Genomic DNA, 57,317 nt, shown 5'->3' with positions numbered 1-57,317 from the left:
ATCGGGGTTGTAAATCATCATGGCTTACCTTTCGCTCGCTTGAATGTAGACCGTGCCCTGGCCCATAAATTTCACCTGGTAGGATTCCCCGGACGCCTGGCCAACGAAGGTTTTCCAGTTCAGGTCCGTGACGATGCTTGAGCTCAGCTGTCCCGTGTGGCCGATATACGCTTGCGGGTCGACAAACACGGGCACGTCCGGCGTGACGGGCAAGCCGATGGCATTGCCATCCGACAAAATCGCCACTTCGCCCGTACCTTGCAAGGTGGTGGTAAACAAGCCCTGTCCGGTAGCCATGCCGCGCACCACGCCCTGCACGCCGCCTTGGTTGCCCATAAACATGGTACCGGCCGTCAGGCGCGCATCGAAGGCCAGCAGCGAATCGCTTTCCACATAGAACGTTTCGCCGCGCACGGGCACGATGCTGACGAACAGGCCGCCCTGCGCGTAAAACACGCTGCCCGTGCCGCGCGCCGACATCAGGGCATAGCCTTCGTTCGTGACGGCGCGCATGGCCAGGCTTTGCACGCCCTGGCCGGCCAGGAAGGAGCGGCTGAACGCCACGTCGCCCTGGTACGACACCATGGCGCCCTTGCGCGCGAATACTTCTTCATTGCCGAGTTTGACCTCAAGCATCTTTTCATTGATTTGCTGATAGACAGGCATCGCGGGTCCTCGCTAACTTAACGTTCGGCGGGCTGGATGAACACCACGCCCTGGCCTGTGAATTTGTGCTGGTACGATTCGCCCGAGCTCTGGCCGATCATGGTGCGCCAGTTGACGTCGAAGACGAATTCCTGGCGGATATCTCCCTTGAAACCGACGAAGGCGTCCGGGTCCACGCGCAGCGGGTGCGCCGGCGTCACTTCCAGCATGATCAGGTTGCCACGCGAAATGACGGCCAGGTTGCCATGGCCCTCGACGGTGGTGGAAAACAGGCCCTGGCCCGAGCTGGCGCCGCGCAAGCCGGCAAAGCTGGTGCCCGTCTTCAGGCTGGTGTCGTAGGCCAGCAGGCTGCTGCTTTCGATGGTCAGCTTTTCGCCGGCCAGCGCCATGACGGTGATCTCGGCCGCATTTTGCGCAAAAAACACGGTGCCCGTACCGGCGGCCTGCATCACCTGCATGCCTTCGTTCGTCACCTTGCGCTTGAGCGCGCCGAAGATGCCCTCGCCACCGAGCAGGGATTTTTCAAATTTGATGCTGCCCGTATAGGCGACCATGGCGCCGGCAATCGCCAGCACTTTTTCATCCTGCAGGCGCACTTCCAGCAGGCGGTCGGTATTGGTGCGGAAACTGGTCACGCGCGACTCCCCAAGAATGCCAGGGCACAAAGCCATGGCTATCCGACAAGATACCGGGGGCGTTACCGCCATGCAAGTGCTATTCCTCCCGAACGGGGGTGAGCGAATAAAAAAAGGCGTGCCCGGAGGCACGCCTTGCGCTAACACCTGAAACGCTTTAATCGGCCAGCACAGGTCTGGCACCGCGCGCGCTCTGCAACAGCGGCACGGGGTCATTGGTATTGACCTCGACCACCGTGACGCCCTGCAGCACGCCGGCCACCTGGTAGCCGACGGCGCCCAGATGGCGCTTGCCTTCGGCCAGGTTGGACCAGCTCAGCGAGACAGTCGCGGTACCGCCCGTGTAGGCGGTGCCCGGCATCAGCGCCTTGAAGCTGCCATTGTTCAAGCCCGGTGCCAGCACCCACGACGACAGCGTGTAGTCGGCCTGGCCGTTTTGCGGCGCAAAACCGATCACGCACACCTTGTAGGTGCCGGCGGCGGGCAGGCGCAGTTCCACTTGCTCATTGGAACCTTCATTGCCGCTGCTGCCGACCAGTACATTGGCGGCGTTGTAGACCTCCATGTCCATGTCGGTATTCGCGCCGCCCGTCGTTTCCGCGTCGAAAGTGGCAAAGCGCGCCGCCAGGGTGCCGGCCGGGATCACCACGTTGTGCACGTTCACGCCCGTGGCGCCACCGGCCTTGCAGGCAGCCGATGCGGCGGCGCCCGTCGACGCCTGGCCTATCGTGCGCGTCTCGCGCACGGCTTCGACCAGCCCCGACTTGACGCCCACCAGCGCACCCGTGAAGCCCGTGCCCAGGGTCAGCACCTTGCTGCCCGTGGCCGCTTCGCTGCTGACCAGAGGAATGGCGGCCAACGAGGTGCCGCGCGCCGTCAGCGGGCTGCGCACCGTGTGCGTGCCATCGGTCCAGCTCAGGGCGCCGTAAGTCCAGGTATTGGCCGGCGCCGTGGTGCGCGTCAGCTTGACCTGGAACTGGCCCTTGGCGCCCGGTGCCAGGTTCAGGCTGCTTGGCGTCACCGCCACCGTGTAGCCGGGCAGGCTGGCCGAGACGTTGTAGACGGCGCTGCTGCTGCCCACGTTGGTCACCGTGCGCGTCAGCGTTTGCGTGCCCAACACGTTGGCCGCCGTCAGCGACGCCAGGTTCAGGTTGTAGGCGGCGATGCTGCCGATGGCCTGGCAGGTGGCGGCGCTGTAGACCTTCAGGTTCAGGCCGCACAGGAAGCGCGCGTAGTCGATTTCCGACATGTCGTACACGAGACCCGGATCGGCCGCGCTGTTCGGCGCGATGTGGCCGGCGCCTTGGCCCCACGGCAGCTGGCCCGAGTTCTTCGCCGTGGCATCCCACGACACGGAACCGTTCAAGCCATCCGAATAGGTGCTGAAGGCCGTCGTCATCAGCGCCGACTTGATGGCCGCGGGCGACCAGTCCGGATGCTGCTGCTTGAGCAGCGCCGCCACGCCCGCCACGTGCGGGCTGGCCATCGAGGTGCCGGAATAGAAATCCCATTCGGCCAATGGCGCCACGCCACCGGCCGCCACGGCATCGCGTTGCGCCTGCGTCAGGTCGGCCGTCACGCCGGCCAGCACGTTGGTGCCGGGCGCCGACAGGTCGGGTTTCAGGATGTTCGCGTTGGCCACGTTCGGCCCGCGCGAGGAACGGTCGCTGACGATCGGCGCCTGCACCGTGGTGTCGGGGATCGTATGCACCTCGCCCAGCGCCGCCGTGCCGTCAGGCGTCGCCGCCATGAAAGCCTTCAGCGCGTCACCCTGCGCCTGCGCCAGGTGCACGGTCGACAGCAGATGCGCCTGGTTGATGATGGTGTTGGCGCCGCCGGCCACGTTGGCGATGATCACGCCCGCCGCGCCCGCCGTCTTGGCGTTCGCGCTCTTGTTGACCAGCACGTTGCCGCCGCGGTCGCACACCAGCACCTTGCCCGCCACTTTCGCCGGGTCCAGGTAGGCCGAGGTGGCATCGGCCACGCCGAAGCAGCGCAGCAGGTTGACATCCGTTGGCAACACGCCGGCCAGGCCCGCGTCGCGCGACTGGATCAGCGGCAGCGCGGGCGTCTTCGCATTGCTCGATGCGCCTTCCAGCTTGCTGCCGTTGCTGAGTATCACATTGCCCGCGTACAGGCGGTTGTGGGTGGAATTGGCCACCGTCGCCAGCCAGGGGCTGATGTGCGACACGGGCGCTGGCACGTCGGGCGCGGGCGTGGCCGGGCCGGAATTGCCGCCCGACGTGGCGACAAAAACGCCTGCCGCCGCCGCGCCGAGGAAGGCCACTTCCGTCGGTTCGTCGAAAGCGCCGCCGCCCGCGTTCGGGCCGATGGAAAAGTTGATGACATTCACGCCGTCCTTGACCGCCTGGTCGATGGCGGCCACGCTGTCGGCCGTGGCGCAGCCGTTGCGTCCCGTCGATGCGGCTGTCCAGCAGACTTTATAGGCGGCGATGCGGGCGCGCGGCGCCATGCCCGATGCCTTGCCCAGCGACACGCCGCCCGAGGTGGCGATGGCGCCATTGTTGCCGCCTGCAGTAGACGCCGTGTGCGTGCCATGGCCGCCGTGCCCCGTCAGGCCGGCGACGGAATCGCGCGGCGATAAAAATTCCGTCCAGTGCAGCGCCGACGTGGCGGCGCGGTAGTAGCGCGCGCCGATCAGCTTATTGTTGCAATTGTCGGCGGAAAATCCCTCGCCTGTCTGGCACGTACCCTGCCAGCTGGCCGGTGGCGCGCCGTACACGACGTTGTTGCCGCTGTGGCTGGGCACGCCGTTCTCGTCGAGGCGATCGGCAAAGGCCGTGTTCTCTGGCCAGATGCCGCTGTCGACGATGCCGATGACGATGTCTTCGCCCGCGTGCGCCTTGCCGCCCAGCTGTTCCCAGATGCCGCCCGCTTTGTCCAGACCCAGGAAGCTGGGCGTGTAGCTGGTGTCGAGCTGCAGGATGGAGTCGGCGCTGATGCTGGCCACGCCGCTGTTTTTCTTCAGGGCCCGCACTTCATCGTCCGTCAGCAAGGCGGAAAAGCCGTTGAAGACGACGCTGTACTGGTGCGTGATTTCAGCCGCGCTGACGGTGCCGGCCACGGCGGCCTGTTTGGTGTCGAGGTAGCTCAGGTAAGCCTGCACATCGGCGGCGCCCACGTTGATGCGCGCGCCCGGGGCCGGCTTGGTGGCGGCCAGGCCGTCGACCTGGCCCGTGTAGGTAGCGGCCGGCTTGTCGACCAGTTGCACGATGTAGGAGCGGCGTTCCTGCGCCTGCGCCGCTTGCGCCAGGCTGGCGGCCAGCAGGAGGATAGCGAGTGAAACGGGACGTAATTTCATCTCACGCTCCTTGCACGGTGGAAGCTGCGAACTTGCCGGTGCGGCGGCGCGACAGCATGCCGATGGCGCCCAGGCCGGCCAGCATCAGCATGTAGGTCGACGGCTCCGGCACGGCGCTGACGTTGATATTGTCGAGCGCGAACTGGCCCTGGTTAAAGGCGGGGAAATCGAGGGAATTGCTGCACGCACCCGTATCGTTGAAGATGCACGCATTGAAGGTCAGGCCCGTGAAGGCGTAGTTGCTGAATCCGCTCAGCAGGGAAGCGCTCTGGAAATGGTAATTGCCGTCGCTGCCCTGGCCGGGAAACGCCAGCGAGGTGCTGATCACCTGGCCGTCGCCGAGGGTGCCGCTCAGCTGCAGCTGGCCCCACTGCATGTTGGGCAAGCCGGAAACGGGCGCGATGAAGGAATAGTCGAAACCGGCCAGGGTGAATGCCTGGTGGTCGGCACGCGAGAAATTCACGCCGCCATCGTTGAGGATAGCCAGGTAATTGCCGGTGGCGCCCTGCGGGCAGGCGGCGATATCGCACGACGAGCCCAAGCGGCCATCGAGGATGGCGCCCACACCGCTGACGCCGCCGCCGGCCGCCGTGGTCGGATCGGCCAGGAACAGCAGGTTGTAGCTCGACGTATTGAGCGTCTGGCCGCTTTCATAGATATCGGGACGCAAGGTGTCGAAGCTCAGTACGCCAGCCATGGCCGGCGCCGAGGCCAGCACGGACACGGTGGCCAATGCGGCAAGAACGGTGGAACGACCGCTGGTAGCGGACGGATTGGCGGTGGCGGGCGATACCCGCGCAGGTGATAAACGATTCATTCTATTCCCTTGATTGTTGTGGATAGATAGGTCGGCAGGTCTGGCGCCCGCTTTCAGCTTTTTCACAAAAGTGTCAACAAATATAGCAAATTGCATAAAATAAATATCATATTTTTAATATCGTTTATTTATTTTTTATCTAACTCTGCGAAACTTTGTTTTGTTTTATCTATGAAAGATTGAGGAATCTCAACGTTACATTTGAACAACAAGCCATGGTGGTCCAGGCGTGCGCGCCAGCGTGCCGGCGCGACTTCAGATAAGCTCGGAATCCGCGTTTTCTGCACCGTCACATCGCGGTACACCTGTTCCATCCTGGAACACTGCCTGGTCTGCCGGCGCGCCGCCAGACGCGCCCTTTGCGCCCCTGTGCCGATGGCATGAAGCTTGCACAACAAGGGGATCGACCGTGCTCAGGGAGCAGCATCATGGAACACTACCAACTGGCCGGCAGCGGCCGCTCAGGCACGCGGCCGGCCTGGCGCAGCATCGTGTGCTGCGCGCTGGCGCTGGCTTTTTTCCTGCTGGCCAGCAGGCTGGACCTGGCCGAACGGCTGACGCATGCCCTCTGGCGCCAGGAGCACTGGCAACTCGATGAATTGGCCCTGAGCCTGCTGCTGCTGGTGCTGGCGCTGGCCGGCTTTGCCGTGCGGCGCGGACGCCAGGTGGCCCTGTTGCTGGCGCAAAACCGCGCCCTCACGCAGCGCCTGCTGCACGCACAGGAAGAGGAACGCTGCGCGCTGGCGCGCGAGCTGCACGACGAAGTGGGACAAGACTGCACGGCCATCCGCGCCGCCGCCAGCTACATCCTGCGCGCAAGTGCCGGCGACCAGGCAAATGTGCAAGCGTGCGCCGCCAGCATCGCCCGCTCGGCGGAAGCGCTGCATGCGATGGTGCGCAGCATGCTGCGCCGGCTGCGCCCGCCCGTGCTCGACAGCCTGGGCCTGGAAGCGGCCCTGCAGGCGCTGTGCGACAGCTGGGCCCAGCAGCACGGCATCGCATGCCGTTTCGCCCCGCAGGCCATCCCTGCCGGCCTCGACGACAGCACCGCCACGGCCATCTACCGCCTGGTGCAGGAGGGCTTGACGAATGTGGCACGCCACGCGGGCGCCGACCATGCAACGGTGGAATTGCGCGCCGATGCGCACGGCTTGCTGCACCTGGCCATCGAAGACAATGGCCAGGGTTTGCGCCAGGACAGGCAGCAGGATCCCGGTTTCGGCATGCTGGGCATGCGTGAAAGAGTGGCCGGTCTGCGCGGCCACATCCGCTGGATCAGCGCGCTGGGCAAGGGCTTGCGCATCGAAGTGGCCCTGATGGCACGGTGCGCGGCATGAACGCCATGCTGCCGATCCGTGTGATGCTAGTGGACGATCACCCCGTGGTGCGCACGGGCTACCGGCGCCTGCTGGAACAGGGCGGCGACATCGCCGTCGTGGCCGAGGCAGGCAATGGCGAAACGGCGTATGGCTTGTACCTGGAGCACGCGCCCGACGTTTGCGTGACAGATTTGTCCATGCCCGGCATCGGCGGCCTGGAATTGCTGCGCAAGCTGCTTGCCCGCGACGCCGCTGCGCGCGTGCTGGTCTTCAGCATGCACGACACGCCGCAGCTGATCGCGCGCGCGCTCGATGGCGGCGCCTGCGGCTTTGTCAGCAAGCAAGCCGACCCGGAACACCTGGTCGATGCCGTGCGCGCGGCCCACGCGGGCCGGCGCTACCTGGACCCCCACAGCGCACCCGGCGTGCTGCAGGGCACGGCCCGCATGGAAGCCCAGCGTTTGAGCAGCCTGAGCCAGCGCGAATTCGAAATCTTCCGCCTGCTGGCCGAAGGCCACAGCGCCGCCGACTGCGCCCGCCTGCTACACGTGAGCAGCAAGACGGTGGCCAATCACCAGACCTGCATCAGGGAAAAGCTCGACGTGCCCGGCCCCGCCGCTTTGGTCCATCTTGCGCTGCGCAATGGCGTCATCGAACACGTTCAGCCTTAAAACGCGTAGCGCATACCCACATTCACGCTGCGCGGTGCGCCGGCCGCATAAAACGTCGCGTTGACCATCGGATACGCACCGTTCACGGCCGGCAGCGGGCGGGCGGCAAAGTTGCCGTTGGCATCGAAACCCGTGGCACCCAGCTGGGCCGCCGTCGCGTACTGGCGGTCGAACAGGTTATTCACCTGGGCAAACACGCTGAGCCGTGGCGTCAGCTGGTATTTGCCGTTCAGTTCGACCACCGCATAACCGCCGCTCTTGCCCGCCCCCAGGTACGATGGCCCGCCCGCCTGGTGCTGGTTGTTTTCATTGCCGCGCGCATAGGCGCTCGACACGGCTGTCATGGCCAGGCCCACCGTCCAGTCGCGTCCGCCCTGGACATCCACATGCGCCTTGAAAATGTGGCTGGGTGTCAGGGGAATCCGGTTGCCCGGCGTGATGACGATATTGCCTTCCAGGCCGGGCGCGTCCGCGTCGCTGCTGCTGTTGGCGCTGCCGTTGACCACTTCCCGGCTTTGATACGTCGCCTGCAGCCATGTGTAGTTGACGCCGAAGTCCAGCGCGCCCGCCTTGCCATCGGCCGCCAGTTCCACGCCCTGGTGGCGCGTCTTGCCGAAATTTTTAAAATAGCCGAAACCAGCCTGGTTGTCGGCCACGAACAGGATATCGTCGTGGTTTTCCGCGCGGAACACGCCCGCGCTCCAGCGGGCCACATTGGCGAGCTTGCCGCGCACGCCCGCTTCCCACGTCTTCGTCACCACCTGTTTCAAGGGCGGGTCGCCGGCCATGGCGTTGGGCAGGCGGCACGGGTTTTCCGGGTCGGCGCAACCAAGTTCGATGGCCGTCGGCGTGCGGCTGCCTTCGTTATATCCCAGGTAGGCGCCGATGCCGGCCGCTGGCGCATAGGCCAGGCCGATGGCGGGATTGAAGCGGCTGAAACGGTGGTCGCCATCCAGCGAGCCGCTGCCGCCGCCGGGCGTGATGGCGTCGCGGTTGCGCACCGTGCTGCGGTTGTAGCGGCCGGAAACGGTCAAGGTCAATGCTTGATTCAGCGCAATGCTGTCGCTCGCATACACGCTCCAGGTGCGCATGCGGCCGCTCAAGTCGACCCGGTTATCCACGGGCGTGCCATCGTCATCGATTTCTGTGCCGTCGGCAAAGAAATTCACGGGCGTGATGCTGCGGTCCGGGTTCAGGTAGCCGAACTGGCTGGTCTGGCGGAACGTGGCGTGGCTCGTGTCATAAGCGGCGCCGGCCGTGACGGCATGGCGCGCTCCCGCCAGGTCGGCCAGCACGGTGAACTGGCCGGAAAAACCATAGTTTTCCTGCTCGGTATGGCTGCGGTTGATCATGCCATTGCATTTTTCGGCCGGCTCATCGTTCAACAAGACATTGCCGATGCAGCGCCACTTGGGAAACGGCGTATTGCTTGCATTTGCCCCACTGGCGGGAAAGCCCGTGTAGCCGGCCGCCGCCAGCGCCGCCCGCTCGGCCGCGCCGGGCTGGTAGACGGACTGGTCGAGCGACTCGTCGTTCAGGTCGCCGTTAAACGTGTGCGTGTCGATCTTGCGGTAGTACACATTGCCAGATAACAACAAGGCCTCGCTGGCCTGGTGCTTGCCCGTCAGGTTCAGCAGGGTCGACTTGTTCTGCGTCAGATCCGGCTTGGTGTAGACGCTGCGGTAGTCGCGCGCCAGCAGGCGTTGCTCCTGCAAGCCGTTGCCCGTCAGCGCATTGTCCGCGTGGGCCACGGTAGCGGCAATGTCCGTGCGCGCATCGCTCCAGCCCAGCTTGCCAAACACCTGGCGCACGTCGGACGGTGTATCGTCGCGCCAGCCCTCTTCCTTGAAGCGGTTGCCCGTCACATACCAGTGCCAGCCCTGCGCATTGCTGCCGCCATGCTCGAATTCGACGGCGCGCCGCTGGTGCGAGCCCAAACGCGCCTCGATGGCCGTACCCGGGCTGCTGCGGCCATCCTTGGTTTGCAGGGCCAGCGCGCCGCCCAGGGTGTTGAGGCCGAACAGGGGATTCGCGCCCGGCATCAGGGTCAGCGAGGCTATGGCCATGCGCGGGATCAAGTCCCAGCTGACGACATCGCCAAACGGCTGGTTCAGCCGCATGCCGTCCAGATACACGGACAGGCCTTGCGGCGTGCCCAGCAGGGGCGAAGCCGTGTAGCCGCGGTAGCTGACGTCGGGCTGGAAGGGGTTGTTCTGCACTTCGTTCACATAGACGCTGCCCAGGTTGCGGCGCAAGAAGGCGGAAATGTCGAGCGCGCCGCTGCGCGCGATCTGCTGCGCGCTGGCCGTCTGCACGGGCGCGGCCAGCGCATCGCGCGGCTGCTCCACGGTGGGCAGCGGCATGCTGCCCGTGATGATGACGGTGGGCAAGTCGCCCGCTGCGGCCAAGTTCGCGGCCAGGCTGGCGACAGCCGGCTCGGCGGCCTGCGCCTGGCACAGCGCCATGGCGGCGGCGGCGAATAAAGTCAGTTTCATGCGTATCCCCGTTTTATAGTGGTTTTTATTGCGTCCAGTATCGGACAGCCACCAGGGATGAGCTAGGGAAAAACTCCCGCCGTGCAGGAAGCTAACGCTGCAAAGGCAGGTTGCTCTGCTTGAGCTGGCGCAAGACAAAACTCGATTTGCTGTGGCGGATGCCGGGAATTTTATACAGGCGCTCGCGCAGCAGACGTTCGTAGTCGCGCGTGTCGCTGACGGCAATGCGCAGGTAGTAATCGTAGTCGCCGGAGACGAGAAACGCTTCCAGCACTTCCGGGATCATGGCCAGCGCGTGGCCGAATTCGAACAAGGCCTGGTCGGAATGGTCGTCCAGGGTCACTTGCACGATGACGGTATCGGCCAGCCCCACCTTGGCCGCGTTGACGTTCACCGTGTAGCCCTCGATGACGCCATCGTCTTCCATGCGCTTGATACGCGCCCAGCATGGCGACGAGGTCAGACCCACCTTGGCGCTCAGCTCGTGCAGGCTGATGCGGGCATCCTGCTGCAGGGCCGTCAGGATGGCGAGGTCGAATTTGTCGAGCTTCATTCTGCCAACTCCTAATTTAACAGCAAATTTTGCTGAAGTTGGCATTTTATACGAGAAAACCAGCAGCCTTTTCTGCCGGAGCAAGCAGAAAATAGATCCATGAAACCCGATCCCGCTCCCCTCCTCGCTCCCGCCCACAATCTTGCGCCGCGCAACGGCGCCAGCGTCCTCATCGACACCCTGCTGGCGCTCGGCGTCGACACCGTCTTTGGCTACCCGGGTGGCGCCGTGCTGCCCCTGTATGACGCGCTGCATGCGCAGCCCCGCTTGCGCCACGTGCTGGTGCGCCACGAACAGGCGGCCGTGCATGCGGCCGAAGGCTATGCGCGCAGCACGGGACGGCCCGGCGTGGTCTTCGTCACGTCCGGCCCCGGCATGAGCAACACCACCACGGGCTTGCTCGACGCCCTGTGCGATTCGATTCCCCTCATCTGCATCAGCGGCCAGGTGGCCACCGCCAGCATCGACACGAACGCTTTCCAGGAATGCGACGCGCTGGGCATTTCGCGCCCCGTCACCAAGTGGAACCGGCAAATCCGCACGGCCGACGAGACGGCGGCCGTGGTGCAGGCAGCGTACGCGCAGGCCAGCCAAGGCCGGCCCGGTCCCGTGCTGGTCGATTTTCCCAAGGATATGCAGCTGGCGCAGGTCGCGGCAAGCACGCCGCTGCCGCCCGCCGCCGCAGCGGCCGCGCCCCTGCCCGACAGTACTGACCTGGAGCGGGCCGCCAGCCTGATCGCCTCTGCGCGCCAGCCCGTGTTCTATGGGGGCGGTGGCCTCATCAATTCCGGCCCGGATGCCTGCGCCGCCTTCGGGCTGCTGGTCAAGCTGGCGGCCGCGCCCTGCACCCTGACCCTGCTGGGCCTGGGCGCCTTTCCCGCCTCGCACCCGGCCTTCCTGGGCATGCTGGGCATGCACGGCACGCTGGAGGCGAACCTGGCCATGCACCATGCCGATCTGATCGTCTGCGTGGGCGCCCGCTTCGACGACCGGGTCACGGGCCGCCTGGACGCCTTCTGCCCCGGCGCGAAGATCATCCACATCGATATCGACCCGGCCTCGATCGGCAAGGTGGTGCGCGCCGACGTGGCCCTGCGCGGCGACTGCGCCCCCGTGCTCACCGCCCTGCTGGTGCAACTGCGCGGCCGCTTGCTGGCGGACCGCCAGCCGTGGTGGCAACGCATCGATGGCTGGCGCGCGCAAGACAGCCTGGCGTTCGACGACACGCCGGAAGTGATCGCGCCGCAGGCGCTGATGCGCCGGCTGCAGGCGGCCCTCGACGGACAGGACGCCATCGTCTCCACCGACGTGGGCCAGCACCAGATGTGGGCGGCGCAGCACTTGCGCTTCGAGCAGCCGCGCCGCTGGCTGACGTCGGGCGGCGCGGGCACCATGGGCTATGGTTTGCCGGCCGCCATCGGCGCGCAGATCGCCCATCCCGAAAAATGCGTGGTGTGCGTCAGCGGCGACGCCTCGATCCTGATGAATATCCAGGAACTGGCCACGGCCATGCAGCACCGCCTGCCCGTCAAAGTGGTGTTGTCGAACAATGGCTATATGGGCATGGTGCGCCAGTGGCAGGAACTGCACCACGGCGAACGCTACAGCCACAGCTACACGGAGGCGCTGCCCGATTTCGTCGCCCTGGCGCGGGCGTTCGGCTGGCAGGCGCACACCGTGAGCCGGCGCGAGGAACTCGATGCAGCGCTGGCGGCCTGCCTGGAATCAAGCGGCCCGTATTTTCTCGACGTACGCGTGCATGGCGCAGAAAACTGCTTCCCCATGATGGCGCCCGGCGCGGGGCACCATGAAGTCACGTTGGCGAAAGGCGTCGTCTATACCGAGTAAAACCCCCGTTTAACTCCACACTCGATAAACCCAGTAACTTTCATCATCGCGGCTGGCGCGCGCCAGTTCGGTGGGGCTCAAGCCCGTGAGGGCGCGCACCTCGCGGCACAGGTGAGCCTGGTCGGCGTAACCGCCCTCGGCAGCGATATCGCTCCATGAGGCATTGCCTTGCAGCATGGCCTCGCGCGCGTCGAGAAACGACTGTTCCGCGCGGCGCATGCGGCGCAAGGTGCGCATGGGCTGGCCGGCCCAGGCCTTGATGCGGCGTTCGATATGGCGCGCGCTGCTGGCCAGGCCCGTCGATGCCGCTTGCACGCCCAGGCGGCGCACCCAGTCCTGTATGGCGCCCGCCGGATGGTCACCGCTTTTGCGCGCCAGCGCCCAGCGCGGCGCCAGGAATGCTTCCACCAGCGCGATGCGCGCCGCGTCGTCGGGTGCGGCCAGCACGGCATCGGACAGCGCCAGCCAGTCGGCGTCGAACAGGGGTTCGAGCGGGCGCACCTGGTCGAACAGGACGGCCATGTCGATGCCCGTCAGCACATGCAGGGCGGCCGGATACAGCATCACCATGAACGAGTGCACGGGGCCGGGGTTGTAGCTGACCAGTGGATAGCCGCGCGGGCCGCTGAACAGGGCGGGCGGCATGCGCACATGCAGCAGGTCAGGGCCGGGCGCCGCCGCCTCGACCTCGCCCGCGACGGTCCACAGCAGGCAGCACATGGGCGTGGCAGGAAAACGGTTCAGGCGCTGCGCCGGCGGCAAGGGCGCGCAGCGTGTGGTGTCGCGCACGAGGAAGGCGCGTACGCAGGAAGCGAGCGCGGTACGCGGCGCGATCAAACGGGTCAGGGGCGTAGGGGCGGCAGGCATGGCGACGATTGTACCGGCAATTTCTGGCTGCGCGCGATGTCGTATTCGTTCAAGACGCGGGCGCGCAAGCGCGCTACAGTGAGGTCATTGTCGCCATCCACCTGGAGTACGCCATGCCCCCGCTCGACCACATCGCCGCGCCCGCCGTTACCAAGCCCTTGCGCCAGATCCGCCGCCTGCCGGGGCCATTCGCCCTGCCCATCGTCGGCAACAGCCTGCAGATCAAGCTCACGCGCATCCACCGCGACGTGGAGCAGTGGGTGCAGCGCTACGGCCCCTTCATGCGCGCCTGGTTCGGCCGCACGCTGGTGCTGGTGGTGGCCGACAGCGAGGCTGTCGCCGCCGTGCTGCGCGACCGACCCGACGGGTTTCGCCGCCCCCTGAGCAGCTCCCTCGTCTCCGAGGAAATGGGCGGCATCCCCGGCCTGTTCCTGGCCGAGGGTACGGAGTGGCGCAACCAGCGCCGCATGGTCATGGCCGGCATGGCGCCCGGCGCCATCAAGGCCTATTTCCCGGCGCTGGTGACGGTGGCGCAGCGCCTGCAGCGGCGCTGGCATCTTGCCGCCACGCAAGGCCAGGCGATCAATCTGGACGGCGACCTGAAACGCTACACGGTCGACATCATCGCCGGCCTGGCCTTCGGCACGGAAGTCAATACGCTGGAATCGGGCGAAGACGTGATCCAGCGCCACATGGACGACATCCTGCCCGCCGTGGCGCGGCGCAGCCTGTCCATGTTCCCGTACTGGCGCTATGTCAAGCTGCCCATCGACCGTCGGCTGGACCGCGATGTGGCGGCCCTCTCCGCCGCCGTGGCCGACCTGGTGCAGCAGGCGCGCACGCGCATGGCGCACGACCCGGCGCGCCGCGAGCGTCCGCCCAACCTGCTCGAAGCCATGATTGCCGCCGCCGACCTGGAAGGCAGCGGGGTGACCGACCGCAACGTGGCCGGCAATGTGCTGACCATGCTGCTGGCGGGCGAAGATACGACGGCCAACACGGTGTCCTGGATGATTTACTTGCTGCAATGCAATCCGCACACCCTGGCGCGGGCCCGCGAGGAAGTGCGGCGCCTGGCGCCCGATGTGGCCCATTTCACGATCGAGCAGATGGATAGCCTCGACTACCTGGGCGCCTGCGCCAGCGAGGCCATGCGCCTGAAACCCGTGGCGCCCTTCCTGCCCGTCGAGGCGCTGCGCGACACGGTCATCGGCGATATTGCCGTGCCAGCCGGCACCCTGGTGTGGTGCGTTATGCGCCACGACACGGTGTCCGATGCACACTTTCCCGACGCGCAGGCGTTCCAGCCCGAGCGCTGGCTGGCCGAAGGCGGCGAGGCGAACAACAAGCGCGCCGCCATGCCCTTCGGCGCCGGCTTGCGCACCTGCCCCGGCCGCTACCTGGCTTTGTTGGAAATCAAGATCGCCATGGCCATGCTGCTGGGCAGCTTCGACATCGCCGGCGTCGATACGCCCGATGGCGGCGAGGCGCAGGAACTGATGGGCTTTGTGATGTCGCCCATCGGCCTGACGATGCGCCTGGCGCGGCCGCAGTGATACCATGGAGGACATCTTATTGACTCGACCTCCCCATGACTATCCGCCTGGAATCGCCTCAGCAAGCCGACGTGCAAACCCTGATCGCCGAGCTTGATGCCTATCAACAAACCCTGTATCCGGCCGAGTGCGTGTATTCGCTGGACCTGGCGTCCGTGCCGCCGGACAGCCTGCTGTTTGCCGTTGCCCGCGATGCGGCGGGCACGGCGCGCGCCTGCGGCGCCATCGTCGTCACGCCCGATTTCGGCGAAGTCAAGCGCATGTATGTGCATCCGGACAGCCGCGGCCTGGGCCTGGCAAAGCGCCTGCTGGCCTTGCTGGAAGAACAGGCGCTGGCGCGCGGCTGCCGCTTGCTGACCCTGGAGACGGGCATCCACCAGCCCGCAGCCATCGCCCTGTACGCGCGCCACGGCTATCGACAGCGCGGACCCTACGGCGACTATCCCGACGATCCGTTCAGTGTCTTCATGGAAAAACCGCTGCAGGTGGCTGCATGACCGCGCCCACCGACAGCTTGCTCGACATCCGCGCGCGCCTGCTTGCCTTTGCCGAGGAACGCGACTGGGACCAGTTCCACACACCGAAAAACCTGGCCATGGCACTGTCCGTGGAAGTGGCGGAACTGGCCGAGCACTACCAGTGGCTGCCCACGGGCGCGGACGCCGAGCTGGACGAGGCGAAGCGCACGGGCATCCGCCACGAGCTGGCCGACGTGCTGATGTATCTGGTGCGCCTGGCCGACAAGAGCGGCGTCGACCTGCATGCGGCCGTACTGGAGAAAATGGAACTCAACGCGCAGAAATACCCGGCGCAGCAGGTGCGCGGCGACGCACGCAAGTATAGCGAGTACTGATGCCCCCATCCGTGCGTGGCTGCTGCCTGAAAAGGCGTAGCATCCAGGCATGCGTATTCCTCCCTCCCTGCTGCTCGCCGGCTTGCTCGCTGCTCCACCGTACAGCACTATTGCGCTGGCGCAAACTGCGCCCGTGCCGCAAGTGAAAGTGGATGCCACGCGCGACCCCGTGGATAAATCCTACCGCAAGATGCTGCAGGGCGTGGACCGCTTCGAGCGCGACCATGCGCTGGCGCCGCAGGCGGTGTTGCGCTTTCGCTTGCTGCCGCGCCAGCCCGGCGTGGACATGACGGGCGTGCAGCTGCGCATCGCCGGCGATACTGTCAGCATCCCGTTACCATTGGCGCAGGACAACAGCTTTGCCCCCGTGCGCCATGCGCAAGCCGCGCGCGAAGATGCCGTCCTGATCGCCAACCGCAGGGCTTCCACCATGAGCTGGCGCGCACAAGTCATCACGCCCGGCTTGCCGCCCGGCACGCGGCGCCTGGGCGACTTGCGCCTGGAATGCCGCGCCGGCATGGATTCCGGGCTGATCTCGAACGACCCGCAAATCATCGCCTGGCTGTCCAGCATGCTCTACAGCACCGACAAGGTGTGTTCCGAGCCGGACGGCAATTATTTGTTCTTCACCGAGCGGCCCCTGTTCGGCGTGACTCTCGTGCATGGCGAGCGCAGGGTCACGCTAGCATTCAAGATGCTGTACGCGGGCGGCGAGCAAACGTCCGCCTCGCTACCCTATTGCGATTGCCAGGTCTTGCTCGACCGCACGTATTACGCGCCCCTGTGGGACGCCAGTTGGCCCGACGATACCTTGCTGGAATTTACTTACATGGACGAGGTGGCGCCATGAAGCGGCTGGCATTTCCCGTGCTGGCATTGCTGGCCGCCTGTTCCGGCACGCGCGCCTTGCAGGTAAGCAAGAATGTACCTTACACAACGCTGGAGCAGACGGTGCAGCCGGGCAGCAGCACGCGCGAACAGGTGCGCGCGGCGCTGGGAGACAGCACGTCCATCCGTTTCGACAGCGGCAATGAAGTGTGGATGTACAGCTACCCCGCCGCCGCAGGCACGCAGGGCGAGTATGTGATCCTGTTTGGCGGGGATGGGGTGGTACGGAAGGTGCGCAGCGGGGAAGTGTATCGGGTGAAGAAGTAATGACTGTAGCGCGTAGTTGGCGGCCGGTAAATTGGGGGCAGACCCGACGGGGGAATGCGCCCCAATGGGGAGCATTCCGATCACGCAGTGACTGACCCCAGCATTTTGCTACCTCGCCTTTAACAGCGCCCTTGCCGCCACGCCCGCACCCACGTTGCGGCCCACGCCGGCAGCCTTGCGCCTGGGCGACGCCTTCAGTTTGAAAATGCCGATCGACTTGGCTACGCTGTCGGTGCGCTGCGCCAGGTTGGTGGCAGCCGCAGCGGCCTGCTCCACCAGCGCCGCATTCTGCTGCGTGATGCCATCCATCTGGATGACGGCCTGGTTGACTTGCCCGATGCCCTGGTTCTGCTCGCGCGTGGTGGAAGAAATCTCATCCATCACTTCCGTCACGCGGGCCACCGAGGCGATCACTTCCGCCATGGTGGCGCCCGCATTGCTGGTCAGCACGCTGCCCGCATTCACGGTAGCGATCGAATGGTCGATCAGATTCTTGACTTCCTTGGCCGCCGTCGCCGAGCGCTGCGCCAGGCTGCGCACTTCACCAGCTACGACGGCGAAGCCGCGGCCATGCTCGCCCGCACGCGCCGCTTCCACGGCCGCGTTCAAGGCGAGAATGTTGGTCTGGAAGGCAATACCGTCGATCAGGCCGATGATGTCGAGAATCTTGCGCGACGAGGTGCTGATTTCATTCATCGTGGTGACCACTTCGCTGACGATGGTGCCGCCCTTGGCCGCGACGGTGGACGCTTGCGCCGCCAGGTTGTTGGCCGTGGCCACGTGGTCGGCGCTATTTTGCACCGTGGACGTCAGTTCTTCCATGCTGGCCGCCGTCTGTTCCAGACTGGAAGCCTGCGATTCCGTGCGGCTGGACAAGTCCATATTGCCAGTGGCAATTTCCGCCGTCGTGACGCGGATATCCTCGAAGTTGGCGCGCACGTCGCCGATGATGCTGTGCAGGTTGATGTTGGTCTGGCGCAAGGCCGCCATCAATTGACCCATATCATCATCACGCACCTTGTCGATGACGCCCGTCAAGTCGCCACCGGCCATCTTGCGCGCCACCGTGATGGCGTCGCCCAGGGGCGCGACCAGCGAATTGTGCAAATGGGTCCAGAAATACAGCATCAGTGCGACGGCTGCGGCGGCAACGCCACTAAGCCAGCTGCGCGTGGCCGTACTCGTATCGCCATCGATATTCCACACGGCGCAGCCGAGGATGGCCAGCACCACGCCAAAGACGATGCAATGCAGGGCCAGGTCTTGCGACAGGCTCAGCTTGCGCCACCCGGCCAGCTTGGCGGCCCAGCCCTGACGTTCGACGCGGCCATTGCGGATCGCCAGCCTTGCGGTGTTGCCATCTTTAAAACTTTTATACAGGGCTGCCGCTTCGTTGATCTGCTCGCGCGTGGGCTTGGTACGCACGGACATGTAGCCGATCGGGCGGCCATTTTCGATGACGGGCGTGATATTCGCAAAGACCCAGTAAAAATCGCCATTCTTGCAGCGGTTCTTGACCATGCCGGTCCATGGCATGCCCGTCTTGATGGTATCCCACAGGTCGGCAAACGCTTCGGCCGGCATATCGGGATGACGCAGAATATTTTGTGGCGCACCCAGCAGTTCCATTTCTGAAAAACCGCTGACTTCAATGAAATACTGATTGGCGTAATTGATGTTTCCCTGTAAATCCGTAGTGGAAACAATCGTCATGCCTTCATTTAATACGTATTCATTTTGCGTGATAGGCGTATTGACCCGCATCGTCGCTCCTCTATTTTTTTCAACTAGCATAACAAAAACATAAAAACAATATACCACATCAAGCACCAGCGAGATATCGCCACGGCGACAGTGGCGCTGGTCAAATAATTTAATAAAAATCAATTTCTTTATGTTTTAGAATTTACTTTAATCCAACTTGATTGACTTTATTGAAATTCAAAATTTCAATAGCATGCAGTATGAATAATTAATTAAATATTATTTATTGTTATCCGGCGCGATAAACAAGCCGCCTGCGCCGATTAAAAGATGGCGACGGCTGGCCAATAGAAAAAATACATGGCGCAGCCATCCGCATTAGTAACGGAGCAATAAGGTTCAATTCTTGAGGGGAAATAAAAACTGGCGCGAACGCGCCAGTGGGGGATATGTCTCCAATCCGCGACACAGGCGCCGCAGCGCCTGTGGGGATGGCTTACTTAAATGACTTACGCGGCGGGGACTTCGGACGCGCCGGCGCAGGTTTACGCTCCGTCGTGCCGTCATCAAGGCTGATGCGCAGTTTCTGGCCCGAGACCACGACCGATTTCAGATGGTCGAGGATTTCCGGCGGCATGCCTTCCGGCAAGTCCAGCACGCTGTAGTTGTCAAAGATATCGATGCGGCCGATATGCTTGGCTTCCAGATTCGCTTCGTTGGCGATGGCGCCGACGATGTTGCTTGGCGTCACGGCATGCTCACGGCCCACTTCGATGCGGTAAGCCGTCACGCCTGGGCGTGGACGTTCCTTCTTCGGCGCGCGCGGCGCTGGTGCCGCGTCGTCCGCGTCGGCCGGCGCATCCTTGAACGCTGGCGCGGACTTGGCTGCAAACGGCTTGCGCGGCGCGGCTGGCGGCGCCAGGTCCGGTGCGTCGCCATCGCGGCTGATACGCAGCTGCTGGCCCGCTACCCACACGGTTTTCAGCTGGTCCAGCAATTCCTTCGGCATGCTATCTGGCAAGTCCAGCACGCTGTAGTCGTCATAGATTTCGATGCGGCCGATGTTTTTCGAATCAATGCCCGCTTCGTTGGCGATGGCGCCCACGATATTGCCCGGTTTCACGCCATGCTGATGACCTACCTCAATGCGGAAGGTTTGCATGCCGGCGTCGGCTGGACGCTGGATGCGTTCCTTTTTCGGGAAGGCAGGACGTTCGCCGCGTTCGCTGCGCTCGTTACGCTCAAAGCGGTCGCCCCGTTCCGGACGGTCGTTGCGTTCGAAGCGGTCTTGGCGCACAGGACGGTCGTCTTGCCACGTGGCTTGCTCGCGCGCCTTGTTCTTGTCCAGCAACAAAGGCACATTGCCACGCGCCATCTTCGCCAGGGCGGCGGCGATTTCGATGGCGGGAATGTTCTGTTCGCGTTCGAAATCTTCGATCAGCGACTGGAACTGCTCCAGTTCGCCCAAGGCCAGGGTTTCGCTGATCTGTTCCTTGAACTTGGCGATACGCACGTCGTTGACGGCCTGGATCGTCGGCAGTTCCAGCATGCCGATCGGCTGGCGGGTCGAGCGTTCGATGGCTTTCAACAAGTTCTTTTCACGCGGGGTGATGAACAAAATCGCTTCGCCGCTGCGGCCGGCGCGGCCCGTGCGACCGATACGGTGGGTATAGCTTTCCGGATCGTGCGGCACGTCGTAATTGACGACGTGGCTGATGCGCTCGACGTCCAGGCCGCGGGCGGCCACGTCGGTTGCCACGAGGATGTCGATCTTGCCGTCTTTCAACTGCTGGATCGTGCGCTCGCGCTGCGCTTGCTGGATGTCGCCATTGATGGCGGCAGCCGAGAAGCCGCGTGCCTGCAGCTTGCCGGCCAGCTCTTCCGTGCCCAGCTTGGTGCGGGCAAAGATGATCATGCCGTCAAACACTTCCGCTTCCAGGATGCGGGTCAATGCGTCCAGCTTGTGCATGCCCGACACCAGCCAGTAGCGCTGGCGAATGTTGTCAGCCGTGCCCGTCTTCGCGGCGACCGTCACTTCGGCCGGGTTCACCAGGTAAGTGGTGGCGATGCGCTTGATGACGGAAGGCATGGTGGCCGAGAACAGGGCCGTTTGATGGCCTTCCGGCGTTTCTTTCAAGATGCGTTCGACATCGTCGATAAAGCCCATGCGCAACATTTCATCGGCTTCATCCAGCACCAGCGTTTTCAGCTTGGACAGGTCGAGCGAACCCTTGTCCAGGTGATCGATGACGCGGCCAGGGGTGCCGACGATGACATGCACGCCGCGGCGCAAGGCCGACAGCTGCGGGCCATAGCTTTGGCCGCCGTAGATCGGCAGCACGTGGAAGCCGGGAATGTGGGCAGCGTACACCTGGAACGCTTCGGCGACCTGGATGGCCAGTTCGCGCGTCGGTGCCAGGACCAGGGCTTGGGGTGAGCTTTGTTTCAGATCAATGCGCGACAGGATAGGCAAGGCGAAGGCGGCGGTCTTACCCGTGCCTGTTTGCGCCTGGCCCAGCACGTCGCGGTTAGCGAGCAATAATGGAATCGTGGCCGCCTGGATAGGCGACGGTGTTTCGTAACCGACATCCTTGAGCGCGCGAATCAGCGGCTCGCTCAGTTTAAGGTCGGAAAATAAGGAAATTGGTGTATCAGACATGAAATCACTCACAAGTTCGCTCGAATCGCCCAATGCGAAAGAGTGTATCTGCTAGTTTACTCTTTACTGGACCTTACCGGGTGGCTGCATGCCGCAGAACGCCGTTTTTTGCGGCATATCTACCGAAAAAAGGCAGAAAAATCGGTGATCCGCATGCAATTGGCGCGTGATTTTGCCAACATTAAACGATACACAACAATATGCCGCCCACGCCTGTTCTGCGCGGCAATAGCAACGGCGGGCGCCTCGACGCGACGGCACCCGCCCCGTTTCAGGTACGCAAGAATTCCAGCAAGTCCTCGTTCAGGCGGTCCTTGTGCGTCGTCGCCAGGCCGTGCGGCGCGCCCGCATACACAAGCAGCTTGCTGCCGATGATGAGCTCAGCCGTGCGCCGCGCCGAGGCGGCGATGGGCACGATCTGGTCATCGTCGCCATGGATCACCAGGGTCGGCACGTCGAACCTGGCCAGGTCGCTGGTGAAATCCGTTTCCGAAAATTGCTTGATGCACAAATAGGATGCCGGCATGCCCGCCTGCATGCCTTGACGCCAGAAACTGTCGCGCACGCCCTGTGACGGTGTTGCGCCGGGCCGGTTGTAGCCATAGAAAGCCTCGCTCAAGTCGCGGAAGAATTGGCTGCGGTCGGCCTGCACGCCCGCACGGATGGCGTCAAAGGCAGACAACGGCAGGCCCAGCGGATTTTCCGTAGTTTGCAGCATCAGGGGCGGCACGGCGCCTACCAGCACGGCGCCCGCCAGGCGCTGCGTGCCGTGGCGGCCGATGTAGCGCGCCACCTCGCCACCGCCCGTCGAGTGGCCCACCAGGGTCGCGCCTGTCAAGTCCAGCGCCTCGATCAGCGCAGCCAGGTCATCGGCATAGGTATCCATGTCGTTGCCACCGAAAGGCTGGCTGGAGCGGCCGTGGCCGCGCCGGTCGTGCGCGATGACGCGGTAGCCATGCGAGGCCAGATAAAACATCTGGTCTTCCCATGCGTCGGACGACAGGGGCCAGCCGTGGCTGAAAACGACGGGCGGGCCGCTGCCCCAGTCCTTGTAGTAGATCAGGGTGCCGTCGGCGGTACGCAGGGTATTGTTCGATTGCAAGTCGGTGGCAGTCATGGAACGCTCCTAGTCGGTGGGCCAGCGGCCATTGTGGCCGCAATGGCGCGCGCACGCCGCGCGCTACGCTGGAGCATTGCGGTAGAGTAAGATTGCCGCTGCTTTGCCTTCCCGTATTCACTTTTGGAGTTGTCATGCGTTTTCCCATCGTCCTCGCCGCCAGCCTGTTCAGCACGGCCGCCCTTGCCCAACCGCTCGTTGCCGAAGCGCCCCTGCGCGCCCATCTGTCCTTCCTGGCCGACGACTTGCTCGAAGGACGCGGCACGGGCCAGCGCGGCGGCGACCTGGCCGTGCGCTACCTGGAAACCCAGGCGGCCGTGGCCGGCCTGCAGCCCCTGAAAGATGGCAGCTACCGCCAGGCGCTGACCATCGTCGGCAGCAAGGCATTGCCATCAAGCAAGGTCACGTTCAGCGCGGGCGGCAAGACGCTCGCTCCCGCCTTCGGCAAGGACATCGTCTTTGGCGCCTCCAACGGCCAGCAGACAGTGGCGTTCGACGCGCCCGTCGTGTTTGCCGGCTACGGCATCCGCGCGCCAGAGGAGCGCTGGGACGATTTCAAGGGTTTTGATTTAAAAGGGAAATTGGTCATCATGATGGTCAACGACCCGCAACCCACCGCTGCCGAACCGCAGCGCTTTGCCGGCAAGTCCCTCACGTATTACGGCCGCTGGGTCTACAAGTACGAGGAAGCGCTGCGCCAGGGCGCCGCCGGCGTCTTGCTGATACACACGACGGCATCGGCGTCGTATCCGTGGTCGGTGCCGGCCAACGGCTTCGGCCACGAGCGCTTCAGCCTGGCCGGCGCGGGTAACGCCATGGAAGGCTGGCTGCAGGAAGACATGGCGCGCGCCCTGTTCCAGGCGGGCGGACAGGACCTGGACGCCTTGCGCACGCAGGCTGAAACGCGCGAGTTCCGCCCCGTGGCCCTGGACGCCACGGTCAAGGTGCAGCTCGACAGCCAGGTCCGCAGCATCGAGCAATTCAACGTGGCCGGCATCGTGCCGGGCACGGACCCGAAACTGAAGGACGAAGCTGTCATTTACTCGGCCCACTGGGATCACCTGGGCAAGGATGACGAAGGCAGCGGCCAAGGTGTCAAACAGGGCCAGAGCGACCATATCTACAACGGCGCCATCGATAACGCCTCGGGCGCGGCAGCCCTGCTGGCCATGGCGCAGGTGGCCGTGAAACAACCGGCGCGCCGCACGCAAATCTTCCTGTGGCCGGCCGGCGAGGAAACGGGCATGCTGGGCAGCACGGCCTACACGCGCGCGCCTTTATGGCCGCTGGCGAAAACGGCAGCCGACCTGAACCTCGACAGCATGAACTTCGTCGGCAAGACGCACGACATCGGCGTGGCCGGCGCCGAGCGCAGCAGCCTGTACGCGAGCGCCGCCAGGGTGGCCAAGCGCATGGGCCTGCGCCTGGCGCCCACCATTCCCGACCTGTCGGGCGCGTTTTACCGGGCCGACCATTTTGCCTTCGCCAAGGCCGGCGTACCCGCCTTCAACGTGGGCTCGGCCGTGTTTTCCGGCGACGGCTCGTTCGATTTCGTCAAGGAGCCGAAAGCCTCCGGCGAGCGCCTGGTGGCGTTCAAGAAGGATTACCACCAGGTCACCGATGAATACCACCCGTCGTGGGACTTGTCGGGCATGGTGCAGCAGGCGCAGTTCACCCTGAACCTCGGCTATGAAGTGGCGAACGACAAGAACTTGCCTACATGGAACAAGGGCGAGGCGTTTGGCAAGGTAAAACGCTAAGAGGGTAACAATGTTTTAACCCGCAAAGCAAAAAAGGCCGGGGTCAGTCACTGCGTGATCGGAATGCCCCCATTGGGCGCATTCCCCCAACGGGTCTGACCCGCAATGATTCAAATTGCCATGATGCGTTTCAGGTCGACGAATGCGGTCTCATACAGATGTTGAAACGCGCCCACCATGACCTCTTCCACGCCTTCGGCCGCGTCGAACTCGCTTGACCATTCCGCCACGCAGGAAGCGGCGCCCGGTTCACCCGTGACGCGCAGGGTGGAGCGATAGTTCTTGACGGGGATCGGGCCCGAGACGATGGTATAGCTGTAGCTCTTGTCCGCTTCGCTGTAGCTTTGCAGGCGTTCGGCGATGATGGCGCCGTCCGTGGTTTTCAGGCGGCGCACGCGGCCGCCATGCTCGGACAGGCTGGTCTTGATGGAACTCGACCATTCAGCCAGCGACTGGAAGCCGCCGATAAAATCCCACACGCGTTCGGCGCTTGCCGCCAATGTTACAGAAACAATTACTTGGGCCATCTTTAATTCGGTTCCTCATCCAGGTTTGCCGGGCGCGGTGCCCGGCCGGCCGGAGTTGCCCGGCACAGCCGCTATTTTAGCGCCCATGCGGCTTTGCTGCCGAGTCGATGGCGCTTGCCGCTCTCCCGCTTACAGATTTTCCGCCAGGAAGATCAAGGAATTGCCGTGAGCGTGGGCTGCGGCGCGTTGCTGGTAGCTGTCGCGGTGGGTGCAGTTGAAACCGTGCTCGGCGCCCGGGTAGATATGGATTTCCACGTCTTGCCGGTCTTCGAAGCGCTCGGCGATCTTTTGCACGGCGTCCGGCGAAATATGGCTGTCCTTGCCGCCGAAATGCATGAGCAGCGGCACCGTGATCTGGTCGGCCAGGTCCAGCTTGTTCTGGATGCCGCCGCCGTAATAGGCGATGGCCGCATCGACCAGGCCGGCCGCAGCCGTTTGAAACGACAAACGGCCACCGAAGCAGTAGCCGACCGAGGCCAGCTTGCCCGTCACTTCCGGACGCGCGCGCAAGGCGGCGACGGTGGCGGCGATATCGCTGTCGGCGTGGGGATTGTCGGTGGCTTGCATCAGTTCCACGGCGCGCTTCCAGCCCGCTTCGTCATAGCCCAGCTCGATGTGTGCGCCCGCGCGCCAGAACAGGTCAGGCACCAGCACCACGTAGCCATCGGCCGCGTACTGGTCGGCCACGGCGCGGATGTGCTCGTTGACGCCGAAAATTTCCTGCAACAGGATGATGGCGGGACCCTTGCCCACGTGCGGCACGGCCAGGTAAGCCTGGAAGCTGCCGTCCGGGCCGGCGATATCGATCCACTGCGAAGTTGTGCTCATAGAAACTCCAGTCTGAGGTTGGGGGAATGCCACAGCCAGGCATGTTACTGGTTTTTCGCCCTGTCTGCGCCCGTCCCCCTTTTGTCCTGCCTCAATACATCTCGCGCAGGTAAATCACGGGACCGGATCGCAAGACGCCAAAGACGACGGTGCCCACCGTGCTGGGCAGGTAAGACAGGCCGGGTACGGAGACGTCGACGCTGCCCGGCACGCCAGGGGCCAGCAACATCAGGCGCCCGTTAGGCGAAGGCAAAAACCCGGCGACAAAGGTATAACTACCATCCTGCACCTTCGCGGCGCCATTGCACGCGCCGCCCCCCGAAGTGAGCATCTTGCGGCAGTTGGCCAAAACGACGTTGGCCCGGGTAAATGTGGTGACGCTGTCGGACGCATTGCTCACCCAGCGCCCATTCCAGTACTGCACTTGCACGGGCAGCCGGATGGGCAAGCGCTCGGAACCATAGCTGTTCGGCACCATCATGCGCCCCGTCAGGACGGTCAACTGCCCTTCCGTCCCCGAGGCGGACGGCGCCGACGTCACGACGGTCTCGCCCGGATACGTGGTGGTGGCGCGAAACAGCACGTCGGTGGGCGGCGCCAGCGCTACCGCACCGGCAGGCACCGCGTATGCGCCGGGAAAGCGATAAGCGATGACGGTGTCGGCCACGCCTCCTTTGAAATTGCTTGCGGCGATACCGCTCACGACAGTCTGGGCGGCTGTGCCATCGGTAAGCTGGCTACCCGCAGGATCGGCCGGTGGCAAAGCCGTCTTGCCAGTGGCGGCATCGTAGGCCTGCAAAGCCACGTTCACCGGCAAGCTCTTGTCCTGACCGTCAAAATTGATCGTCGTCGCATTCGATGCATTCTGCGCCGTGATGCGCAAGCCAAACGCTTGCCTGGAATACACAAAGTTGCCCACGGTCTGACCCGGCTGCGCGCCCACGCACGTCAGTGGCGCCACGCACCGCATGGGCACCGTCCCGGTCACTGCCGTCGCGAAGTGGTGGGGAATGAATTGCACATTGGCGCTATTGCCTGTTGCCAACGGTGGCGTGATGCCATTGACAGGTGGCAACGTCCACCCCAGGTAGGCAGGCAAGCTGGCGGTAAACTGGATAGTGCCCACTTCCGGCCAGCCCATGTTCGCGGCCGTTCCTATGCCATTACCGTTATTGAAAGTCAAACTGCCCGCCACCTCGGGGTCGCGGCGGCCGGTAAACAAGGGCGCGACGATGGCGTGCCCCAATTGCACGGTTTGCGCCGTCGCTTCCTTGCCAAAATTGGGCGTCACCACCCCGAGCGCATTCAGCGCCGATACACTGATCGTGGTAGCTGGCGCCACTGGCGTCACGGCCAGGCCGGCGCGCTGCGGCGTGGCGATCGCGCCAAACACAAAACGCTTCGGCACGACGATGACATCGGCGTTGCCCGTCATGCTCAAGCCGGCGTCGCCAGTATTGGCCGACCCTGTATAGGTAGCCGCCAAATTCACCTTCCCAACGTCCGCATAGGACATGGTGGCCGTGGCGACGCCCTGGCCGTTGAATGCCAGGTTGACAGTTTTCCCCACGGCACTGCAAGCACTGCTGTTATCCGCCGCCAGGGCAATGAAGGCGCCAGTGCCTTTGATAAAGACGGGCAAGCTGCCGCTGGCGGGATTGCTGTAGCCACAAGCGAGCGTCAAGTCCTTGTTCTTGTTGGCAAACAGGGGCATGCAGGCTTGCTGATTGGGGCTGGCCTGCACCGCGCTGATGTCAAACGACGGCTGCGTGGCCGAGACATGGTTGACGGGAGTGACAATCAAACCTGTTTCCGCGAAATTCATAACGCAACTGGTGCTCTTGTCCGAGGCGCGCTTGCACACCAGCGCGCCCGTGGCGCCGGTCACGCTCGTCAGACTCAGGGTGGCACTGCCGACAGCGTACTGGCGCACAGTGGCTGTTGCCACGCCGCTGCTGTCGATCTGCGTCGCCGTGCCGCCGGGACTGACGGTGACAGTCGCGCCGCCCGTGTACTTGCTGCTACAAGCCGCATCCGCGCACGCCGTCACCGTTACCGTCTGCGGCGCGCACGTCAGGGCCGTGCCCGAATGATCAATCTGGAAATGGTGGGGAGCGGCCTGCGTGCCGGGGCCGCATTTCGGCCCCATGGGGTCAGTGTAGGGCCAGCCGCTGTTGTTCGTCACGCAACTGCACGGATTGGATGGCGTATAGGCCTTGCAAGTGATGGTTTGCTGCACCCGGCCCTGCCAGCCCAGGGTGATGTGGTCAACCAGGGCGTTGCCGGTGATGTAGGCGTTGGAGGAATCCAGGGTCACGTTGCCGCCCTCCACATTCCCCTTGACGCCATTGCCGGAGGCGATGCTCAGGGAATTGCTCGCCTTCACATCGCCCGTGACGAGCAGGCCGGACGCCCTCAGGTCGATGGTCGGCGATGTCAGGTTGCCCTGGATCTGGCTACCGGAACCGACGGTCAGCGAGGTGCTGGCCGTGATATCGCCCTGCACCTGGCTGCTGGCCGCGTCAATGCTGACGACGGGCGCCTTGGTAGTGCCCTTCAGGTTACTGCCCGAACCCAGGCTGAAGGCATTGACGGCCGTCACGTCACCCGTGATCGTCACGCTGGAACTGGTGGTGATGCTGCTGCCGTTGATGGGCCCCGTTATGGTCGAACTTGATCCGATGCTGACGCTGCCGTTGGCCTTCACGCTGCCGCTGATGGTGACGTTGGAACTGCTGGTGATGCTGCCACCGTTGATGGCGCCATTCAGCGTCGAGCCGGCGGAAATGTCGATATTGCCCGTGGCCGTGATATTGCCCGTCACTTTCACGGGCGTGCCGCCCACGGAGACGGACGCCGCCGAGATATCGGCCACGATCACCGTGCCGCCCTGCGCCCCTACATTGAAATTACCGCCTTTGGCAGTCAGGCTGCCACCCGTAATCTTCAGGTTGGGCGGATTGACATTGCTGATGTCGAGATTCCGGTTGGCCGTCAGGGCCGCCGTGCCGCTCATGCTCAAGCCCTGGTTGTAGCCGATGCTCACGTCGCTGTTGACCGTCACGCCATAGCCGCTGGCGATGACGACATTGTCGGTGCTGCCCATGATCAGGCTGGCGCAAGTGTATTGGGTGCTTGACGCTGGCAGGGCACAGCCGCTGACGCTGCCGCCATTGAAATTGAGCGTGGCCGCCTGGGCAAGAGTGGAGTACAACAAGAGTGTCAGGGTGGAAAAAAATGGAAGTAAGCGCACGATATTCAGGAATTCGATGAATGGGAAGACAGCGGGCGCGTGGGTTACTCCATGCTAATCTATGTCCTCGCTGTTGTTGCATTATGGCAGTATTTTTCACCCTCGCACATATCGCATGATCAAGCAAAGCCCCAAAGAATTCCCCCTGCGCACCGTCGACATCATCGTCTACCCGGGCTTCAAGGCGCTCGAAGCCATCGGCGCCATGAAAGTTTTTGACTACGCCAACACCCATTTGCGCCTGCGCAATCTGCCCGGCGGCTACGACGTGCGCATCGTGTCGACGGCCATCGGCCCCGTCGAGTCCGACACCCTCATGTCACTGCACGCGAGCAAGGCGCTCGATGTGAACCGCCTGCCCGACCTGGCCGTCATCGTCGGCTGCCACCATGTCGAGCAGGTGCTGCACGACATCCCCGCCCTGGCCGCCTGGGTGGCCGAAGCGGCGCCGCGCATCGCTACCCTGGCGGCCCTGTGCACGGGCTGCTTCTTTCTGGCCGAGGCGGGCGTGCTCGACGGCAAGAGCGCCGCCACGCACTGGAGCGCCGTGGACAGCCTGCGCCAGCGCTATCCATTGATACAGGTCAATGCCGATGCGATTTTCGTGCGGGAGGGGAAATTCTGGACGTCGGCCGGCGTGACGGCCGGCATCGACCTGGCCCTGGCCCTGGTGGAAGACGATTTCAGTCGCGATATCGCGCTGGAAGTGGCGCGCGACCTGGTGGTGTACCTGAAACGGCCCGGCGGCCAGTCGCAGTTTTCCGTACACCTGTCGAGCCAGATGACGACGCATCCGACCATCCGCCAGTTGCAGGGCTGGATCATGGAACACCTGGCCGAAGAGCTCACGGTGCCGCTGCTGGCGGCCAGGCTGGCCATGAGCGAACGCAATTTTACGCGCGTATTCCAGCGCGAAACAGGCAGCAGCCCCACGGAGTTCATCGAAACGGCCCGCTTTGAAGTGGCGCGCCGCTTGCTGGAAGACAATGTGTCCTCCTTAAAACAGGTGGCTGTGCAAGCGGGCTTGCACAGCGAGGAAAGGCTGCGCCGCCTGTTTCAAAAGAAACTCGCCATCACGCCACGCGACTACCGCGAACGCTTTTCCAGCACGGCGCGCTAGGAATTCAGCGCAGCTTGCCGTGACGCGCGTGGCGCGTGGCCAGCTGCCGGCGCTGGCGGGCCAGCGGTGTAAACAGGAGGGCGCACAGCAGGAAAGTGGCAAGCAAGCCCAGCCACATGGTGGACGAAGCCAGAATGGCGGCATCGCGCCACCATAGCGCCGCCAGCGAACACAGGGCAGCGGCCAGGAAGACGGGCAGCATGCGCCGCAAGGTCAGCAAATAGGCAGTGGCGAACATGCAAGGCTCCCATCTCAAGGCGACGTGGCGATGCCTTCACACTAGCAGGGGCAGGCAGCGAAGTACAGCCTGCCGCCCTGCCCCGTCAGTCAAGTGTTGCGCAAGGAGCACATCCGTGAAGATTAGTACAACACCACGGAACGGATCGATTCGCCGCTCTTCATCAAGTCGAAGCCCTGATTGATGTCTTCCAGCTTCAGGCGGTGCGTGATCAAGTCGTCAATATTGAGCTTGCCTTCCATATACCAGTCGACGATCTTTGGCACGTCTGTGCGCCCGCGTGCGCCGCCGAAGGCCGAACCGCGCCATTCGCGCCCCGTTACCAGCTGGAACGGGCGCGTGGAAATTTCCTGCCCCGCTGCCGCCACGCCGATGATGAACGATTTACCCCAGCCCTTGTGCGTGCACTCGAGCGCCTGGCGCATCAAGGTCGTGTTGCCGACGCATTCAAAACTGTAGTCGGCGCCGCCATCGGTCAGTTGCACGATGGCATCGACGACGTTTTCCACCTCGTTCGGGTTGATAAAATGCGTCATGCCGAACTTGCGGGCGATGGCCTGGCGCGCAGGATTGATGTCGATACCGATGATTTTATCGGCGCCGACCATCTTCGCCGCCTGGATCACGTTCAGGCCGATGCCGCCCAGGCCAAATACGGCCACATTGGCGCCCGCTTCCACCTTGGCCGAGAACAGCACGGCGCCCACGCCCGTCGTCACGCCGCAGCCGATGTAGCAAACCTTGTCGAACGGCGCATCTTCGCGGATCTTCGCCAGGGCGATTTCCGGCACCACGATATAGTTGGAAAAGGTCGAGGTGCCCATGTAGTGGAACAAGGGCTGGCCATGCAGGGAAAAGCGGCTAGTGGCGTCCGGCATCAGGCCACGCCCCTGCGTGGAGCGGATGGCCTGGCACAGATTCGTCTTTTGCGACAGACAGAACTTGCACTGGCGGCATTCCGGCGTGTACAGGGGAATGACGTGGTCGTCCTTTTTCAGGGTCGTCACGCCCGGGCCCACGTCGACGACGACGCCCGCGCCTTCATGGCCGAGGATGGCAGGGAAGATGCCTTCCGGGTCGGCGCCCGACAGGGTGTAGTAATCGGTGTGGCAAATGCCCGTGGCTTTCAGCTCGACCAGCACTTCGCCGGCGCGCGGGCCGGCCAGGTCGACTTCTTCGATGGTCAACGGGGCGCCCGCCTTCCAGGCAATCGCGGCTTTGGTTTTCATGGGGATTCTTCCTGCTCGGGTTCAGATGCGCCATTATCGGACGCTGGCGGGCATGGCGGGGCCAGCGGCGGCGCGCTTGTCTGAAAACGCGGCGCATTTGTCCGATGCCGCCGCACCGTGCAACAGCGCACGGAAGCGCGGTGTGTGACAGGCGTACGCTTGTGCAAGCTCAATCCTGCGGACAGCAAAACGCGCATTCTTGACGCAACAGCATTCCCTTGATGCATCGCACCGACTCGCCGTCCTTCCCGCAGGAGACTGACATGCGCAATCTATTTTCCCGACGCCCGAATATCTGGCTGGCCCTGCTGCTGGCATGCTGCCTGGTCCTGCTGGCCGCCTGTGGCGGCGGGCACGACGACGCCCCGCCTGGCGCCACCACCGGCAGCCTGACGGTCGCCATCGGCGGCTTGCCGGCCGGCGTGGCGGGCGCCGTCACGCTCAGCGGTCCCGCGTCCTACAGCAAGCTGCTGACGGCGAGCACCACGCTCACGGACCTGGCGCCCGGCGCTTACGCGCTCAGCGCCGCCAGCGTGGCGCAAGGCACGGGAACGCTGGCGCCCGCGCCCGCCATGCAACAGGTGCAAGTCAATGTGGGTGCGACAGCCAGCGCCAGCGTCACCTATGCGGCCAGCGCGCCGCTGGCCCTCTCCCTGCAAGAGGTGGCCTCCGGCCTGAGCGCACCCATCTTCCTCACGGCGCCGCCCGGCGACAGCCGTTTGTTCATCCTTGAGCGCCCCGGCCGCATCCGCGTGGTGCAAAACGGCAACCTGCTGGCCACGCCCTTCCTCGACATCAGCCCGCTCACCAGCACCAGCGGCGAACGGGGCTTGCTATCCATGGCCTTCCATCCGCAATACGCCAGCAACGGCTATTTCTTCCTGTATTACACCAACCTGGCCGGCGATATCGTCATCGAGCGACGGCAAGTGTCGGCCGGCAATGCCAACGTGGCCGATCCCTTGTCCGCGCTGACCATCCTCACGATACCCCACCCCACGTTCAGCAACCACTATGGCGGCTTGCTCAGCTTTGGCCCCGATGGCTATCTGTACGCGGGCACGGGCGACGGCGGCAGCGCGGGCGACCCGTCCGGCAATGCGCAAAACACGAATGTGCTGCTGGGAAAACTGCTGCGCCTGGACGTCAACGCCAGCACGGTAGCCCAGCCATACGCCATTCCTGCGGGCAACCCGTTTGCCGGCACGCCCGGCTCGCGCGCCGAAATCTGGGCATATGGCTTGCGCAACCCGTGGCGCTACGCCTTCGACGTGCCGGCCCTGCTGCTGTACCTCGCCGACGTGGGCCAGGCCAATTGGGAAGAGATCGATGTGCGCCCCGTGGGCCAGGCGGGCAACAACTATGGCTGGAATAGCATGGAAGGCGCACACTGCTACAACAGCAGCGGCTGCAACCAGGCGGGGCTGGTCCTGCCTGCGATCGAATACGGCCACGATGCGGCCGGCGCTTGCTCGATCACGGGCGGCTATGTGTACCGGGGCACGGCCTTGCCGGAACTGACGGGGCAGTATTTGTATTCGGACTACTGCAGCGGCTGGCTGAAAAGCTTCAGCTACAGCAATGGCACGGCCTCCGCCGTGACAGACTGGGGCATCACCAACGTGGGCAACATCCTGTCGTTCGGCCAGGATGCGCAAAACGAACTGTACATGCTGAGCGGCACGGGCAAGGTGTACAGGGTCGTACGTAAATAGGCGTACGCAAATAAGCGTGCGCGGGCGGCAGAGGGCGTTTTTCGACGGGGCGCGGGGAACCGGCTAGAATGGGTTTTTCCCGTCGCGCCCCGCGCACCAGCCCAAGAGAACACCATGGCCCGTTTGAAACTTGAATTTCCCGAAGACCAGTACTGCTATTCCTCGCAACTGACGGTACGCACCACGGACATCAATGCCGGCAACCATCTCGGCAACGATTCCATGATTTCCATGATTTCCGAGGCCCGCGCGCGCTTCCTGTTCGAATTCGGCGTGCGCGACATTGAAGCGGACGGCACCGGCATCATCGTCACCGACCTGGCCACCACCTACCGTGCCGAAGCCCATGCGCGCGACCAGCTGCTGTTCGAAGTGGGCGTCATGGATTTTAATAAATATGGCGGAGATATCACTTTCCGCATCACGCGTCCGCGCGACAACACGCTGATCGCGATGGCCAAGTCCGGCTTTGTGTTTTTCAACTACAAGCGCAGCCAGGTCGTGCCCATGCCGGAAGAGTTTGGCAGCAAGTTCCCGCAGGTGAACTGGATCGATTAAGGGATAAATTAAGATTAAGCGGGTCGCCATGCCGCCATGCTGTATGCTTGCCAGGAAGACATTAAAACTGGAGCGGCATGCAAGCAGCGATAACGGCAAGACTGTGCCTGACCCTGGCGCTGCTGGGCGTGTTGCGGACCGCCCCGGCCGCGCCGCAAACCGTCATCCTGTACGGCGACGACGACTATGCGCCATACAGCTACGTGGAAAATGGCGTGTTCAAGGGCATGTACGTCGATATGCTGCGCGCAGCCGCCACAAGAATGCCGGAGTATCAGCTGGACCTGCAGCCGCGCCCCTGGAAACGGGGCCTTGATGCGCTGGAAAAAGGCCAGGTATTCGGCCTGTTCCCGCCCGGGCGCAAGACGGAACGGCCCTACGTGCAACCATATTCGGCCATGCTGTACCGCGAATCGGTAGTGCTGTTCTGCCATGAGGCCGTCATGCGCACGCCGCGCACGCACTTCCCGACCGACTTTGCCGGCCTGACCGTCGGCGTCAACACGGGGTTTTTACTGTCGGAAAAATTGATGGCACCGGCCCGCCAGGGACTGCTGCGCCTGGAAGCGGCCAAGGGCAATGAAGCCAATCTGAGGAAACTGGCCCTGCGGCGCATCGATTGCTACGCCAGCGACCGCGGCGCAGCCCGCCACACGGCGCGCCAGCTGCAAGACGAACTGACCAGTTATGGCTTTCAATTGCACGAAGTGCTGGAACTGTCGTCCGAAGCCACGTATATCGCCTACAGCGCGCGCAATGCGCCCGCCTACAAGGCCGCATTCATCGACAAGATGAATGCGGCCTTGCTTGCCTTGCGGCAGAATGGCCAGCTGGCGCGCATCGAAGCAGCATACCTGCGCTGACATAGCGATGAATGCTCGCTTACTTGCGCGTCTGGCGCTTCACCTTGATGCCGAAGGTGTCCGCAAACCAGTCATCGATCATCAGCTTTTCATAGCGCAGTTTTTCATTGCTGAAGTAATGATTGATGCGGCTCAGGTACGACATGTCGGACAGGGCGGCATCGCCACTGCGAATGACCTTGCCATCCTGCTCCAGCACATAGTGCAAGCGCATGCGCGGCCAGTCGACCCGGCCATTCATGACGCGGATATCCTGGCCGGCACGCAGCGCGGGGTTTTCACGTCCCGCCAGATCCACATCCGTGACGTCGATTTTCAAGGTCTGTCCGGGCGGCAGTGATGCGCCCAGTTTCTCGAAATGCCGGCCCAGTTCCTTCAACACGTCATCGCGTTCCTGCGGGTTGAACGGGACATCCGTGTATTGATCCGGTTTGCTGAACTGCACTTCCGTTCCCGCCCAGGCCACGCTGCTGGCCAGCAAGGCCAGGGCGGCGACCAGGGCGCGCGTCGTTTGCTTTTGCATGATTGCCCCTTTCAGGAAATGTGAGTGGCATGGGGCCACTTCTTATGCTTATTCAATATAGCGCGCTGCAGCCCATTCTGGCGCGCAATTCATACCTTGTTACTTTTCTGTTTTTCCGCCAGAAAGGCAAGGCGCCGACTTTTTTGCAGATTCATTGGCAATATTAATTAAAACAAAGTATTGTCTTGAAAATATAGTTGCCTAAGCGATAAAGTATAGATAGTGTTAACAGCATGGATTTCAAGTGTTTTGTAGCACGTGTGTTGCATGTTTTTAGTCAATTTTTCTTGCATATTGTTAATACTTAGCGGTCAGTCTACAATCGACAAAATGCGCCCGAAAAACGCGCAACGCCGGTAGTGGCGCACAGGAATTCCTGGCGCAGGCGTCTCAGCATTGCGTCAGTTATGCCTTTTAGCGGAACTCGCCCTTATGTCATTTTTGTCTTCAGCATCGCCCAAGTTACCGCCCTGGAAAGTCCTGCTCGTCGATGATGAACCCGACATCCACGACATCACCAAACTGACACTGAGTCGTTTTCGCCTGGAGGGCCGCGCCCTGAGCTTCGTGCATGCCTACAGCGGCGCCGAGGCCAAGCAGGTGCTGGCGCGCGAAGAAGGCATCGCGCTGGTCTTCCTGGACGTGGTGATGGAACGCGAAGACAGCGGCCTGGAAGTGGCGCGCTGGATGCGCGAAGACCTGGGCAACCAGTTTACGCGCATCGTGCTGCGCACGGGCCAGCCGGGACAGGCGCCGGAAGAACGGGTGATCGTCAACTACGACATCAACGACTACAAGGAAAAGACGGAACTGGACCGCACCAAGCTGTTCACCACCACCTTTGCCGCCCTGCGCGCCTACCGCGACATCATGAAGGTCGAGGAAGCGCGCCTGGCCCAGCTGCACTACCGCGAAGGCCTGGAAAGAGTCATCGCGGCCTCGGCGCATATCTTCAAGCAGCGCAACCTGCGCGACTTCGCCAGCGGCCTGCTGCAGCAAGTCGTCGCCCTGCTGCGCCTGGAAACGAGCATGCTGCTGCGCCTGCGCGGCGCCAGCGCCATTTCGGGCGAACAGGATTATGAAATCCTCGCGCAGATCGGCGACCATGAAGCCGATGGCGGCATTCTCAGCCCTTCCCTGCTGTCACAGCTGGACCATGCCAAGAGCAATAAAATCTCGCGCCTGCATGGCGACACCTATGTCGGCTATTTCCCCAACAGCAGCGGCAAGGCTTCGCTGCTGGTTTTAAAAGGCGTGGAAGAAATTTCCGACCTCGACGCGCAATTGCTGGAAGTGTTTTGCTCGGGCGTGGCCATCGCCTTCGACAACATCCTGCTGACGCAGGAAATCACCGATACCCAGGCCGAACTGATCCTGCGTCTGGGCGACGTGGTCGAATCGCGCTCGCATGAAGGCGGCAACCACGTGCGCCGCATGGCCGAAGTGTGCCAGTTGCTGGCGCAGGCTTCTGGCATGTCGGAAGAGGAAACCATGGTGCTGCGCCACGCGGCGCCCATGCATGACATCGGCAAGATTTCCACGCCGGACGCCGTGCTGCTGAAACCGGGCAAGCTCGACGCGGCCGAGTGGGAAATCATGAAGCAGCATCCGACGGTGGGCATGTCCATCCTCGACGGCTCGCAGCGTCCGCTGCTCAAAGCAGCCGCCGTGATCGCCCACCAGCACCATGAAAAATACGATGGCAGCGGCTACCCGCAAGGCCTGGTGGGCGAAAACATCCACAAATACGCGCGCATCGCCGCCGTCGCCGACGTCTTCGACGCGCTGATGCACAAGCGCTGCTACAAGGACGCCTGGCCGTTGGAACGGGTAGTGAGCTACCTGCGCGAAGTGAGCGGCAGCCACCTGGATCCGCAGTATGTGGAGTTGCTGATTGCGAATTTGGATGATGCTCTGGCCCTGAACAAGCGCTTCCCGGATTAGGCGGCGTAGTTCGGATTACGCGGCTTCGCCGCTAATCCGAGCTACGTGGTTCGAGTGGAAAACGGATTTTATAGTGCAATCCCATGCCCGGTGCGCTGACCACCTTCACCGTGCCGCCCAGCGGCCCCGTCACCAGGTTGTACAGGATGTGCGCGCCAAGGCCGCTGCCGCCGGAACCCCGCTTGGTCGTGAAGAAGGGGTCGAACAGCTGGCCCAGGGTGGCGCTGTCCATGCCCATGCCATCGTCGCTGTAGTCGAGCTCCAGCATCTCGCCGGCCGTCCTGGCACTGATCCTGATCTTGCCCGGCTCGCCTTCGACAAAGCCGTGCACGAGTGAATTGACCACCATGTTCGTGACGATCTGCGAGACGGCGCCCGGATAGCTGCGCAGCTGCACCTCGGGTGCGCATTCGATCTCCACCCTGATTGGCTTGCCCTTCAGCTTGGGTTGCAGCGACAGCAGGATTTCATCGAGGTATTTGCGCAAATTAAAGCTGCGCAACTCGTCCGAAGACTGGTCCACGGCCACCTGCTTGAAGCTGCGCACCAGCGCGGCGGCACGCTGCGTATTGGTCGTCATGATGCGCAGGGTCTGGTCGATGATGTCGAAAAACTGCCGCAAACCGTCTTCATCGAGCTGGCCGCCGTCCAGGTCTTCGCGCGTGAGCTTCAATTCCTGCACCAAGTGGCTGGTGGCCGTCACGCAAATGCCCAGCGGCGTATTGATTTCATGCGCCACGCCAGCCACCAGGCGGCCCAGCGATGCCAGCTTTTCCTGGCGCACCAGTTCCGACTGCGCTTCCTGCAAGGCGCTCAGGGCACTGTTCAGGGCCGCGTTCTGCTCTTCCAGCGTTTCCTTGGCCTGGCGCATGGCGCTGTCGGCCTGGATGCGGGCCATCGCCACGGCCACGTGGCTGGCCATGAAGGCCAGCACGTCCAGTTCTGCCTGTCCATACACAACGGAGGTGTCGTAGCTTTGCACGATGATCACGCCATATTTGCGCTCGCCCAGCAGCATGGGCGCGCCCATCCAGCTGGCGATGCCCACATTGCCCAGCGGCTCGTCCATCTCGCCACTGGCCACCAGCGCCGCGTAGCTGTCCGCATCGAGCAGACAGGCCTGGCGCCGCGCCAGCACGTAGGAACTCATGCCGATGCCGTAATGAAAGCGCTTGACGGGCGCCTGCGCATCCTTTTCATCGACAAAATACGGGATCGTGATGTCCTTGTTGTCCGGATGGTACAGGGCGATGAGGAAATTCTTCGCCGTCACCAGCCCGCTGATGATGGCATGCAGTCGCGCATACAGGGTGGTGGCGTCGGCCGCCTGCGCCGACAGGTTGGCGATTTCATACAGCGCATGCTGCAGGTTTTCCGCGCGACGCCGCTCGGCCACCTCGTGCGCCAGCAGGGCCGTGCGCTCCTGCACCGCCTTTTCCAGCCGGTCCATGCTTTGCATGCCTTGCAGGGCGCTCGACACATGCGTGGCGATCAGCGCGAACAGGGCCTGGTCTTCCAGACTGAAGCGGTGCTGCGCGTCATAGCTCTGGATGACGATGGCGCCCAGCGCCTGGTGCTGCTGGTCCAGCAGCGGACAGCCGATCCAGTGCTCGGCCGCCGTGCCGCCGCCCCAGGCGCCGCCACCGATGGCGCGCATGGCGTCGTCGTCGGCCGTCATCACCAGCTGCTTGCGGTTGACGATGACCCACGCCGTGGGCGACTGCGCGGCGCTGGCCAGGCGCACGCCCACGTCCGGGTCGGGCGCGGCGTCGAATTCATCGACAAAATAGGGAAAGTGCACCAGGCCGTCGTCACGGTCGCTCAGGGCCACGTAAAAATTGGCCGCATACATGATGCGCCCCAGCGCCGCATGCACCGCCTGCAGGAATTCGCTGATATCGCTGCAGGTGCTCGAACGCTGCCCGATTTCCAGCAACACGGTTTGAACGGCTTCCAGACGGCTGAGACGGCTTTCCATGGGTAACTGTGTGCCTTGTCTAAGTATATGTTCTGAAAATCAATATTATCAGTTCAGCCCAGCCTTGGCACGGCATAAAACGCAGAATCTTGCCTTGAAGCAGGGCAACACACGCTACGCGCGCATTTGCCACGCTGGCAATACAGTGGCAGACTAGGCCCCTTCCTACAGACCAGACCGTCCTCATGACCGCCACGCTACGCGCCTCGCTTCGCCCCTACACCCTCGCCGGCCTGCTGGCCTTTGCCGCGCTGGGCATGCCGCCGCTGTGCGCCGCGCCAGCCAAGGCGCCGGCGGCGGAAACGGCCGATGGCGGGCGCTATTTCGGCCCCCTCGTCGCGGGCAAGATGCATGGCCAGGGCCGGCTCGAATACGCGAGCGGCGCGTTTTACGAAGGGGGCTTCGCGCGCGGCGTGTTTTCCGGCCAGGGCACGCTGCGCCAGGCGTCCGGCGTCGAGTACACGGGCGCCTTCCGCCAGGGCGCCTTCGATGGCATCGGCCGCTACACCTCGCCCAAGGGCGAGATTTATGCGGGCAACTTCGTCAAGGGCAGCTTCGAGGGGCAAGGCCGCTTCCAGGGCGCCGACGGCGCCTCCTTCGAAGGCCATTTCAAACACTGGCGCCCGCACGGCGCCGGCAAGCTGACCGACACGGACGGCACCGTCTTCGAAGGCGACTTCGTCCAGGGCCAGCTGCAGGGCAAAGCCAAGGTCAGCACCAGCGACGGCATCCACTACGAAGGCGAACTGAAAGACTGGAAATTCGAGGGTGCAGGCGTGCTGCGCACGGCCGACGGCGACGAATACCGGGGCAGCTTCAAGAATGGCCAGTTCGACGGCAAGGGCGTGCTGCGCTACGCCGTGGCACAGGCGGACGGCCGGCGCGAAGACAGCGGCAACTGGACGGAAGGCCAGCTGGACGACCCGGCCTTGGATAAGCTCACGCGCGACAATATTGAACTGGCCCTGTACAACCAGCGCACCCTGCTCGACGGCGCCCTGGCGCGCATCGCGCCGCGCGATGCGGCGAAAAAAATCAATCTGTACCTGTTGGGTGTGGCGGGCGATGGCGCGCAGGAAGTGTTTCACCGCGAAACGGCCTTCGTGCAGCGCCAGTTCGACCGCGACTATGGCACCGTGGGCCGCTCCTTGATGCTGGTCAATAGCCGCAACACGGTGGCGCAGCAGCCGATGGCCACGCGCACCAGCATAGCCGCCAGTCTCGACAGCCTGGGTGCGAAAATGGACAAGCAGAACGACATCCTGTTCCTGTTCCTCACCAGCCACGGCTCGCCCGAGCACGAACTGGCGCTGGCGCAAAACGGCATGGACTTGCATGGCCTGCCCGCGCAGGAACTGGCGTCCATGCTCAAGCACAGCGGCATCCGCTGGAAAGTCATCGTGATCTCGGCCTGCTATGCGGGCGGTTTCATCGATGCGCTGAAGGATGAACAGACGCTGGTCATCACGGCCGCGCGCCGCGACCGCACTTCGTTCGGCTGCGACGACCAGAACGATTTTACGTATTTCAGCGAAGCGTATTTCAAGGAAGCCTTGCCGAAGAGCACCAGCTTCACGGAAGCGTTCGAGCAGGCCAGGGTACTGGTGCAGGCGCGCGAGGCGGCCGATTTCCGCGAAGGCGGCATGGAGGCGGAAGAGCATTCCGAGCCGCAGCTGTTCCAGGGCAAGGCCATCGCCGCGCAGCTGAAGGCTTGGCGTGCCCAGCCGCGCTGATATGGGCACGACCGCCCGCCTTTCTGTACAATAGCCGTCATCATGCGACGATTCCTCCTCATTTTGCTGCTGTTCGTGCTTCCGCTCCAGATGTCCTGGGCCGCGGCGAGCGCGTATTGCCTGCACGAGGAAGGCAAGGCGGCGCAGCACCTGGGTCACCACAACCATCAGCACAAGGCTGATGCGGACAAGAAACCTGTGGCCGACAAGGCTGACAAGCAATCCAAGGGCCAGCCGCACAGCGACTGCAACGTCTGCCATGGCATCGGCCATGCGTGGCTGCCGGCCGGCTCCAGCCTGCCCATTGGCGACACGGCGTCCGTGAACGCGGACACCTCCCCCTTCTTTTACGCTTCCCACATCCCGGACGTTCCCAAGCGCCCTGACTGGTCGTCGGCCGCCTAGGCCGACGGGACGTTTCAACCACTTATCGCAATATGCGCGCCTGATTAAGTCAGGCGCAGGCCAGCGCGTCCCGTCGAATTCTTTTTCCGCACCTTGGAGAATTCGATGCACCGATCCATCTATCTGTTATGTCTGTCCGCCGGCCTGTTGGCTGGCAATCTTGCCCATGCGCAAGCACCTGAGGAACCCGCCGGTTCCCTGACCCTGCCCGCCGCGCTGCTGCTGGCCGAAGGCGGCAACGCCACCCTGTCGGCCGCCCGCCATGAACTGGCGGCGCAGGGCGGCGCCCTGCAACAGGCGCGCGCCCTGCCCAACCCGGAACTGCAAACCGTGCTGGAAGACACGCGGCGCGCCACGCGCAGCACCACCGTGCAGCTCAACCAGCTCATAGAACTGGGCGGCAAGCGCGGTGCCCGCGCCGCTGTCGCCCAGCGCGGCGAAGACCTGGCGCACGCGGGCCTGTCCCTGCAGCAAGCCGACACGCGCGCCGCAGTGACCACCGCATTTGTCGATGTGCTGGCCGCCCAGGAAGGCTTGCGCCTGGCCGACAGCGCGCAGGCGCTGGCCGCGCGCGCCAGCGACATCACGGCGCGCCGGGTGACGGCCGGCAAGGCCTCTCCCGTCGAGGAAACCCGCGCCCGTGTCGCCGAAGCGAGCGTGCGGCTGGAGCTGAACCTGGCCCGCAGCACGCTGGCCAGCGCCCGCAAGCGCCTGGCCGCCCTGTGGGGCAATGCCACGCCCCGCTTCAGCCTCGCGGAAGGACGGCTGGAAACCTTGCCGGAGCTGCCGCCAAGCATCGAACTGGCTGCGCGCCTGGCCCAGGCGCCGTCCGTGCGCCAGGCGCGCAGCGCGCTGGCGCAACGGCAAGCCATGCTGGACGTGGAACAGCGGCGCGCCACGCCCGACGTCACGGTCAGCATCGGCATGAAGCGCTCGGAAGAGCTGGGCCGCAGCCAGGCCATCATCGGCCTGGCCTTGCCGCTGCCCTTGTTCGACCGCAATGCCGGCAACAAGCTCGACGCCTTGCGCCGCAGCGACAAGGCCAGCGACGAGCTGGCCGCCGCCCGTATCGCCGTGCAAACGGCCGTGGCCGCCGCCAGCGAACGGCTGGCCACGGCCCGGCTCGACGTGGAAAGCTTGCGCCAGGACATCTTGCCTGGCGCACAAAGCGCCTATGACGCGGCCAGCAAGGGTTTTGAGTTCGGCAAGTTCGCATTCCTCGACGTGCTCGATGCCCAGCGCACCTTGCTGCAAGCCAAAAACCAATACCTGCGCGCGCTGACCGAAGCGCAGCATGCCGCCGCCGAGATCGAGCGCCTGCTTGGCGCCCCCGCTCCCCTGTAAGGAAGACCCGACAATGAATATCAAACTCGACAAGAAACAAGCGATCGCCATCGGCGCCATCGCGGCCGCCGGCATCGTGCTGGCCATCCTCATCCTCGGCACGGGCAAGTCCAGCACCCCGCCAGCCCCTGCCGCCAAGACGGAAGCACATGCTGAAAAAAAGGACGAACACGGCCACGAGGAAGTGGAAGGCAGGCTGGAACTGAGCGCCGCGCAAAGCAAGGCCGCCGGCGTCGTCATCGCCACGGCCGCGTCCGGCCGCATCAAGACGACCGTCGCCCTGCCCGGCGAAATCCGTTTCAATGAAGACCGCACGGCCCACGTCGTGCCGCGCCTGGCCGGCGTGGTGGAAGCCGTGCAGGCGGACCTGGGCCAGCTGGTGAAAAAGGGGCAAGTACTGGCCGTCATCGCCAGCACGGAACTGTCGGAACAGCGCAGCGAACTGCTGTCGGCGCAGCGGCGTTTGTCGCTGGCCCGCTCCACCTATGAACGCGAAGAGAAACTGTGGCGCGAGAAAATTTCGGCCGAGCAAGATTACCTGCAGGCGCAGCAAGCGTGGCGCGAAGCGGAAATCGCCGTGCAGAACGCGCAGCAAAAGCTCAGCGCGCTGGGTGCCAGTGGTACCGGGACCGGGGCCAGCAAAGGCCCTCTGAACCGCTACGAGATCCGCGCGCCGTTCGACGGCATGGTGCTGGAAAAACATATCACCCTGGGCGAAGCCGTCAAGGAAGACGCGAACATCTTCGTCATTTCCGACCTATCGACCGTGTGGGCGGAAATCGCCGTGCCGGCGAAAGACCTGGCCACCGTGCGCATGGGCGGCAAGGCGGAGGTGAAAGCCAGTGCATTCGACGCCAGCGCGCAAGGCACGATCACCTATGTGGGCGCGCTGCTGGGTGAGCAGACGCGCACGGCCAAGGCACGCATCAGCTTGCTGAACCCCGACATGGCCTGGCGCCCGGGCCTGTTCGTCAGCGTGGAAGTGGTGTCCGGCGAAGCGGACGCACCCGTCACCGTGCAAAGCACGGCCATCCAGACGGTGGAAGACAAGCCCGTCGTCTTCGTGCAAGTCAAGGATGGCTACCAGGCCACGCCCGTGGTGCTGGGGCGCAGCGATGGCACGTTGACGCAGATCAAGCAGGGCCTGGCCGCCGGCACGCCATACGCGGCGCAAGGCAGCTTCGTGCTGAAGTCCGAGCTGGGCAAAGATGCTGCCGGCCATGAACATTGATCACGTTAAACAAAGGAAACCATCATGTTTGAACGCTTGATCCGCTACGCCATCGAACAGCGCTGGCTGGTGATGCTGGCCGTCGCCGCCATGGCTGGCCTGGGCATCTACAGCTATCAAAAGCTGCCCATCGACGCCGTGCCCGACATCACCAACGTGCAGGTGCAAATCAATACCCAGTCCGCCGGCTATTCGCCGCTGGAAACCGAGCAGCGCGTCACCTTTCCCATCGAGACGGCCATGGCCGGCTTGCCCAACCTGGAGCAGACGCGCTCGCTGTCGCGCTATGGCCTGTCGCAAGTGACGGTGATCTTCAAGGATGGCACGGACATTTATTTTGCGCGCCAGATGATCAACGAGCGCTTGCAGGAAGCCAAGGAAAGTCTGCCGGCCGGCATCACGCCAAAGATGGGCCCCGTCTCCACGGGCCTCGGTGAAATCTACCTGTGGACGGTGGAAACGCAAGACGGTGCGAAAAAGCCGGACGGCACGCCCTACACGCCGACGGACTTGCGCGAAATCCAGGACTGGATCATCAAGCCGCAATTGCGCAATGTCACGGGCGTCACGGAAATCAATGCCATCGGCGGCTACGCCAAGCAGTACCAGGTGGCGCCGTATCCGCAAAAACTGGCCGCCTACGGCATCAGCCTGCAAGACGTGGTGACGGCGCTCGAGCGCAACAACGGCAACGTGGGCGCCGGCTATATCGAAAGGCAGGGCGAACAATTGCTGATACGCGCGCCAGGCCAGGTGGCATCGAAAGACGACATCGGCAACATCGTCGTCGCCAATGTGCAGGGCGTGGCGATTCGCATCCGCGACGTGGCCGACGTGGTGCTGGGGCGCGAGCTGCGCACGGGCGCTGCCACGGAAAATGGCCGCGAAGTGGTGCTGGGCACGGTCTTCATGCTGATCGGGCAAAACAGCCGCGCCGTCTCGCAAGCCGTCGACAAGAAGATGGTGGAAATCAACCGCAGCCTGCCCAAGGGCGTGCACGCCGTCACCGTGTATGACCGCACGGTACTCGTCGACAAGGCCATCAATACGGTGAAGAAAAACCTGCTGGAAGGCGCCGTGCTGGTGATCGCCATCCTGTTCCTGTTCCTCGGCAATATCCGCGCGGCCGTCATCACGGCCATGGTGATCCCGCTGGCCATGCTGTTCACGTTTACGGGCATGGTGCAATACCACGTCAGCGCGAACCTGATGAGCCTGGGCGCGCTGGACTTCGGCATCATCATCGATGGCGCCGTGGTGATCGTGGAAAACTGCGTGCGCCGCCTGGCCCATGCGCAGCAAAAACTGGGCCGGCCGTTGACCTTGCAGGAACGCTTTCATGAAGTGTTTGCGGCATCGCAAGAGGCGCGCCGCCCCTTGCTGTATGGTCAGCTGATCATCATGGTGGTGTACCTGCCCATCTTTGCCCTCACCGGCGTGGAAGGCCGCATGTTTACGCCGATGGCCCTGACGGTGGTGATCGCCCTGCTGGGCGCCATGCTGCTGTCGATCACCTTCATCCCCGCGGCCGTGGCGCTGTTTATCGGCGACAAGGTGGCGGAAAAGGAAAACGCCATCATGCGCGCGGCCAAGCGCTGGTATGCGCCGCTGCTGGGCAAGGTGATGCGCAACACGCCCGTCGTGCTGACGGGCGCGGCGGTGGCCGTATTGCTGTCGGGTTTGCTGGCCACGCGCATGGGCAGCGAATTCGTGCCCAGCCTGAACGAGGGCGACATCGCCATCCAGGCCCTGCGCATCCCCGGCACCAGCTTGAGCCAATCGCTGGCCATGCAGCAGCAGCTGGAACGCAAGCTGATGGACAACCACAAGGAGATCGCGCGCGTATTCGCCCGCACGGGTACAGCCGAGATCGCCTCCGACCCCATGCCGCCGAATATTTCCGACGGCTACATCATGCTCAAGCCCCGCGATCAGTGGCCGGAGCCGACAAAATCGCGCGAGAAATTGCTGGCGGAAATCGAGGCGACGGCCACCAGTTTGCCAGGCAACAACTACGAGTTTTCGCAACCGATCCAGCTGCGCTTCAATGAACTGATTTCCGGCGTGCGCAGCGACGTGGCCGTGAAACTGTTCGGCGACGACATGACCGTGCTCGACAGCACGGCGGCGAAGATCGCAGGCGTGCTGGGCAAGATTCCCGGAGCGACGGAAGTGAAAGTGGAACAGACGACGGGCTTGCCCATGCTGACGGTGCAGATCGACCGCGAGCAGACGGCCCGTTACGGTCTCAACATTGCTGACGTGCAATCGGCAATCGCCACGGCCATCGGCGGGCAAGAGGCGGGCACCCTGTTCCAGGGCGACCGCCGCTTCGACATCGTCGTGCGCCTGCCCGACAGCCTGCGCAGCGACCTGGAGCAGTTGAAACGCCTGCCCATCGCCCTGCCCCTGGGGGCGGCAGCGGAAGGCCGCGCCCGCTTCATCCCGCTCGGCGAAGTGGCCAGCCTGCAAGTGGCGCCGGGGCCGAACCAGATCAGCCGCGAAGACGGCAAGCGCCGCATCGTCGTCAGCGCCAACGTGCGCGGACGCGATATCGGCTCCTTCGTGGCCGACGCCACGCAGCAGTTGCAATCGCAAGTGGCCATTCCCCCCGGCTACTGGACCAGCTGGGGCGGCCAGTTCGAGCAATTGCAGTCGGCCACGAAACGCCTGGAACTGGTGGTGCCCGTGGCCCTGGCCCTCGTCTTCGTGTTGTTGTTTGCCATGTTCGGCAACGTGAAAGATGGTTTGCTGGTGTTCAGCGGCATCCCGTTCGCCTTGACGGGCGGCATCGTCGCCCTGTGGCTGCGTGACATTCCCATGTCGATCTCGGCAGCGGTGGGCTTTATCGCCCTGTCCGGTGTGGCCGTACTGAACGGCCTGGTGATGATCGCCTACATCCGCCAGCTGCGCGAACAGGGCATGCCGCTGCAGGAGGCGATACGTGTAGGTGCCATTACCCGCCTGCGTCCGGTGCTGATGACGGCGCTGGTGGCGTCGCTGGGCTTCGTGCCGATGGCCATCGCCACGGGCACTGGCGCCGAAGTGCAGCGTCCGCTGGCTACCGTGGTGATCGGCGGCATCCTGTCGTCGACAGCCCTGACCCTGCTGGTGCTGCCACTGCTGTACCGGCTGGCGTACCGCAAGGAAGAGGAAGTGGACATGCAGGCAGCGCCCGAAGGCGCGGCGGTACAGCTGAGTAAATAGAGACCGAGACGCGCGCTACCGCAATCGGCTTATCATGGCCGGCGGTAGCCGCCTTCGATCCAGTTCGCCGCGGACGTGGCATTGAATTTGAACGCCGCCGAGGTACGCACCTTGGCGATCTGTTCGCCATCGGCGTCGTAGGCGCTCAGTTCCGCGTACGGGTGCTCTTCGTCGGGCACGATGTCGAACATCACCTTGATTTGCCCCTCGTCGGTGGCGACAAACAGGTTCTTGTGCAATTGCGCATGCAACTGCTGCTCGTGGCGGCGCAACACTTCCGAGGCCGTTTTGACCAGCGTGTTGAAGGCGTTGACGTCGAGCGGCTTCGGGTTTTTCTTGTCGCGGCCCATGGTCCACGGGCCCACCAGCGCCGGCTCCGGTTCGCCATCCTTGATCATGGCAACGGCCCAGCCTTCATCTTCCTCGTTCTTGATCACGCGCGCCGTCCAGCCATTGCCTACCCACAGGCGCGGCTCCTGGATCGGGGCGTCGTTGCCTTGCTCTGCTGCTTCGTCGGAAAAATCGGGAAAATCGGTACTCATGGCGGTGCTCGTGATGGAAGGTCGGGGCTAGCATGATAGTCGAAAACGCCCTCCCGTGCCGCCTTGCCACAAGGTAAGGCGCGGCCCGCCATAGTCGATCTCGGCAATAAGACAAGCTATCAATTTAGTGGCTTTGTTCTAGCAATTTGGCTTTGATATTCCTCAAGTAATACTATTATTATTTTGCAATCTGAATTGTGTTTTTCATATTTCAAATATTGCATTTAGTGATGCTTGGCAGCAATTGATTGTTACCCGCGCGACGCCCCTTGCCCCCGTACACCGCGCTGCATGCCTACGCCAGGCACTTCTGTCTATTCTGAAAAAAATAGCTGTGTACACATCCTTTAAGGGAATCAACATGAAAATCTTGTCCACACTGGCTTGCGCGATGCTTGCCGCCGCTGGCAGCGCCAGCGCAGTCCCCACGTTTACGGCCGGCGGTACCGCCCTGGCCGGTGAAGGCCTGGTCACATCGGTCGCAGGCGCCACCACGATCGATTTCAACAGCGGAATCTTGCCAGCCAACTATATCGACGGCTCATTGTTTACGGGTAGCAATAGTAATCATGCCGCGCCTCCCGGCGACACGAGCATATATTTGTCCGCTGGTATTTCGTCAGATCAGCATACCCCCGTGACGGCCAATTTCGCTGGCGGCCTCAGCTATTTCGGCTTCTACATGGGCTCGCCAGACACCTACAACAGCGTGACGTACAGCTTTTCCGACCAAAGCAGCACTACCCTGACGGGCACGCAACTGGCCAGCCTGGCTGGCGACCAGCCCGACGGCAATCGGTCCGTGGGCCTGTACGTGAATGCCTTCGCCGGCGAAGGCAGCAAGATCACCTCGGTCGCCTTCAATTCCACGCAAAACGCCTTCGAAACGGATAACCACGCCTTCATCGCGGCCGTGCCGGAGCCGGAAACCTATGCCATGCTGCTGGCGGGCCTGGGTCTGCTGGGCTTCATGCTGCGCCGCAAAGCGTCGTAAAACGCGGATACCAAGCCAAAGCCCGCAACGCGGGCTTTTTTTACGGCAGCCATCGCACGAGCGGCGACGACGCGGGCTTCAGCACATGGACATGGCAGGCCGGTTGGGCCAGGTCAGCGGAGGACCGGGCGGTACCCAGCGCGGGTCGATTGCCGGCAACGGCGCATGGTAATTAAATGGGGTGATGATGATCGGCGGTATCGCCGATGGTGCGCCGACGGGTTCGGCGCAAGACTGCGGGGCGCTACGCTGGCGCGTGATGTGATGACCAGAAAGGGATAGCGATTGATCCCCGGTATCTGCAAACAAAAGCATGTTGCCCTCCTTGCGAGACTGAGGTGTTCAGTATAGGACGGCTTGCGCACATTACAAGAAAAGAAATCTTGTTCTACGTCAGCGTTTTCTGGCCGCTAGCGGCCTCCAGCGCCTTCCATACCGTGATATTGACCGCCTGTCGCACGCCGCTGGCAGCGCCTGCCGCGCGCCGCTACAGTGTCACCATGCAATACCCAGTCACCCATCCACAGAGGCCCATCATGAAAAAATTACTCACCTTCGTCCTCATCGTCATGCTCGCCTGCCTGTTCCTCGACAAGATCGGCGGCAGCGACATGCACATGCAGTTCCACGGCGACGATATCGATGGGCCGCTGGAGTGGCTGTTCGGCCTGGTGTTTGCCGGCGGCGGCTTGCTGATCGCCGCCATTGCGCTGGTGTGCGCCGCCGTCGTCACAGGCGTAGTCCTGGCCGGCGTGGGCGTGGTGCTGATCGCCGTGGTGGCCTTGTGCGTGGTGTTGGCCTTGGCGCTGAGCACGCCAGTGCTGCTGCCGCTGCTGATTCCTATCGCCATCGTCTGGCTGATCGTCAGCCGCAAGCACAAGCAGGCGCAAGCGCATCAGCACAACCTGTAATCACTGCGCCATGAACTTGCTGAGCACGCCGTCGCTGCCGCCGTCATTCTGTTCGATGCGGTTGCGCCCGCCACGCTTGGCCCGGTACAGCGCCTCGTCGGCGCGCGCCAGCACGGCGTCGGAATCGGCATCGGTACCGGCCATGGCGGCCATGCCGATGCTCACCGTGATGGTGATCAAGAGGCCGCTATCGGTGGTCAGCGAACTTTCCGCCACGCGCCGGCGCAGCCGTTCGGCAAACACGGCCGCCGCCGCCAGGTCGGTGCCCGGCAGCAAGATGGCGAATTCCTCGCCGCCCACGCGACCCGGCACATCGACCTTGCGCAGCGCCTGGCACATCAGCGCGCCCAGGTGGCGCAGCACGGTATCGCCCACCGCGTGGCCATACTCGTCGTTGACGCGCTTGAAGTGATCGATGTCCAGCATCAGCACGCTGGCGCAGCTGGCCAGTTCGCGCTGCAGCCGTGCATGCTCGTTTTCCAGCGCCGCCATGAAGTGGCGCCGGTTCGGCAAGCTGGTCAGAAAATCGGTGGTGGCCAGCTGCAGCAATTCCGCGTTCATGCGCTTGCGCTCGGTGATATCGAGCGAAGACACCATGACAAAGTCCAGGCTGTCCGCATGGCCGGGCATCACCAGCAAGCTCAATTCATTTTGGCGCGCCGCGCCATCGAGACGCACGAAGCTGCTCTCGCACTCGTACAGGTGGGCGCCGCCAGCGAGCGCCAGCAGCGCATCGCCGAAACAGGGCAAGGCGCTGTCATCGAAATTCTGTGCCAGGCCCAGCGCGCCGCGGCGCTGGTCGTCCTCGTTGGCACGCACCTGCGCCAGTGCGGCGCCGTTCGCATCGATGATGCGCACCAGCCCCGCCATCCGCTGCAGCGCGTCCGGATTGGCCTGGAAGTAGGCGCCCAGGTCGCGCACGCCCGCTTGCTCAAGCGCATCGAGCGCGGCGCGCACGGCCGACCAGTCCTGCTCCCACAGGGCCACGGGCGCATGGTCGTACAGGCTGCGGAAACGCGCTTCGCCGGCGCGCAGGGCCAGCGCCACCTGCGCCTGTTCGATGGCCATGCCGGCCAGGTGCGCCGCTTCGCTCAGCCGCGCCAGATGCGCCGCCCCCGGTAGCGTGGGCTGGCGGTGATACGCCATCAGGACGCCCAGCAGCTTGCCCGAGCCGCCACGCACGGGCTCGGCCCAGCACGATTGCAGCTGGGCTCGCCACGCCAGTTCCATCGTCTCTTGCACATTGGCCGCGGCATGCAAGTCGCCCACGATCACGCGCTGGCCGTCGCGCAGCGCTTGCGCGGCGATGCCATGCACGCCCTGCAGGGTGTCGAGGTCATGGCCATGGCTGGACAGGTTAAAAAACGCGGGCAAGCTCGGCGCCGCGCCCAGCACCAGGCGGTGGCGGTTTTCATCGAGCAGCAGGATGCTGCACAGCATGGCGGGATGGTCGGCTTGCACGCTCAGCACCACGCTTTCCAGCACCCGTTCCAGCGGCGCGCCCGTGGCCAGCATTTCCAGCACCTGGCGCCGCGTGTGCTCGCGCCGTTCCATCTGGCTGCGCTCGCTGATATCGCGGAAGGTCCACAAGCGCGCCTGTTCGTTGCCCAGCTGCATGCTGCGCACATATTGCTCGACCACCCGCCCATCGCGCAGATGCAGCACATCGCGCCGTTCGCGGTGGCCGTGCGGCGCGTGGGCGCGTGCTCCCAGGAAAGGCGCCGCCTGCCCCAGCTGGCTTTCCACATGGCGCACCAGCGCCGCGCCATCGGCTTGCCAGTCGAGCGCATCGGGCACTTGCCACAGGTCGCGGAAGCGCCGGTTCGACATGAAGATGCGGCCATCGATGTTGTCGACCAGAATGCCGTCGATGGTCGAATCGAGGATGTTGCGCAGCATGGCCTGGCTGCGCTGCGCTGCCTCGGCCATCGCCAGCACGCTGGCCTGGCCCTGCTCCAGCTGGCCAGTCAGCTCGCTCGAGCGCGCCAGCGCCGCCTGGGCGCGGGCGCGGCCCGCCGCCAGCAGCCAGGCCGCCAGCGCCAGCACGACGCTGGCCAGCAAGCCGCTCCAGGCCATCAGGCGGGGCCGCGCCAGCAGCTCGCCATCGAAGCCCGGCATGGCGCGCACGCGCAAGGTCCAGGCATGGCCGGCGATGCTGATCGCTTGCTGCGACACCAGGCTGTCCGACGCGGCAAACGACTGCGTGCCCGACAAGCTGTCATACATCAGGGCCGCCTCCGCCAGTTGCGCGCCATCATAGATTTCCAGGTCCAGCTGGTGCGCCCCCTCGCCGCCCACGCCCGCCATCAGGTCGCCCATGCGGAACGGCGCAAACACCCAGGCGCGCAAGGCGGCGCGCCGCTCTTCCACGCTGGCATGCGGCAAGCCATTGTCATACACGGGCAGCACGACCAGGAAGCCATGCGCCTGGGCGCTGCCGCCATCTTGCACCAGGTGGATCTTGCCCGTCATGGCGGCCTGGCCCGTGTCGCGCGCCTGTTCGAGCGCGGCGCGGCGCACGGGTTCGGACCAGATGTCATAGCCAAAGGCCAGCAGATTGCTTTCGCTTAAAGGTTCCAGATAAGTGATGGGCGCATGCCAGGCGCGCTGGCCCGGCGGACGCACGGCATAGCCGGGATAGCCTTCCGCGCGCACGCTCGCTTCGTGCCGCGCCAGCCCGGCACCGGGCAACAGCGGCAGGTAGCCGATGCCGTGGATGCCGGGAAGGTGCCGATCCACCTGCTGCACCGCCAGATAGGCATGGAATTCGCTGCGCGTGACGCCCTGCGAACTGGCATACAGCCCCTGCACGCCGTGCAGCACCTGGATGTAGGTCTGCATGCGGACGACGATGTTGTCGACCAGTTGGCGCACGCGGAAGTCAAAATCGGCCTGCACCTGCTGTTCGCTGGCGTCGTGGGCATTGCGCCAGGCGCCATACGTCAGTCCCAGGCACAACGCCAGCACCAGTGCTGGCAGCACGCGCGGCCCCCCCCAGTGCGACACGGACCGAGCAAACCACGACGTAGACGCGCGTGTAAGCATGACAGGCGGAAAAGCAGAACAGTTATCCAACCGCTACACGGCCAGCAACATGGCTGGCAGCGGACTGCACGACTACCATCGGTAATCGATGAGAATGATAGTACGTTACAGCGGACGCCCTTGCAATGCTGAATATTGTATTAAAAAGATCACCTATTTCGTCAATGCAATGATGCGTACTCCAGGAAAATTCGATGCCGTGAAAACCATCCCCACCGGCTGGTATGATCGCCCCGCAATCATCACCAAGGAGTCGCGTTGCAGCAGGATAGCTGGCAGGGAACACTATGGCTGGCGCCGGACTTTGCCATCTTGCATGGCGCAGTGGGCGCCACGGACAGCCACGCCCATTACGCGCACCAGCTGATGCTGAGCACGGGTGCGCCCTTCACGGCAGAGCTCGACGGCATCATCCACACGGCGCAGCACTTGCTGGTCGAGAGCCTGCTCCCGCACGCCATCCTGAGCGCGCCAGCCCCCATGCTGACCATCTATGCGGAACCGCAGCGCCTGGGCAGTGCAGCCTTGCTGGCGGCCGCCGGCAGCGCAGGCGCGCCAACGCTGGACAGCATCGCCACAGCATTGCAGGCACAGCCACGGGAAATCCTGGCCGACGCACGCGTGCAGCGCGCGCTGGACCAGGTCGATGCGCTGCTGTCCGGCAAGGTCAGCGCGGCCGCCGTGGCCGAGGCGGCGCATTTGTCGCTGAGCCAGCTGGAACGCCTATTCAGTGCCCAGCTGGGCTTGCCCGTGCGGCGCCTGGTGCTGTGGCGCCGCTTGCGCCTGGCCATCCGCGGTATTTTGCTCGGCAGCACCCTGACGGATGCGGCCCACGGCGCCGGTTTTGCCGATGCCGCGCATTTTTCGCGCACCATGCGCAGCCTGTTCGGCGTGCGCGCCGACCGCAGCTTGCGCCAGCTCAACGTCAAACTGATCGGTTAGTGACCTGGCGCAAGCCGGCCGGCAGCTCGGGTGCGCGCACGCCCTCTTCCGCGCGGAACGGTTCCAGCAGTTGCGCCCCATACGCGAGCGGGTAATCGGGACGGCTGCCGATGCCCAGGTCCTCGCCCCGCATGCGGTAGCCGGGCGCATCGAAGGCCGTGCCCAGCAAGCGGTCCCAGCAGGTAAAAAACAGGCCGAAATTCACGTCGCCGGCCGTGCCGTATTTCATGTGGTGGAAACGGTGCAGGGGCGCCCAGGCAAACACGTGGCGCAGCGGCCCCATGCGCATGTCGACATTCGCGTGCTGCAGCAATAGCTGGATCGCCACGGCAAACGCCAGCACGGCCATGACACGCTCCGGGATACCCAGCAGCAGCAAGGGCAGCATGCCGCCCGCCGCTTCCAGCAGCAAGTGCAAGGGGTGTTTCATCCAGCCATTAAAACCGTACAGGCGCTGCACGCTGTGGTGCACGGCGTGCAGTTTCCACAGAAAGTAATAACGGTGGCTCAGGTAATGCACGAGCGTGATGCCGCAGTCGGCGATGAGGATGGCCAACAACAGTTGCGCCCAGAACGGCAGCTGGCTTGGCCAGAATGCGCCCAGCGCCAGATGCCCGGCCAGCAGGGGAAAGGCAGCCAGGCCCAGCAGGTACAGTGCTTCATTGACAAGCGCATGCAGCACGTCGCGCCGGCCGTCGTCGTGCCCATGGTTCCACGCGCCGTCGTACGGCAGATAACGTTCGGCAAGAAAGGAAGTGAGCAGGGCCAGCAGCAGCAAGGGCGGCAAGACCCAGAGAGAGTAGTGCCAAACCGCAATCAGGCAACTGGCGGCGCCGATGAAGCCGGCCCAGAAGAAGGGGCCGTACAGCGCGGCAAAGAGGGATTTCATGGCAAGGCGCTCCTGTGGCAAAAACCACAGCATGGCTTGCACTCCTGCCGCGCCGCTTGAAGAAACGGCGCAACCTTTGTTTGGCAGCCCCCTTACTTGGCCGCCTTGCGCGCCGCGTATTGCTGGTAGCCGTTGGCGCGCAGGGCGCAGGCGGGGCAGGTGCCGCAGCCATAACCCCAGTCGTGCAGCTCGCCCCGCTCGCCCAGATAACAGGTGTGCGTGCCGCTGCGGATCAGGTCGACCAGCGGCTGGCCGCCCAGGTCTTCCGCCAGATCCCAGCTTTGCGCCTTGTCCAGCCACATCAGCGGCGTTTCCAGCTTCAAACGCGTGTTCATGCCCAGGTTCAGGGCCACTTGCAGGGCCTTCATCGTGTCGTCGCGGCAATCCGGGTAGCCGGAAAAATCCGTCTCGCACATGCCTCCCACGAGCACCGTCAGGCCGCGGCGGTACGCCACGGTGGCGGCCACTGTCATGAACAGCAAGTTGCGCCCAGGCACGAAAGTGTTCGGCAAGCCGTTTTCCTGCATGACGATCTCGACGTTCTGCGTCATGGCCGTATCGGAAATGGCGGAAATCAAAGACAGGTCTATCATGTGATCCTGACCCAGGCGGCTGTCCCACTCGGGCGATTGCTGGCGTATCTGCTCGAGCACGCCGGGACGCACCGTCAGCTCGATCGCATGGCGCTGTCCATAGTCAAAGCCGATGGTTTCCACGCGGCTATAGTGCTTCAAGGCCCAGGCCAGGCAGGTGGTGGAATCTTGTCCACCGCTAAAGAGCACCAGTGCGGAATCCGTTGCTAGCATAATTTCTTTCTTTTCAGTTTTACTCTGTTGCAATCGTGCGCGGGGAAACGTGATTCCCAGCGCAAAAAATACTTATTCGTCCGCCATCAGTTTACCTATTCCGGTAACATGCAGTCAGCATTTACTCATCTGGAGCACCATGTTTTCTGCACGACCCATACGGCATACAGCTGCCGGCAAGGCGATACGACCACGAATTTTGGCACAAGTAGTGACAAAAGTAATGGGTCAACTGACACTGGCGGCCGCCGGCAGTGTCATCTTGACATGCCCGATTGCCCAGGCCCGCGCGCAGGAAGCGACGCAAGAGCGCACACAAGAGCTCCCGCAAGACGCCGTTGCAGACAGCCCCGTCAGCACGGAAGCAGCGCCCGCCCCGCTGCAATACGAGGTCAAGGTCAACGCGCCCGGTGACCTCGATGAGTTGCTCGAAAAAAACCTGGACCTGGAACGCTTCCGCGGCAACCCGCGCATGGACCGCGAGCAATTGCAGCGCCTCGTGCGTGATACGCCTGAGCAAGCCAAGAACCTGATCGCCACGGCTGGCTACTATACGCCCGTCGTCACGGTGCGCGTCGATACGACGGGCGCCAAACCCGTCGTCATCGTCGACGTCGATCCGGGAGCACCGGTGACCATCGACAAGGTCGAGCTGGAATTGCGCGGCTTCGATCCCACGCCGCCGCTGGCCGCTTCCGAACAATATGATACGGAAGCGCTCAAGCGCAGCTGGCCGCTGAAGACGGGCAGCGTGTTTCGCCAAGCCGACTGGGAATCGGCCAAGCGCGCGCTGCTGCGCGAAGTGGTGCAGACGCGCTATCCGCGCGCCCAGCTGGTCGATACGCAAGCCGTGGTCGACCCGGAAACGCACAAGGTCTCCCTGCTGGTGGTGCTCGACAGCGGCCCCGAGCTGCGCTTCGGCGAACTGCGCATCGAAGGCTTGAAACGCTACGATGCCAACATCATCCGCAATCTCGACAAGATACGCCCGGGCGACTATTACAGCGAATCGGCGCTGCAATCGTTGCAGGCGCGCCTGCAGGACACGGGCTACTTTGCCAGCGTGGAAGTGAGCGCCGACATGAGCAGCATCCTCAGCGAGCAGATCGAGGCGGGCCAGGAAAGCCAGCAAGCCGATGCCGCAGGCGCCGCCGAAGCCAAGCCCGTCCATCGCGGCCCCGCGCCGCTGCTGCCACTGGTCGTGCGCGTGACGGAAAACAAACAGCAGAACGTCAGCGCCGGTCTGGGTTTCAGTACGAATACGGGGAATCGCGCCCAGCTCAACTATGACAACCTGAATGTGTGGGGCACGCGCTTCAAGAGCGCCCTCACCATGGAAACGAAGAAACAGGCGGCGCATGCCAATTTTTACTTTCCAACGACCGAGCGCGGCTACAACGACAGCGCGGGCGCCTCGTTCGAGCGCAGCGACATTTCCAACGAAATCACGGCCGTCACCACCATCTCGGCCAAGCGCAACTGGGGCGGCACCAACCTCGAACGCAGCCTGACGTTCGAGTTCCTCAGCGAAGACAAGACCGTGGTGGGCCTGGAACAGACGCGCAGCAAGAGCTTGCCCCTGACCTATGCCATCACCAAGCGCAGCCTCGACAGCCTGCTGTTCCCCACCAAGGGCTATGTCATCAATGCCCAGGTGGGCGGCGCGTTGCTGCCCGTGCTGACGGACGAACGCTTCGTACGCGTCGCCAGCAAGGCCGTGTATTACCGTCCGCTGGGCGAAAAAGGCGAGCTGATCGTGCGCGGCGAAATGGGCGCGCTCGGTTCGAAGGAAAAACGCGGCGTGCCGGCCGTCTACCTGTTCCGCGCGGGCGGCGACCAGTCGGTGCGCGGCTATGGCTACCAGGAACTGGGCGTGAAGGAAGGCGACGCCACCATCGGCGGGCGCTACATGCTCACCGGCAGCGCCGAATACCAGTACTGGTTCAAGCCGAAATGGGCGATTGCCGCCTTCTATGACGCCGGTAACGCGGCCGACACGGTGAAAGCGGCCATGACGCCGAAATCGGGCTACGGCCTGGGCGGGCGCTACAAGAGCCCAGTCGGCCCCATCAATGTCGACGTGGCATATGGCCACGCCGTCCACAAGTACCGTTTGCACTTCTCTCTGGGATTCACTTTCTGATGTCCGATATGACTACCGAGGCGCCGAACGCCGCGCCCCAGCCTCCGGCACCGCGCCGCTGGCTCCGCTATGTGCTGATCGCCGTCGCCAGCCTGGCCGTGCTGCTGGGCGCCGCCTTCTGGTTCCTGGGCCGCGAGTCGACCTTGCAAATGCTGGTGCAAAAAGTGGCCAGCGCCAGCGGCGGCGAAATCGAAGTGTCGGGCGTGTCCGGCTCGCTGTACAACCGCATGCACCTGGGTCACGTCAGCTACCGCAGCAAGACGCAGCACATCACGGCCGACAATATCGACATCAACTGGTCGCCGTTCCAGTTCTTCTCGGAAGGCATCGCCATCAGCGAACTGCACGTGGC

47 protein-coding genes (2 of these 47 running past the window's edge) are annotated in these 57,317 nt (G+C 63.7%); 24 read left to right on the top strand and 23 right to left on the bottom strand.

Features of this window, described 5'->3' with window-relative positions; translation table 11 throughout:
* From ACQ4W0_RS10065 to ACQ4W0_RS10045, 5 genes are all read right to left on the bottom strand, one after another.
* On the bottom strand, positions 1-21 hold the 5' end (the start) of the coding sequence (locus tag ACQ4W0_RS10065) for an AIM24 family protein (protein ID WP_436576593.1). The gene continues 717 nt to the left of window position 1, outside the view; 21 of the gene's 738 nt are visible here — the first part of the coding sequence; the start codon lies at positions 19-21; its stop codon lies beyond the left edge, outside the window.
* Between the two features lie 3 nt (positions 22-24).
* Positions 25-666 carry an AIM24 family protein gene (locus tag ACQ4W0_RS10060; protein ID WP_436576592.1) on the bottom strand — a complete coding sequence of 214 codons (642 nt, stop codon included), beginning with the start codon at positions 664-666 and terminating at the stop codon, positions 25-27.
* A gap of 17 nt (positions 667-683) precedes the next feature.
* Positions 684-1,337: an AIM24 family protein gene (locus ACQ4W0_RS10055; protein ID WP_101483725.1), complete on the bottom strand. Its 654-nt coding sequence runs from the start codon at positions 1,335-1,337 to the stop codon at positions 684-686.
* A gap of 121 nt (positions 1,338-1,458) precedes the next feature.
* Entirely contained in the window at positions 1,459-4,623 is a 3,165-nt protein-coding gene (locus ACQ4W0_RS10050; protein ID WP_436576591.1) for a S8 family serine peptidase, read from the bottom strand.
* A gap of 1 nt (position 4,624) precedes the next feature.
* A complete protein-coding gene (locus ACQ4W0_RS10045; RefSeq protein ID WP_436576590.1) occupies positions 4,625-5,440 on the bottom strand; it encodes an NF038120 family PEP-CTERM protein in 816 nt (271 codons plus the stop codon).
* Positions 5,441-5,868: 428 nt separating this feature from the next.
* Between ACQ4W0_RS10045 and ACQ4W0_RS10040 the strand changes: the two genes are divergently transcribed.
* Positions 5,869-6,777: a histidine kinase gene (locus tag ACQ4W0_RS10040; RefSeq protein WP_436576589.1), complete on the top strand. Its 909-nt coding sequence runs from the start codon at positions 5,869-5,871 to the stop codon at positions 6,775-6,777.
* Positions 6,774-7,430 (top strand): response regulator transcription factor, encoded by a 657-nt coding sequence (locus ACQ4W0_RS10035; RefSeq protein WP_436576588.1) that lies wholly within the window; start codon positions 6,774-6,776, stop codon positions 7,428-7,430. The genes ACQ4W0_RS10040 and ACQ4W0_RS10035 overlap by 4 nt, the downstream gene beginning before the upstream one ends.
* Here the strand turns inward: ACQ4W0_RS10035 and ACQ4W0_RS10030 are convergent.
* Positions 7,427-9,925: a TonB-dependent receptor gene (locus ACQ4W0_RS10030; protein ID WP_436576587.1), complete on the bottom strand. Its 2,499-nt coding sequence runs from the start codon at positions 9,923-9,925 to the stop codon at positions 7,427-7,429. The genes ACQ4W0_RS10035 and ACQ4W0_RS10030 overlap by 4 nt on opposite strands.
* 91 nt (positions 9,926-10,016) lie before the next feature.
* The gene (locus ACQ4W0_RS10025) at positions 10,017-10,478 is read right to left on the bottom strand and encodes an Lrp/AsnC family transcriptional regulator (protein WP_436576586.1); all 462 of its coding nucleotides are present in this window, start codon (positions 10,476-10,478) and stop codon (positions 10,017-10,019) included.
* A 99-nt stretch (positions 10,479-10,577) separates the two neighbouring features.
* Between ACQ4W0_RS10025 and ilvB the strand changes: the two genes are divergently transcribed.
* Complete coding sequence (gene ilvB, locus ACQ4W0_RS10020) at positions 10,578-12,326, top strand: biosynthetic-type acetolactate synthase large subunit (RefSeq protein WP_436576585.1); 1,749 nt, start codon at positions 10,578-10,580, stop codon at positions 12,324-12,326.
* 9 nt (positions 12,327-12,335) lie between these two features.
* On the opposite strand, the gene ACQ4W0_RS10015 is transcribed toward ilvB, so the two are convergent.
* Positions 12,336-13,193 (bottom strand): helix-turn-helix domain-containing protein, encoded by an 858-nt coding sequence (locus ACQ4W0_RS10015; RefSeq protein ID WP_436576584.1) that lies wholly within the window; start codon positions 13,191-13,193, stop codon positions 12,336-12,338.
* An 8-nt stretch (positions 13,194-13,201) separates the two neighbouring features.
* Here ACQ4W0_RS10015 and ACQ4W0_RS10010 point away from each other — a divergent pair, with 8 nt between their 5' ends.
* The 5 genes from ACQ4W0_RS10010 to bamE are packed head-to-tail and all read left to right on the top strand — an operon-like array spanning position 13,202 to position 16,757.
* Positions 13,202-14,749: a cytochrome P450 gene (locus ACQ4W0_RS10010; protein WP_436576583.1), complete on the top strand. Its 1,548-nt coding sequence runs from the start codon at positions 13,202-13,204 to the stop codon at positions 14,747-14,749.
* 35 nt (positions 14,750-14,784) lie between these two features.
* Entirely contained in the window at positions 14,785-15,246 is a 462-nt protein-coding gene (locus ACQ4W0_RS10005) for a GNAT family N-acetyltransferase (RefSeq protein WP_436576582.1), read from the top strand.
* The gene (locus ACQ4W0_RS10000; RefSeq protein ID WP_436576581.1) at positions 15,243-15,602 is read left to right on the top strand and encodes a nucleotide pyrophosphohydrolase; all 360 of its coding nucleotides are present in this window, start codon (positions 15,243-15,245) and stop codon (positions 15,600-15,602) included. Before ACQ4W0_RS10005 ends, ACQ4W0_RS10000 begins: the two co-directional genes overlap by 4 nt.
* Positions 15,603-15,651: 49 nt before the next feature.
* Positions 15,652-16,452: a hypothetical protein gene (locus ACQ4W0_RS09995; protein ID WP_436576580.1), complete on the top strand. Its 801-nt coding sequence runs from the start codon at positions 15,652-15,654 to the stop codon at positions 16,450-16,452.
* Positions 16,449-16,757, top strand: a complete 309-nt coding sequence (gene bamE, locus ACQ4W0_RS09990; RefSeq protein WP_436576579.1) for an outer membrane protein assembly factor BamE domain-containing protein — start codon at positions 16,449-16,451, stop codon at positions 16,755-16,757. The genes ACQ4W0_RS09995 and bamE overlap by 4 nt, the downstream gene beginning before the upstream one ends.
* 108 nt (positions 16,758-16,865) lie before the next feature.
* On the opposite strand, the gene ACQ4W0_RS09985 is transcribed toward bamE, so the two are convergent.
* The 3 genes from ACQ4W0_RS09985 to ACQ4W0_RS09975 all read right to left on the bottom strand — a co-directional run bounded on the left by ACQ4W0_RS09985 (position 16,866) and on the right by ACQ4W0_RS09975 (position 22,237).
* A complete protein-coding gene (locus ACQ4W0_RS09985) occupies positions 16,866-18,521 on the bottom strand; it encodes a methyl-accepting chemotaxis protein (RefSeq protein WP_436576578.1) in 1,656 nt (551 codons plus the stop codon).
* A gap of 436 nt (positions 18,522-18,957) precedes the next feature.
* Positions 18,958-21,120 (bottom strand): DEAD/DEAH box helicase, encoded by a 2,163-nt coding sequence (locus tag ACQ4W0_RS09980; RefSeq protein WP_436576577.1) that lies wholly within the window; start codon positions 21,118-21,120, stop codon positions 18,958-18,960.
* 271 nt (positions 21,121-21,391) lie between these two features.
* Positions 21,392-22,237: an alpha/beta fold hydrolase gene (locus ACQ4W0_RS09975; protein WP_436576576.1), complete on the bottom strand. Its 846-nt coding sequence runs from the start codon at positions 22,235-22,237 to the stop codon at positions 21,392-21,394.
* 134 nt (positions 22,238-22,371) lie between these two features.
* On the opposite strand from ACQ4W0_RS09975, the gene ACQ4W0_RS09970 reads away from it, so the two are divergent.
* Positions 22,372-23,997, top strand: a complete 1,626-nt coding sequence (locus ACQ4W0_RS09970; RefSeq protein WP_436576575.1) for a M28 family peptidase — start codon at positions 22,372-22,374, stop codon at positions 23,995-23,997.
* A 110-nt stretch (positions 23,998-24,107) separates the two neighbouring features.
* On the opposite strand, the gene ACQ4W0_RS09965 is transcribed toward ACQ4W0_RS09970, so the two are convergent.
* The 3 genes from ACQ4W0_RS09965 to ACQ4W0_RS09955 form a co-directional block, all read right to left on the bottom strand.
* Positions 24,108-24,524 (bottom strand): SRPBCC family protein, encoded by a 417-nt coding sequence (locus tag ACQ4W0_RS09965; RefSeq protein ID WP_070217725.1) that lies wholly within the window; start codon positions 24,522-24,524, stop codon positions 24,108-24,110.
* 129 nt (positions 24,525-24,653) lie between these two features.
* Positions 24,654-25,352 (bottom strand): dienelactone hydrolase family protein, encoded by a 699-nt coding sequence (locus tag ACQ4W0_RS09960; protein WP_436576574.1) that lies wholly within the window; start codon positions 25,350-25,352, stop codon positions 24,654-24,656.
* A gap of 91 nt (positions 25,353-25,443) precedes the next feature.
* The gene (locus ACQ4W0_RS09955; protein WP_436576573.1) at positions 25,444-28,605 is read right to left on the bottom strand and encodes a DUF6701 domain-containing protein; all 3,162 of its coding nucleotides are present in this window, start codon (positions 28,603-28,605) and stop codon (positions 25,444-25,446) included.
* Positions 28,606-28,720: 115 nt separating this feature from the next.
* Between ACQ4W0_RS09955 and ACQ4W0_RS09950 the strand changes: the two genes are divergently transcribed.
* Positions 28,721-29,725, top strand: a complete 1,005-nt coding sequence (locus ACQ4W0_RS09950) for a GlxA family transcriptional regulator (protein ID WP_436576572.1) — start codon at positions 28,721-28,723, stop codon at positions 29,723-29,725.
* A 4-nt stretch (positions 29,726-29,729) separates the two neighbouring features.
* Here the strand turns inward: ACQ4W0_RS09950 and ACQ4W0_RS09945 are convergent, their stop codons facing one another.
* On the bottom strand, positions 29,730-29,963 hold the full coding sequence (locus ACQ4W0_RS09945) for a hypothetical protein (RefSeq protein WP_436576571.1): 234 nt from the start codon (positions 29,961-29,963) through the stop codon (positions 29,730-29,732).
* Between the two features lie 122 nt (positions 29,964-30,085).
* Positions 30,086-31,192, bottom strand: a complete 1,107-nt coding sequence (locus tag ACQ4W0_RS09940; protein WP_436576570.1) for an S-(hydroxymethyl)glutathione dehydrogenase/class III alcohol dehydrogenase — start codon at positions 31,190-31,192, stop codon at positions 30,086-30,088.
* A gap of 263 nt (positions 31,193-31,455) precedes the next feature.
* Between ACQ4W0_RS09940 and ACQ4W0_RS09935 the strand changes: the two genes are divergently transcribed.
* From ACQ4W0_RS09935 to ACQ4W0_RS09925, 3 genes are all read left to right on the top strand, one after another.
* Positions 31,456-32,907, top strand: a complete 1,452-nt coding sequence (locus tag ACQ4W0_RS09935; RefSeq protein WP_436576569.1) for a PQQ-dependent sugar dehydrogenase — start codon at positions 31,456-31,458, stop codon at positions 32,905-32,907.
* Positions 32,908-33,021: 114 nt separating this feature from the next.
* Positions 33,022-33,465, top strand: a complete 444-nt coding sequence (locus ACQ4W0_RS09930; protein WP_071079638.1) for a thioesterase family protein — start codon at positions 33,022-33,024, stop codon at positions 33,463-33,465.
* A gap of 77 nt (positions 33,466-33,542) precedes the next feature.
* Entirely contained in the window at positions 33,543-34,328 is a 786-nt protein-coding gene (locus ACQ4W0_RS09925) for a substrate-binding periplasmic protein (protein WP_436576568.1), read from the top strand.
* A gap of 19 nt (positions 34,329-34,347) precedes the next feature.
* Here ACQ4W0_RS09925 and ACQ4W0_RS09920 read toward each other — a convergent pair whose 3' ends face one another.
* On the bottom strand, positions 34,348-34,851 hold the full coding sequence (locus ACQ4W0_RS09920) for a DUF3016 domain-containing protein (protein ID WP_436576567.1): 504 nt from the start codon (positions 34,849-34,851) through the stop codon (positions 34,348-34,350).
* 432 nt (positions 34,852-35,283) lie between these two features.
* Between ACQ4W0_RS09920 and ACQ4W0_RS09915 the strand changes: the two genes are divergently transcribed.
* Entirely contained in the window at positions 35,284-36,795 is a 1,512-nt protein-coding gene (locus tag ACQ4W0_RS09915) for a DUF3369 domain-containing protein (RefSeq protein WP_436576566.1), read from the top strand.
* A gap of 31 nt (positions 36,796-36,826) precedes the next feature.
* Here ACQ4W0_RS09915 and ACQ4W0_RS09910 read toward each other — a convergent pair whose 3' ends face one another.
* Complete coding sequence (locus tag ACQ4W0_RS09910) at positions 36,827-38,773, bottom strand: GAF domain-containing sensor histidine kinase (RefSeq protein WP_436576565.1); 1,947 nt, start codon at positions 38,771-38,773, stop codon at positions 36,827-36,829.
* A gap of 185 nt (positions 38,774-38,958) precedes the next feature.
* Here ACQ4W0_RS09910 and ACQ4W0_RS09905 point away from each other — a divergent pair, with 185 nt between their 5' ends.
* From ACQ4W0_RS09905 to ACQ4W0_RS09885, 5 genes are all read left to right on the top strand, one after another.
* Positions 38,959-40,506, top strand: a complete 1,548-nt coding sequence (locus ACQ4W0_RS09905) for a C13 family peptidase (protein ID WP_436576564.1) — start codon at positions 38,959-38,961, stop codon at positions 40,504-40,506.
* A 42-nt stretch (positions 40,507-40,548) separates the two neighbouring features.
* Positions 40,549-40,911: a cation efflux protein, CzcI family gene (gene czcI, locus ACQ4W0_RS09900; protein WP_436576563.1), complete on the top strand. Its 363-nt coding sequence runs from the start codon at positions 40,549-40,551 to the stop codon at positions 40,909-40,911.
* A gap of 105 nt (positions 40,912-41,016) precedes the next feature.
* Positions 41,017-42,255 carry a TolC family protein gene (locus tag ACQ4W0_RS09895; protein ID WP_436576562.1) on the top strand — a complete coding sequence of 413 codons (1,239 nt, stop codon included), beginning with the start codon at positions 41,017-41,019 and terminating at the stop codon, positions 42,253-42,255.
* A gap of 13 nt (positions 42,256-42,268) precedes the next feature.
* A complete protein-coding gene (locus ACQ4W0_RS09890; RefSeq protein ID WP_436576561.1) occupies positions 42,269-43,486 on the top strand; it encodes an efflux RND transporter periplasmic adaptor subunit in 1,218 nt (405 codons plus the stop codon).
* A 24-nt stretch (positions 43,487-43,510) separates the two neighbouring features.
* On the top strand, positions 43,511-46,693 hold the full coding sequence (locus tag ACQ4W0_RS09885; RefSeq protein ID WP_436576560.1) for an efflux RND transporter permease subunit: 3,183 nt from the start codon (positions 43,511-43,513) through the stop codon (positions 46,691-46,693).
* A gap of 32 nt (positions 46,694-46,725) precedes the next feature.
* Here ACQ4W0_RS09885 and ACQ4W0_RS09880 read toward each other — a convergent pair whose 3' ends face one another.
* Complete coding sequence (locus ACQ4W0_RS09880; RefSeq protein ID WP_436576559.1) at positions 46,726-47,235, bottom strand: hypothetical protein; 510 nt, start codon at positions 47,233-47,235, stop codon at positions 46,726-46,728.
* 361 nt (positions 47,236-47,596) lie between these two features.
* Between ACQ4W0_RS09880 and ACQ4W0_RS09875 the strand changes: the two genes are divergently transcribed.
* A complete protein-coding gene (locus tag ACQ4W0_RS09875) occupies positions 47,597-48,229 on the top strand; it encodes an Npun_F0296 family exosortase-dependent surface protein (protein WP_436576558.1) in 633 nt (210 codons plus the stop codon).
* A gap of 78 nt (positions 48,230-48,307) precedes the next feature.
* Here ACQ4W0_RS09875 and ACQ4W0_RS09870 read toward each other — a convergent pair whose 3' ends face one another.
* The gene (locus ACQ4W0_RS09870) at positions 48,308-48,544 is read right to left on the bottom strand and encodes a hypothetical protein (RefSeq protein ID WP_436576557.1); all 237 of its coding nucleotides are present in this window, start codon (positions 48,542-48,544) and stop codon (positions 48,308-48,310) included.
* Positions 48,545-48,765: 221 nt separating this feature from the next.
* On the opposite strand from ACQ4W0_RS09870, the gene ACQ4W0_RS09865 reads away from it, so the two are divergent.
* Positions 48,766-49,140, top strand: coding sequence for a hypothetical protein (locus tag ACQ4W0_RS09865; RefSeq protein ID WP_436576556.1), 375 nt, complete (start codon positions 48,766-48,768; stop codon positions 49,138-49,140).
* On the opposite strand, the gene ACQ4W0_RS09860 is transcribed toward ACQ4W0_RS09865, so the two are convergent.
* On the bottom strand, positions 49,141-52,122 hold the full coding sequence (locus ACQ4W0_RS09860) for a sensor domain-containing diguanylate cyclase (protein ID WP_436576555.1): 2,982 nt from the start codon (positions 52,120-52,122) through the stop codon (positions 49,141-49,143). It lies immediately after the preceding gene.
* A gap of 321 nt (positions 52,123-52,443) precedes the next feature.
* Between ACQ4W0_RS09860 and ACQ4W0_RS09855 the strand changes: the two genes are divergently transcribed.
* Complete coding sequence (locus tag ACQ4W0_RS09855) at positions 52,444-53,127, top strand: helix-turn-helix domain-containing protein (protein WP_436576554.1); 684 nt, start codon at positions 52,444-52,446, stop codon at positions 53,125-53,127.
* Here ACQ4W0_RS09855 and ACQ4W0_RS09850 read toward each other — a convergent pair.
* Together ACQ4W0_RS09850 and queC are read right to left on the bottom strand one after the other, a co-directional pair.
* A complete protein-coding gene (locus tag ACQ4W0_RS09850) occupies positions 53,111-54,016 on the bottom strand; it encodes a sterol desaturase family protein (protein ID WP_436576553.1) in 906 nt (301 codons plus the stop codon). The genes ACQ4W0_RS09855 and ACQ4W0_RS09850 overlap by 17 nt on opposite strands.
* A 92-nt stretch (positions 54,017-54,108) precedes the next feature.
* On the bottom strand, positions 54,109-54,822 hold the full coding sequence (queC, locus tag ACQ4W0_RS09845) for a 7-cyano-7-deazaguanine synthase QueC (protein ID WP_436512534.1): 714 nt from the start codon (positions 54,820-54,822) through the stop codon (positions 54,109-54,111).
* A 223-nt stretch (positions 54,823-55,045) separates the two neighbouring features.
* Here queC and ACQ4W0_RS09840 point away from each other — a divergent pair, with 223 nt between their 5' ends.
* Together ACQ4W0_RS09840 and ACQ4W0_RS09835 are read left to right on the top strand one after the other, a co-directional pair.
* Positions 55,046-56,965 carry an autotransporter assembly complex protein TamA gene (locus ACQ4W0_RS09840; protein WP_436576552.1) on the top strand — a complete coding sequence of 640 codons (1,920 nt, stop codon included), beginning with the start codon at positions 55,046-55,048 and terminating at the stop codon, positions 56,963-56,965.
* Positions 56,965-57,317 carry the beginning of a translocation/assembly module TamB domain-containing protein gene (locus ACQ4W0_RS09835; protein ID WP_436576551.1) on the top strand. The gene runs 4,066 nt beyond the window's last position, so only the first 353 of its 4,419 coding nucleotides appear in the window; its start codon is at positions 56,965-56,967; the stop codon falls past the right edge of the window. Before ACQ4W0_RS09840 ends, ACQ4W0_RS09835 begins: the two co-directional genes overlap by 1 nt.

Origin of the sequence: Janthinobacterium breve (assembly GCF_051380895.1) — a bacterium.
In the GTDB taxonomy this organism is placed as follows: Bacteria; Pseudomonadota; Gammaproteobacteria; order Burkholderiales; family Burkholderiaceae_D; genus Janthinobacterium.
Note: the sequence above shows the minus strand (reverse complement) of the source record. Positions and strands in the feature narration are given on the sequence as shown.

Excerpts from the sequence above, each read along its gene's own strand:
- ACQ4W0_RS10000 (WP_436576581.1), top strand. The coding sequence starts at position 15,243 with ATGACCGCGCCCACCGACAGCTTGCTCGACATCCGCGCGCGCCTGCTT.
- czcI (WP_436576563.1), top strand. The coding sequence starts at position 40,549 with ATGCGACGATTCCTCCTCATTTTGCTGCTGTTCGTGCTTCCGCTCCAG.
- ACQ4W0_RS09945 (WP_436576571.1), bottom strand. The coding sequence starts at position 29,963 with ATGTTCGCCACTGCCTATTTGCTGACCTTGCGGCGCATGCTGCCCGTC.
- ACQ4W0_RS09880 (WP_436576559.1), bottom strand. The coding sequence starts at position 47,235 with ATGAGTACCGATTTTCCCGATTTTTCCGACGAAGCAGCAGAGCAAGGC.
- ACQ4W0_RS10005 (WP_436576582.1), top strand. The coding sequence starts at position 14,785 with ATGACTATCCGCCTGGAATCGCCTCAGCAAGCCGACGTGCAAACCCTG.
- ACQ4W0_RS09985 (WP_436576578.1), bottom strand. The coding sequence starts at position 18,521 with ATGCGGGTCAATACGCCTATCACGCAAAATGAATACGTATTAAATGAA.
- ACQ4W0_RS09895 (WP_436576562.1), top strand. The coding sequence starts at position 41,017 with ATGCACCGATCCATCTATCTGTTATGTCTGTCCGCCGGCCTGTTGGCT.
- ACQ4W0_RS09995 (WP_436576580.1), top strand. The coding sequence starts at position 15,652 with ATGCGTATTCCTCCCTCCCTGCTGCTCGCCGGCTTGCTCGCTGCTCCA.
- ACQ4W0_RS09885 (WP_436576560.1), top strand. The coding sequence starts at position 43,511 with ATGTTTGAACGCTTGATCCGCTACGCCATCGAACAGCGCTGGCTGGTG.
- ACQ4W0_RS09875 (WP_436576558.1), top strand. The coding sequence starts at position 47,597 with ATGAAAATCTTGTCCACACTGGCTTGCGCGATGCTTGCCGCCGCTGGC.
- ACQ4W0_RS10060 (WP_436576592.1), bottom strand. The coding sequence starts at position 666 with ATGCCTGTCTATCAGCAAATCAATGAAAAGATGCTTGAGGTCAAACTC.
- ACQ4W0_RS09925 (WP_436576568.1), top strand. The coding sequence starts at position 33,543 with ATGCAAGCAGCGATAACGGCAAGACTGTGCCTGACCCTGGCGCTGCTG.
- ACQ4W0_RS09890 (WP_436576561.1), top strand. The coding sequence starts at position 42,269 with ATGAATATCAAACTCGACAAGAAACAAGCGATCGCCATCGGCGCCATC.
- ACQ4W0_RS10045 (WP_436576590.1), bottom strand. The coding sequence starts at position 5,440 with ATGAATCGTTTATCACCTGCGCGGGTATCGCCCGCCACCGCCAATCCG.
- ACQ4W0_RS10025 (WP_436576586.1), bottom strand. The coding sequence starts at position 10,478 with ATGAAGCTCGACAAATTCGACCTCGCCATCCTGACGGCCCTGCAGCAG.
- ACQ4W0_RS09950 (WP_436576572.1), top strand. The coding sequence starts at position 28,721 with ATGATCAAGCAAAGCCCCAAAGAATTCCCCCTGCGCACCGTCGACATC.
- ACQ4W0_RS09920 (WP_436576567.1), bottom strand. The coding sequence starts at position 34,851 with ATGCAAAAGCAAACGACGCGCGCCCTGGTCGCCGCCCTGGCCTTGCTG.
- ACQ4W0_RS10040 (WP_436576589.1), top strand. The coding sequence starts at position 5,869 with ATGGAACACTACCAACTGGCCGGCAGCGGCCGCTCAGGCACGCGGCCG.
- ACQ4W0_RS10035 (WP_436576588.1), top strand. The coding sequence starts at position 6,774 with ATGAACGCCATGCTGCCGATCCGTGTGATGCTAGTGGACGATCACCCC.
- ACQ4W0_RS09975 (WP_436576576.1), bottom strand. The coding sequence starts at position 22,237 with ATGACTGCCACCGACTTGCAATCGAACAATACCCTGCGTACCGCCGAC.
- ACQ4W0_RS10050 (WP_436576591.1), bottom strand. The coding sequence starts at position 4,623 with ATGAAATTACGTCCCGTTTCACTCGCTATCCTCCTGCTGGCCGCCAGC.
- ACQ4W0_RS09930 (WP_071079638.1), top strand. The coding sequence starts at position 33,022 with ATGGCCCGTTTGAAACTTGAATTTCCCGAAGACCAGTACTGCTATTCC.
- ACQ4W0_RS09850 (WP_436576553.1), bottom strand. The coding sequence starts at position 54,016 with ATGAAATCCCTCTTTGCCGCGCTGTACGGCCCCTTCTTCTGGGCCGGC.
- ACQ4W0_RS09935 (WP_436576569.1), top strand. The coding sequence starts at position 31,456 with ATGCGCAATCTATTTTCCCGACGCCCGAATATCTGGCTGGCCCTGCTG.
- ACQ4W0_RS09970 (WP_436576575.1), top strand. The coding sequence starts at position 22,372 with ATGCGTTTTCCCATCGTCCTCGCCGCCAGCCTGTTCAGCACGGCCGCC.
- ACQ4W0_RS09865 (WP_436576556.1), top strand. The coding sequence starts at position 48,766 with ATGAAAAAATTACTCACCTTCGTCCTCATCGTCATGCTCGCCTGCCTG.
- ACQ4W0_RS09965 (WP_070217725.1), bottom strand. The coding sequence starts at position 24,524 with ATGGCCCAAGTAATTGTTTCTGTAACATTGGCGGCAAGCGCCGAACGC.
- ilvB (WP_436576585.1), top strand. The coding sequence starts at position 10,578 with ATGAAACCCGATCCCGCTCCCCTCCTCGCTCCCGCCCACAATCTTGCG.
- ACQ4W0_RS10015 (WP_436576584.1), bottom strand. The coding sequence starts at position 13,193 with ATGCCTGCCGCCCCTACGCCCCTGACCCGTTTGATCGCGCCGCGTACC.
- ACQ4W0_RS10030 (WP_436576587.1), bottom strand. The coding sequence starts at position 9,925 with ATGAAACTGACTTTATTCGCCGCCGCCGCCATGGCGCTGTGCCAGGCG.
- ACQ4W0_RS09870 (WP_436576557.1), bottom strand. The coding sequence starts at position 48,544 with ATGCTTTTGTTTGCAGATACCGGGGATCAATCGCTATCCCTTTCTGGT.
- ACQ4W0_RS10055 (WP_101483725.1), bottom strand. The coding sequence starts at position 1,337 with ATGGCTTTGTGCCCTGGCATTCTTGGGGAGTCGCGCGTGACCAGTTTC.
- ACQ4W0_RS09915 (WP_436576566.1), top strand. The coding sequence starts at position 35,284 with ATGTCATTTTTGTCTTCAGCATCGCCCAAGTTACCGCCCTGGAAAGTC.
- ACQ4W0_RS09960 (WP_436576574.1), bottom strand. The coding sequence starts at position 25,352 with ATGAGCACAACTTCGCAGTGGATCGATATCGCCGGCCCGGACGGCAGC.
- ACQ4W0_RS09840 (WP_436576552.1), top strand. The coding sequence starts at position 55,046 with ATGGGTCAACTGACACTGGCGGCCGCCGGCAGTGTCATCTTGACATGC.
- ACQ4W0_RS09905 (WP_436576564.1), top strand. The coding sequence starts at position 38,959 with ATGACCGCCACGCTACGCGCCTCGCTTCGCCCCTACACCCTCGCCGGC.
- bamE (WP_436576579.1), top strand. The coding sequence starts at position 16,449 with ATGAAGCGGCTGGCATTTCCCGTGCTGGCATTGCTGGCCGCCTGTTCC.
- queC (WP_436512534.1), bottom strand. The coding sequence starts at position 54,822 with ATGCTAGCAACGGATTCCGCACTGGTGCTCTTTAGCGGTGGACAAGAT.
- ACQ4W0_RS09910 (WP_436576565.1), bottom strand. The coding sequence starts at position 38,773 with ATGGAAAGCCGTCTCAGCCGTCTGGAAGCCGTTCAAACCGTGTTGCTG.
- ACQ4W0_RS09980 (WP_436576577.1), bottom strand. The coding sequence starts at position 21,120 with ATGTCTGATACACCAATTTCCTTATTTTCCGACCTTAAACTGAGCGAG.
- ACQ4W0_RS09940 (WP_436576570.1), bottom strand. The coding sequence starts at position 31,192 with ATGAAAACCAAAGCCGCGATTGCCTGGAAGGCGGGCGCCCCGTTGACC.